The organism is Streptomyces sp. NPDC038213, from assembly GCF_055600495.1.
This window is the reverse complement of the sequence record NZ_JBVJYM010000028.1, coordinates 55,651-98,308: the sequence shown is the minus strand read 5'-3', so window position 1 is coordinate 98,308 and position 42,658 is coordinate 55,651. Positions and strand designations below refer to the sequence as shown.

Here is a 42,658-nt window from a genome sequence, read left to right as displayed (position 1 = left end):
AACCGCTCACCCGCAGGCGACTTGACCTGCCCCACCCTCGCCACACCACAACCAACGAGCACAGAACATCTAAGTCACCAGCATTGGGCCTAGCCGCCGATCGCCGACATCGGGCGGTCGGGCTGCAGGAAGGACGGGTCGTCGAGGCCGGACCCCGCCTTCTTGCCCCACATCGCGACCTTCCACAGCCGGGCGATCTCCGCGTCCGGCGCACCGGAGCGCAGGGCGGCCCGCAGGTCCGACTCCTCGGTGGCGAAGAGGCAGGTGCGCACCTGGCCGTCCGCGGTGAGGCGGGTGCGGTCGCAGGCCCGGCAGAAGGGGCGGGTGACGGAGGCGATGACGCCGACGGTGGCGGGGCCGCCGTCGACGATCCAGCGCTCGGCCGGGGCGGAGCCGCGCTCGACGGCCCCCTCCTCGGTGAGCTCGAAGCGGGTGCGCAGCGAGGCCAGGATGTCCCCGGCGGTGATCATGCCGTCGCGCTTCCAGCCGTGCTGGGCGTCGAGGGGCATCTGCTCGATGAAGCGCAGCTCGTAGCCGTGGTCCACGGCCCAGGCGAGCAGGTCGGGGGCCTCGTCGTCGTTGAGCCCGGGCATCAGGACGGCGTTGACCTTGACGGGGGTCAGCCCGGCCTCCTGGGCCGCGGCCATGCCCTCGATGACGTCCTTGTGGCGGTCCCGGCGCGTGAGGGTCTTGAAGACCTCGGGGCGCAGGGTGTCCAGCGAGACGTTGACCCGGTCGAGCCCGGCGGCCTTGAGGGCCGCGGCGGTGCGCTTGAGGCCGATGCCGTTGGTGGTCAGCGACATCCTGGGGCGGGGGGCGAGGGCGGCGCAGCGCTCCACGATCCCGACCAGGCCGGGGCGCAGGAGGGGCTCCCCGCCGGTGAAGCGGACCTCGGTGACCCCCAGCTCGGTGACGGCGATGCCGATGAGGCGGACGATCTCGTCATCGGTGAGCAGGTCGGACTTCGCGAGCCACTGCAGGCCCTCTTCGGGCATGCAGTAGGTGCAGCGGAGGTTGCACCGGTCCGTGAGCGAGACCCGCAGGTCGGTGGCGACTCGGCCATAGGTGTCGATGAGCACTGAGGGCCCCCTCCCCTGTCCGGATTCATAGAGGTTTCCGCGCTGATTCCAGGTTTCCACGCTGCTTCGAGCCTACGTGACGCATGTGTCGGGAAGGGATGCCCGAATGAACGAGACGTAACGCGGCCGCGTCGTAGGGACCTACGACGCGGCCACCCTGCGTGTCCGGAGGATCTCAGTGGGCTCCCGCTCCGGTCAACGAGCGGACCTCCAGTTCCGCGTACTTCGCTACGTCGGGCTCCTCCTTCGACAGGACGGTGCCGAGCCAGCCCAGCAGGAAGCCGAGCGGGATGGAGACGATCCCGGGGTTCTCCAGGGGGAACCAGTAGAAGTCGGCGTTCTTGAACATCGAGGTGGGCTTGCCGGAGACCACCGGGGAGAAGAGCACGAGGACCACGGAGGAGACGAGGCCGCCGTAGATGGACCAGAGGGCGCCGCGGGTGGTGAACCGCTTCCAGAAGAGGCTGTAGAGGATCGTGGGGAGGTTGGCGGAGGCGGCGACGGCGAAGGCGAGGGCGACCAGGCCGGCGACGTTGAGGTCGCGGGCGAGGGCGCCGAGGCCGATGGCCACCGCCCCGATGCCGACGGTGGCCCAGCGGGCGGCCCGTACCTCCTCCTTCTCGGTCGCGTTGCCCTTGCGAATCACGTTCACGTAGAGGTCGTGGGCGAAGGAGGACGAGGAGGCGAGGGTGAGGCCGGCGACCACGGCGAGGATGGTGGCGAAGGCGACCGCGGAGATCACGGCGAGCAGGACCGCTCCCCCGGTGGACCCGCTGCCGCCGCCGACGGCCTCGGCGAGCATGGGGGCGGCGGTGTTGCCGGCCTTGTTGGAGGCCGTGATCGCGTCCCGGTCGAGGAGGGCGGCGGCGCCGAAGCCGAGGGCGATGGTCATCAGGTAGAAGGCGCCGATGATCCCGATGGCCCAGTTCACGGATTTGCGGGCGGCCTTGGCCGTGGGGACGGTGTAGAAGCGGATCAGGATGTGGGGCAGGCCCGCGGTGCCGAGGACCAGGGCGAGGCCCAGGGAGAGGAAGTCGATCTTCGAGGTGGCACTGGCCCCGTACTTCAGGCCGGGCTCCAGGAAGGCGGCGCCCTGTCCGCTGTTCTCGGCGGCCCGCCCGAGCAGCTCGGAGACGCTGAAGTCGAACTTCAGGAGCACGAGGAAGGTGATGAGCAGGGCGCCCGCGATGAGCAGGACGGCCTTGACCATCTGCACCCAGGTGGTGCCCTTCATCCCGCCGATGGAGACGTAGACGATCATCAGCAGGCCCACCAGCGCGACGATGGCGACCTTGCCCCCGTCACTGGTGATGCCGAGCAGCAGGGAGACGAGGACTCCGGCGCCGGCCATCTGCGCGAGCAAATAGAAGATGGACACGACGATGGTCGAGGTGCCCGCGGCGGTACGGACGGGCCGCTGCCGCATCCGGTACGCGAGGACGTCGCCCATCGTGTAGCGGCCGGAGTTGCGCAGGGGTTCGGCGACCAGCAGGAGGGCCACGAGCCAGGCGACCAGGAAGCCGATGGAGTAGAGGAAGCCGTCGTAGCCGAAGAGGGCGATGGCGCCGGCGATGCCGAGGAACGAGGCGGCGGACATGTAGTCGCCGGAGATGGCCAGGCCGTTCTGGAAGCCGGTGAACTGGCGGCCGCCGGCGTAGAAGTCGGCGGCGCCCTTGGTCTGGCGGCCGGCCCAGATGGTGATGACCAGGGTGCCGGCCACGAAGAGCCCGAAGAGGGTGATGATCAGCGGGCGGTGCTCGGCCGCGGATCCGGCCGCGAGCAGGGGGTTCATTCCGCGGCCTCCATACGGGCCTTGATGGCCTCGGCCCGGGGGTCGAGGCGGGCGGCGGCGTGGCGGGAGTACCACCAGGCGATGAGGAAGGTGGTGGCGAACTGCCCGAGGCCGAGGACGAGGGCGACGTTGACGTTCCCGTAGAGCCGGATCCCCATGAACCCGCCCGCGTAGTTCGACAGCAGGACGTACAGCAGGTACCAGGAGATGAACGCGACGGTCAGCGGGAAGGCGAACGAACGGTAGGAGCGGCGCAGTTCGGCGAACTCGGGGCTCTGCTGGACCCGGGCGAACTCCTCGGCCGAGGGGGCGCCCGGCGCGGTGGCCGGTGCTGCGTCCGGTGCTGCGTCCGGTTCGCCCGGGGGCGGCGGTGCTTCGGCGGTCACGGACTCTCCTTGCGGGGCGGGTGCGGCGGGATAAAGCGACAAAGCGACCTCCGGGGAGACGATGTGAGCGCATCCCCTGCTGACAACGGCACGGATGGCAGCAGAGAACGGTTCAACACCAGTTTTTTCTGTCGGAATTCGTTGCTTCGGCGGGAAGATCGGCGCTAGCTTCACTCGTCATGTACCCGTCCACCGCAACCCGCGGGAGGACGGCTTTTTCACGGATGATGTGGAGAACCCATGGCTCATCTCGGGTCCCGACGCCGCCGCGCACTCGCCGTGCCGGTCGGCCTGGCGCTCACGGCCTCGTTCGGCTTCCTCCCCGCGGTCACGGCCTCGGCCGCCCCGCAGGACACGGTGGCCCGCGCCGCTGACACCACCGGCCCGAAGCTGTCGTACGTGGTGAACCTCGGCCCGTACGGCCAGGTGAAGCAGGTCAAGAAGGCCATCGAGCGGGCCGGCGGCACGGTCGTGATCGCGTACGACAAGATCGGCGTGATCGTCGCCCACTCGCAGAACCCGGAGTTCGCCAAGACCATCCGGACCGCCAAGGGCGTGGCCTCGGCCGGCGCCACCCGCACCGCCCCGCTGCAGCCGGTCCAGACCCACGAAGAGGGCACGACCCAGAAGCTGAGCGCCGCGGACGCGGCCAGGGCGGCCGCCGAGGCGGCCCCGGGCCAGGAGCCGCTCGAGCCCAACCAGTGGGACCTTCGTTCGATCAAGGCCGACCAGGCGCACAAGATCAACGATGGCAGCAAGAAGGTCACGGTCGGCGTCATCGACACGGGTGTCGACGACACCCACCCCGATCTGGCCCCCAACTTCTCCAAGGAGCAGTCGGCCAACTGCGTCGGCGGTGTCGCGGACACCTCCGAGGGCGCCTGGCGCCCGTACGCCGACGGCAGCGACCACGGCACGCACGTGGCGGGCACCATAGCCGCCCCGCGCAACGGCATCGGCATGGCCGGTGTCGCGCCCGGCGTGAAGGTCTCCGCGATCAAGGTGAGCGAGCCGGCCACGAGCCTGTTCTTCACCGAGGCCGTGGTCTGCGGCTTCATGTTCGCCGCCGAGAAGGGGATCGAGGTGACGAACAACAGCTACTACGTGGACCCCTGGTACTTCAACTGCAAGACGGACGACGACCAGAAGGCCCTCGTGGAGGCCCTGGCCCGCGCGACGAAGTACGCCGAGCGCAAGGGCGTGCTGAACGTCGCCGCGGCCGGCAACTCCAACATGGACTTCGCCGCCGACGAGCTGGTCGACAACACCAGCCCGAACGACACCGTCCCGGTGCCGCGCACCATCGACCCGAAGGTCTGCCTGGACCTGCCCACGCAGCTCCCGGGCGTGGTCACCGTCACCTCGACGGGCGACCAGAACCTGCGCTCGTACTTCTCGAACTACGGGCTCGGCGTCGCCGACGTCGCCGCCCCCGGCGGCGACAAGTGGCAGGTCCCTGCCACCCCGGACGCCAACGGCCGCGTGCTGTCGACCGTCCCGGGCGGATACGGCTACAAGCAGGGCACCTCGATGGCCGCCCCGCACGTCGCCGGTGTCGCGGCGCTGCTGAAGAGCAAGCACCCCGGTGCGACCCCCTCGCAGCTCCAGCGGATGCTGAAGAACCAGGCCGACAAGCTGGCCTGCCCGACCAAGATCTACGACGCCACCGGCGCCCTGGTCGACGCCACCACCTGCGCGAGCAAGTGGGGCCAGACCGGCTACTACGGCGCCGGCCTGGTCAACGCCCTGCGCGCCGTCAAGTAGCACGCGCGGGCAGCACCCGCAGTACCCGGTAAGGGGGAGGGGCCGGGCGGAATCCATCCGCCCGGCCCCTCCGCCGTGCCCGCTGCCGGTGCCCGGCTCAGACGGTCACGGGGTGATGAGCACCTTCAGGGCGCTGCGGTCGTCCATGGCCGCGTAGCCCTGCGGGACCTCGTCGAGGGAGACGGAGCGGTCGAAGACCGGGGAGGGGTCGATGGTGCCGGCGAGCACGTCGGCGAGCAGCTCGGGGATGTACGCGCGGACCGGCGCGACCCCGCCCCGCAGGCTGATGTTGCGGTCGAACATGACGCCGAGGTCGAGTCCGGTGCCGCTGCCGTGCGGGACGCCGACGTAGCCGACGGAGCCGCCGTCGCGGGTGATGTTCACGGCCGTGCGCATGGACTCCTCGGTGCCGACCGCCTCGATGACGGCGTGGGCGCCCTGGCCGCCGGTGAGCTCGCGGACGGCGGCCTCGGCGGCCTCCCCGCGCTCGGCGACCACGTCGGTGGCGCCGAAGGTGCGCGCGATGTCGGTACGGGCGGTGTGGCGGCCCAGGGCGATGATGCGCTCGGCGCCCAGCCGGCGGGCGGCGAGGACCCCGCACAGGCCGACGGCCCCGTCGCCGACGACCGCGACGGTGGAGCCCGGGCGCACGCCCGCGCCGAGGGCGGCGTGGTGGCCGGTGCCCATGACGTCGGAGAGCGCGAGCAGGGCGGTCAGGAGGCGCTCGTCGGAGGCGGCGTCGGCGGGCAGCCTGACGAGGGTGCCGTCGGCGTGCGGGACGCGGACGGCCTCGCCCTGGCCGCCGTCGTGACCCACGGAGCCCCAGAAGCCGCCGTGCACGCAGGAGGTGTACAGGCCCTCGGTGCAGTAGGCGCAGACCCCGTCGGACCACATGAAGGGGGCGACGACCAGGTCGCCGGCGCGCAGGCCGGACACCCCGGGGCCGGTCTCCTCGACCACTCCGAGGAACTCGTGTCCGATGCGCTGGCCGGGCTGCCGCTGGGCCTGCCCGCGGTAGGCCCACAGGTCGCTGCCGCAGATGCAGGCGCGCAGGACGCGGACGACGGCGTCGCCGGGCTCGCGGACGGCGGCGTCGGGCACCTCCTCCACGCGGATGTCGTGCGGGGCGTGGATGACGGTGGCGCGCATGGTGCTGTCCTTCTGGGCCGGGCGGGTGCGGATCCGCGGGGTGTGCGGATCATGCGGAGGTGTCGGGTGCGACCTCCCTACGGTACGCCTGCGACCGGAGGGTGCCCTGCGCCAGGAGGTACTGGGCGGCCAGATAGGTGAGCATGATCCAGAAGTCGGGGCGGGGCATCTGGGGCCATTCGGCCACGCCGGTGGCGATGAGGGTGTCCGAGACCAGGAAGAGCGCGCCGCCGATGCCGGCGGTGCGGCCGAGGGCCCCGGCCCGGTAGGCCATGGCGGTCAGCAGCAGGCTGTATCCGGCCACGGGGATCCGCAGGTCGGCGGGGAGGTCGGGCCAGAGCAGGGCCACGGTGGCGACGAGGGCGACGGCGTACCCGGCGCCGGCGGCGGGCGAGGTGCGGCCCCGGCCGAAGAGGACGAGGTAGCAGACGTGCCCGAAGGCGAAGGAGCCCATCCCGATCAGGAAGGCGGTCTCGGCGTCGAAGAGGAGGGCCACGTCCCCGCCCCAGCCGAAGAGCAGGGCGAGGGCCAGCAGCCGCGGGCCGCGCCGGGTCAGGACGTACGCCACGAGCAGCGGCATCAGCAGCGGCTTGAAGAGCACGTGCCCGGTGTGCCAGTCGGCGAGCAGCGAGCCGAGGTCGGCCGCGGCGGCCGCGCCGAAGGCGGCGAGCAGGGCCCGGCCGAGCCGCTCGCGGCCGGGGGCGGGGGCGGCTGCGCCGGGGGCCGGGGCGGCGGGGGTGGTGGTCACGCGGCACGCTCCGGTGCGGTGGCGGCGGGGGCGGGTACGGCGGCGGGCCCGGTGGGCCCGGTGGGCCCGGTCGCGGGTGCGGGCTGCGCGTCCGGGCTCCAGCCCGGACCGCGGAACACCCGCCCGGCCCGCTCGCGCCAGCTGCGGGCGGCGCGGACGTCTCGGGCGATGGCGGCGTACTCGTGGGTGGCCACGCGCAGCGGGTTGTACGTGGTGATGTTCTTGGTGAGTCCGTAGACGGGCTTGTCGGTCTCGCCGGTCCAGGAGCCGAACGCGCGGTCCCAGAGGATCAGGATCCCGCCGAAGTTGCGGTCCAGGTAGCCGCCCTGGGAGGCGTGGTGGACCCGGTGGTGCGAGGGGGTGTTGAACACGTACTCGACGGGCCGGGGCAGCTTGCCGATCCGCTCGGTGTGGATCCAGAACTGGTAGAGCAGGTTGAGCGAGTAGCAGAAGGCCACCGCGGCCGGGTGTACGCCGAGGGCGATCATCGGCAGGTAGAAGGGCCAGGTGGTGGCGCTGGTCCAGGGCTGGCGCAGGGCGGTGGTGAGGTTGAACTTGCGGCTGCTGTGGTGGACCACGTGGCAGGCCCACAGGATGCGGACCACGTGGTGTCCGCGGTGCTGCCAGTAGTAGAGGAAGTCCTGCGCGAGGAGCATCAGCGGGACGGTCCACCAGAGGAACGGCACGCGCAGCGGGGTCAGTTCGTAGACCGCCGTGTAGATCGCGAGCACGGGGATCTTCCACAGGAGGTCGAAGCCGATGCTGCCGATGCCCATGCTCAGGCTGGTGACGGCGTCCTTGGTGTCGTAGCCCGCGGCGTCCTCGTCGGGATGGAGCCGGTAGCTGACGGCTTCGATGACGGTGAGCAGCACGAAGGCCGGTATGGACCAGAGCACGACATCGGGGAGGTTCGGCATGGAAGGACCATAGAGGCGGTTCGGAGGCCCCGCCAGGGGTTGTTACCAATCAGTACTGAAGGAAGTTACCGGCGGTTAGCAGCCGTCTCGCGCCGTTCCCCTGTGCGGCCCCCGCGGCCCGGCCGATACTGGACCACCCAAGGGGAGGGGGGCCTCGTGACGGGGTGGGAGACGGTACTGCTCAAGGCCGCGGGCACGGCCGCGGGGATGCTCGTGAAATCGCTCTTCGGCCGGGAGCCCGGCGCCGGGCTGGCCCGGGACCCGGCCGCCCCCGCCCCGCGCTGGCGGCGCCCCGCAGAGCTGGGCGGGCCGGAGGTGGAGCGGCTCGCCCGCGGGCTGGCCGACCGCCTGCGGGGCCCCTGCGAGCGGCTGCCCGCGCACGAGCGCGAGGCGGTCGCCGAGACCGTCCGGGAGGCCTTCGCGGGCCTCGGCACCCTGGACCCGGCGGCCCTGTACGCGGCCGACCTCGACCCGGAGCGGCTGGCCGCGGCCGTCCGGGCGCACACCCCGCCGGGGGCCGGGCTGAGCGCGGCCGGGGAGGGCGCGTACGCCGAACTGGTCGGCCTGTGCTGCCGGCACGTGGTCGAGTACGCGACCACCCTGCCCGGCTTCGGCGCCCGCACCGGCGTGGAGCTGGTCCGGCGCACCGGCGACCTGGCCCGCGCCCTCGACGGCGTCGGCGAGCGCCTCGGCCCGGCCCCCGGCTCCGCCGCCCACGCCTTCGAGGAGGCGTACGCCGCCTACACCGCCGCGACCCAGTCCCGGCTGGAGCTCTTCGGGCTGACGCTGGGCCGGGGGCGGCAGGAGTGGCCCCTGGACGCCGCGTACATCAGCCTCGCCGTCAGCGGGGAGGCCCGGCCGCCGGGCGCGCCGGGGGTGCCGGGGCCGGGCACCCCCGCCAAGGTCAAGGCCGAGCAGGCGCTCGCCGGAGCGGACCGGCTGCTGTTACGGGGCCCGGCGGGCTCGGGCAAGAGCACGCTGGTCCAGTGGCTCGCCCTGAACTCCGCCCGCCGCAGCTTCGGCGGCGAACTGCGCGACTGGAACCGGTGCGTGCCCTTCGTCCTGCGGCTGCGGTCCTTCAACTCCCCCGGGGTGCTGCCCGCCCCCGGCGACTTCCTGCGGGCCGCGGCGGTCCCGATGGCGGGGGCCGCCCCGGCGGGCTGGGTGGAGGACCTGCTCGCCCGGGGGCGCGCGCTGGTGCTCGTGGACGGGGTGGACGAGGTGCCGCAGCGGATGCGGCGGTACGCCGAGGACTGGCTCCGGCACCTGATCGCCGCGTACCCGCAGGCCCGGTACGTGGTCACCACCCGGCCCTCCGCGGTACCGGACGGGTGGCTGGCCCGGCACGGGTTCACCGCCCACTCGCTGCTTCCGATGGACCGCGCCGACATCCGCACCTTCATCGGGCACTGGCACGCGGCGGCCCGCCAGGAGGACGCGGCCGCCGACCTGCCCTCCCTGGACCGGTACGAGTCCTCGCTGCTGAAAGCGGTCAAATCCCGCCGGGACCTGGGGCGGCTGGCCACCAACCCGCTGATGTGCGCCCTGCTGTGCGCCCTGAACCGCGACCGGCGGATGCAGCTCCCGCGCGCCCGCAAGGAGCTGTACGACGCGGCGCTCGACCTGCTGCTCGTCCGGCGGGACACCGAGCGGGAGATCAACGGGGTGGAGGGGGTCGAGCTCACCCGCGACGAGCAGGTGCTGCTGCTCCAGCGGTTCGCGTACTGGATGATCCGCAACGACCAGCGGGAGGGCTCGCGGCAGGAGGCGGTGGAGATGGTGGACCGCTGGCTGGACGCCATGCCGCAGGTCCGCGCCCAGGGCAGTGCCGAGCAGGTCTTCTCGCACCTGCTGATCCGCAGCGGGGTGCTGCGCGAGCCGACCCCGGGAGCCGTGGACTTCGTCCACCGCACCTTCCTCGACTACCTCGGGGCGAAGGAGGCCGTCGAGACCCGGGACTTCGGGGTGCTGGCCCGCAACGCCTACGACGACCGCTGGGACGACGTGGTGCGGATGGCGGTGGGCCACGCCCGTGCCGACGAGCGGGCGTACCTGCTGCGGGAGCTGCTGCGCCGGGCGGACCGCTCCAAGCGCTACCGCAGCCGCCTGGTGCTGCTCGCCGCGGCCTGCCTGGAGCACGCGCCCGAGCTGGACCCCGGCGTGCGGGCCGAGATCGGCGCCCGGACGGCGACCCTGATGCCGCCGCGGACGGAGAAGCAGGCCGAGGAGGTGGCCAAGGCCGGGGAGCTGGTGCTGGAGATGCTGCCGGAGCCCGTGGACCTGACCGAGGAGGAGGCGGCGGCGACCGTGCGCACCGCGGCCCTGGTGGGCGGGCCCCGGGCCCTGGAGGTGATCGCGGGCTTCCGCGCGGACCTGCGCTTTCGCGTCTGCTACGAGCGCTCGCGGGGCTGGCGGGGCTTCGAGGCGGAGCCGTACGCCGGGGCCGTGCTCGCCGGGACGGAGCTCGGGGAGGCGTTCCTGCAGGTGCACACGGCGGAGCAGCTGGCGCTGCTGCCGCGGCTGGACCACCTGACCCGGGTGCACCTGGAGGGCGAGCACGGCCTGCCGGCCGAGATCCTGGCCCACCGGGGCCTGGAGCGGCTGTACCTCGGCAGCGACCCGGGGCTGCGGGACCTGTCCCCGCTGCACGGGCTGCCGCGGCTGCGGCTGCTGGGCCTCGACGCCTGCCAGGCCGTGGACCTGGACGGGCTGCGCGGGCTCCCGCTGAACACCCTCTACCTCTACCGGCTCCCCGACGGCCTGGGCCTCGAAGCCCTCGCGGAGCTGGCGGACCTGACCCACGCGGGCATCGACTTCGACCCCGGGTACGCCTCGGCCGGTGAGATCCCGGCGGGGCCGCAGCTGACCGGGCTGGGCCTGTACAAGGGCGCCCGGCGGCTGAGCCTGGCGGGGCTGGAGAAGTGGGAGTCGCTGCACTGGCTGACCGTGTCGGGGGACGAGCAGGCCCGGGAGCTGGAGCGGCTGGCCCCGCTCCCGCCGCTGAGCCAGCTCCAGGTGCTCGACCAGAGCGGCCTGGACACGGCCTCCCTGCTGCGCCACCGCCGCCTGAACACCCTCTACCTGGGCTCGTCGGTCCTGGTCTCGGGCCTGGAGCCGCTGCGGGCCCTGCCGGAGCTGCGGCACCTGCGCCTGCACGACTGCGGGGACTGGATCGACCTGACCCCGCTGGCGGACCTGGAGGGCCTGGTGGTCGACGTGTCGGGCACGGCGCAGGTGCTGGGGACGAGCCTGTTCCCGCCGGGCCGGATCCGCAGCGGATTCTGATCCGGCCCGGCGGGCGGCTCCGGGCTACCAGACCCGCACCGAGCCCCCCGGTGCGAAGGCCGGGCTGGAGGCCTCCGGCGGGATCTCGGTGAGCGGGCGGGCGATCTCCGCGACCGTCGGGCCGTGTTCGGCGGCGATCGGGTCGAGGAGGGCGAGGTCGAAGCCGTAGACGCGGGCGGCGTTGCCGCCGGCCATGGCCGCGACCTCCTCCTTCGGCAGGCCCGCGTACGCGATGCGCAGGCCCTCGCGGGAGTAGGGGGTGGTGCCCTCGTCATGCGGGTAGTCGCTGCCCCACATGATCTTGTCGAGGCCGATCCGGTCCCGCAGCGGCACCTCGTGCGGGCGCATGAAGCTGGCGCCGACGAAGCAGTTCTCCCGCCAGACCTCGCTGGGCCCCCGGCCCATGGCCTCGGCCAGTCCCGCGCCGAACTTCCGCTCGGCGGTCTGCGCCCGGCCCGCCGCGGCGACGAGCCGGCCGTGGTAGTAGTCCAGCATCTCCAGGACCCCGGGGATCCAGCCGGAGCCCTGCTCGGTGAGGACCAGCTTCAGGCCGGGGTGGCGCCGGAAGGCCCCGCCGAAGACCAGGTGCCACAGGGCCCGGTGGGAGAACCAGGTGGTCTCCACCATGAACACCGCCCGCGCCGCGGGCTCCTCGCCCAGCGGCGGGGAGGCCGAGCCGCCGTGGTGGTTGACGGGGACGCCGAGCTCTTCGCAGACCGCCCAGACCGGGTCGTAGGCCTGCGAGTACAGCTCGGGCACCGGGGAGCCGGGCGGCACCCCGGGCAGCAGGATCCCGCCGGTGAGCCCCGCGGCCGCGGTGCGGCGGATCTCGGCGACGGCCGCGTCCACGTCGTTGAGGAGGATCTGCGCCACGCCCGCGCGCCGGCCGGGGGCGAGCGCGCAGAAGTCGGCGAGCCAGCGGTTGTGGGCCTGGAGCCCGGCCCAGCGCAGCTCGTACTCGGCGCGGGTGGGCGGCTGGGCCATCAGCGAGGCGCTGGGGAAGAACGGCGGGATGGTGTTGGGGAAGACCACCTCGGCGACGATGCCGTCGGCCTCCAGCTCGGCGAGGCGCCGGTCGGAGTTCCAGTTGCGGTCGGCGGTGTCGGCGAGGAGGTCCTCGTACGGGTTGGTGTAGGAGGCGGCCCAGGCGTCGAAGGCCTCGTGGTGCCGCTTCTCCAGGTACGGGCGGTAGTCGAGGAGGTCCGCGCCGGCGTGGCAGTCCGCGGAGATGACGGTGTAGCGCTCGTCCCCCGGGTGCGCGGCGGTCACCTGTCCACCCCCAGTACGGGGAAGTCGCCGCCGGTCAGCCAGTGCCGGCCGGTCTCGCGGGAGCGGGCCCAGGAGGCGGCGACGGCGTCCTGGTCGGGGCTCTGGCCGAGTTCGGCGGGGGTGGGTCCGATGCGGCGGGCGAGGGGGGCCAGCTTCGCGGTGTCGAAGCCGAAGACCTCGGCGGCGGCCAGGCCCAGCATCCGGCGGGTCTCGTCCACGGGGATGTCGTGGAAGGTGCTGCGCAGCCACTGGCGGGTGTTCGGCCAGGTGCCCTCCGGGTGCGGGAAGTCGCTGCCCCACAGGATGTTGTCCACGCCGATCTCGTAGCGCTGGGCCAGTTCGCGGCGCTTGGTGTTGGTGGCGCAGACGAAGACCTGCCGGTCGAGGTACTCGCTGGGCGGGCGTTTGAGCTCGGCGAAGGGGGAGAGCTTCTTGCCGCCGTGGGCGCCGAGGTAGAGGCGGTCCATGAACCACAGCTGGTTGGGCAGCCACCAGCAGCCCGACTCTGCCACGCCGAACCTCAGGCCGGGGTGGCGCTCGAAGACCCCGGACCAGAGCAGGAACCACAGGGGGCGGGCGGGCCACCAGGTGACCTCGGAGACGTAGATGCCGAGGTGGTCCCCGTACTCGTGGCGGGGCGCGGCCCCGGAGTGGGTGACGAGCGGCATCCGGGTCTCGGCGGCGGCGGCCCAGACCGGGTCGTAGCGGCGGTCGTGGTACGGCGCCCTGTCGACCCACATGGAGGGGATCATGAGGGCGCCGAGGCCGGACTCCTTGGCCCGGTGGATCTCGGCGACGACCTTTCCGGGCTCGCCCGTGATGGGCAGCAGGGCCACCCCGCAGTGCCGTTCGGGGTGCTCGGAGACGAACTCGGCCAGCCAGCGGTTGTGGGCCTGCGCCCCGGCCATGCCGAGTTCGGGGTCCTGGTCCCCGGAGAGGCCGAGTCCCACTCCGAAGGGGGCGGCGGTCTGGCTGTCCACGGCGTCGGCGTCGGGGAAGACCACCTCGGCGGCCACCCCGTCGCCGTCGAGCTCCTTGATGCGCTGGGCGGTGTCCCAGCCTCCGCGCAGGCCCTCCTCGTGGTCGTGGAACCACTTCTCGGCGAAGGCCTCGTTGCGCACCCCGAGCCGGGTGGCCTCCTCGCGGCGGGCGTCGCGCTGGCCGAGGAACTCGTCGAACTCGCGGTGGAAGCGGGGGTCGAGGTAGGGCCGGTACTGCTCGGTGGGCAGTCCGGCGTGGCAGTCGGAGGAGACGACCAGGTACGGGTCTTCGTACCCGGCGCCCTCCCGGCGGGCGTTCGCGTGCTCGCTCAACGGGGGCCCCTCAGTCGAGTCAGTCGAGGATGAAGCGTTCCAGGTAGGCGGGGTTGGAGCGGTCGAGCATGGACTGCGAGCGGGCGCGGATCTGCCGGTCGCTGTGCTCGCTCGCGGGGAGCATCCAGAAGCGTCCGTCCCGGATGCCGTCGACGACGTGGGCGGCGACCTCTTCGACCGGGGTGAAGTGCACCTCCTGGCCTGCGGCCTTCATCGCGGCCTCGTACTGGTCGAGGGTGCGGTACGGGCTCCTGCGCGGGCGCTGCTTGGCGTAGCGCTCGGGGCGGTTGCGGTGGGACTCCCACAGGCCGGTGCGCAGCATGTGCGGGCCGGGGAAGAGCACGGAGGCGCCGATCCGGGCGTCCTCGGCCCTGAGGTGGGCGTACAGGGACTCGGTCATGGTGACGACGGCGGCCTTGGTGACGGCGTAGACGGAGGCGGTGGGCAGGGGGGCGATGCCGCCGTCGCCGGAGGAGGTGTTGACGACGTGGCCGGGGGCGCCGCCGGCGAGCATCCGGGGGACGAAGGCCTGGATGCCGTGGAAGACGCCCCAGACGTTGACGGAGAAGGCCCATTTCCAGTCGTTGGGCTCGTGCTCCCACATGCGGCCCTCGGCGCCGGAGCCGACCCCGGCGTTGTTGCAGAGGACGTGGACGGCGCCGAAGGTGTCGTAGGCGGCGTCGGCGAGGGCGGTGACGGAGTCGCGGTCGCTGACGTCGACGGTGCGCGCGAGCACCTCGGCCCCGGCGGCGGCCAGCTCCTTCCCGGCCGCGGCGAGGGCGCCCTCCTCCACGTCGGCGAGGACCACCCGGAGCCCCTCGGCGGCGAAGCGGCGGGCCATGGCCAGTCCGATGCCGCTCGCGGCCCCGGTGACGACGGCGGTCTGACCCGGTTCGAGCCGCATCTCAGGCGCTCCCCTCGGGCGGTCCGTCGAGGACCTGCTGGGGGTCGTCGTAGCGCTGGTGGATGTACGGCAGGAGGGCCTGGGCGCTGACCCGCTCGACGGCGCGGCCGCGCTGGTCGGTGGTCTTCTCGCCGATGGTGATGCCGACGAGGCGGCGTACGGCGAGGTCGGCCACGGGGTCGTACATGGACTCGCGCAGGACCACGTCGCCGGTGACGGACTCCAGCCTGCGGACCTTCTCCAGCCGGGTGCAGTGCACGAGCACCGGGTCGGACTCGAAGCCCGAACCGTCCACGGCGGGGAGGAACTTGAAGTAGAAGTCGGTCTTCTCCACCGGCTCGGGCAGCGGCAGTGCGCGGTCCACGGCCCCGCGGACCTCGACGAAGGCGATGCCGTGCCGGGCGAGGGCGGCGCGGACGACCAGGCCGTCGCGCTCCACGGTGACCTCGCCGAGCTTCTTGGGCTCGCCGAAGACCTCGCGGCCGCCGGTCAGGGCCCGCTCGTGGGTCATCGGCATGACCAGCGGGTACCAGCCCTCGACCCCGCCGTGCCGGGCGGCGACCGCGACGGATCCGGCGCCCAGGGGGTAGCCGGTCAGGTCCACCCTGCTGATGTTGGCGCGGACGAGGGGGCGTTCGGCGGGCTTGAGCGGCGGGGGCAGGACGGCCGCCACCACGTCGGGGTCGGTCTCCCAGACGGCCACCACCCCGGTGGACCAGATGTCGGGGAGCTTGGAGCTCTTCTCGCGGGAGGCCGCGATCTCGGCCTCGGTGCGCGCGCCGTACCGTACGCGTGCCATGGGCGTACCACCCTTCGGTCGGTGTTCCTCCGTGGGCGCTGCGGGGTTCTGTAACACAGTTACACCGCTGCCGATGAAGGGTAAAGAGGCCTGCACGAAAGAGAACTGACGGATCGCCAGATGCCTTGGGGAGGCGAGGAGCCCATGACCGCGCGCAACCAGCTCACCCGCGAGGACGTCCTGGCGGCGGCCGCGTCCCTGGTCAGGCAGCACGGACCGGCCGCCCTGACCATGCGCCGGCTCGCCGCCGCCCTCGGCACGGCCGTCACCTCGATCTACTGGCACGTCGGCAACCGCGAGTGCCTCCTCGACGCCCTGGTCGAGCGGACCGTCCGCGAGATGGGCGAGATCCGGCCCGCGGGCCGCACCCCGGCCGAGCGGATCGTCTCCGTGGCCCGCTCGCTGCGCCAGGAGCTGCGCGAGCGCCCGCACCTGATCGCGATGGTCCACGAACGCGGCCTCACCGAGCGGATGTTTCTGCCCGCACAGCAGGCGCTCGTCCGCGAGGTGCACGCGGCCGGGCTGCACGGCACGCGGGCCGCCGACGCCGTCCGCGCGGTGCAGTTCCAGGTGGTCGGCTTCGTCCTGGTCGAGCGCAACCGCGAGCGCTCCCCCGCCCCGGCAGCCGCCGAGGGCGGCCTCTGGGACCCGGCGGCGGCCCCGGGCGACCCGGCCCTGTCCCGCTCCCTGTCCCGCCCGGCCGACCCCGAACGGATCTTCCTGCTGTCCGTACGGTCCCTGGTGGCGGCCCTGCTGACCGGGCCCGCCCGGTAGGGCGCCCGGGTTCCCCTTCGCGGATCCCGGCGGACCGGGCCGGTCGGCGGCCGCCGGGCGGCGCGGGGCGGCCCCCGCCGGGCGGGGGCCGGGTACGAGGTCCGGGCCACGGGTGTCGGTGCGGGCCCGTATCCTCTGTGACCATGCTCGACGACCGTACGACCGCAGAGACGACCTGGCCGGCCGCGTACCCGCAGGGGTACGCGGTCGTCGACGTGGAGACCACCGGGCTCGCGCGCGACGACCGGATAGTCTCCGCGGCCGTCTACCGGCTGGACGCGCGGGGCAACGTGGAGGACCACTGGTACACGCTGGTCAACCCGCAGCGGGACCCCGGCCCGGTCTGGATCCACGGGCTCACCGCCGAGGTGCTCGCGGACGCCCCCCTCTTCGGGGAGATCGCGGGCGAGTTCGCGCAGCGGCTGGCCGACCGCGTGCTCGTCGCGCACAACGCCATGTTCGACTGGCAGATGATCGCCCGGGAGTACGCGCGGGCCTCCGACGCCCCTCCGGTCCGTCAGCGGCTGTGCACCATCGCCCTATCGAAGGAGCTCCGCCTCCCGCTCCCCAACCACAAGCTGGAATCGCTCGCCGCGCACTTCGGCGTGGTCCAGCAGCGCGCCCACCACGCCCTCGACGACGCCCGCGTCCTGGCCGAGGCCTTCCGGCCCTCGCTGCACGCGGCCGCGCGCGACGGGCTGCGGCTGCCGCTGCTCGAATGCCGGCCGCTCACCGAGTGGTCGGACTCCCCCGCCGCCCCGCGGATCGGGCAGCAGGCCTCCTACCGCGGTGGCGGCGGCAGCTGGCGCCCCTCGCGCAAGCGCCCGCCGTGCCCGTACCCGAACCCCGGGCGGTACGAGGACGGCAGGCCGCTGCGCCAGGGCATGCGGGTCGCCTTCTCGGGGGACACCTCCGTGGACCGCGAGCTGCTGGAGGACCGCGCGGTCGAGGCCGGGCTGCACGTGGCGACGAGTGTGTCGCGCCTCACCAGCCTGCTCGTGACCAACGACCCCGACTCGGCCACCTCCAAGACCGCCAAGGCCCGGACCTTCGGCACCCCCGTCGTGGACGAGGCCGCCTTCACCCAGCTCCTGCGGGACGTGGCTGCGGCAGACGGGTGAGCGCGGCGCGACGCGCCCGCGCCCCGCTCGCCCGGCGGCCTCCCCCGGTCCCACCCTGTGGCGCATGGCACGTTGCGAGGTCTGCGGAAACGACTACGGCATGTCCTTCGAGGTGCACGCGCAGGGCGCGGTGCACGTCTTCGACTGCTTCTCCTGCGCCATCCACCGCATGGCGCCCATCTGCGAGCACTGCAAGGTCCCGATCATCGGCCAGGGGGTCGAGGTCCAGGGCGCGTGGTACTGCGGGGCGCACTGCGCCCGGGCGGAGGGGAAGGTGGGCATCGTCGACCGCGTCTGACCGCCGGCGGCCCGGCCGCGGGGCACCCCCCGCGGCCGGGTCCGGTGCGCGGCGGGTACCGTCGTGGGCGTGTACCGCTTCGTGCTGACCCGGCAGTGGGTGCTCTTCACCCTCTTCGCCTTCCTCCTCCTCATCCCCGTGATGGTCAAACTGGGCTTCTGGCAGTTCCACCGCCACGAGCACCGGGTCGCACAGAACCAGCTGATCGCCGGCAACCTCACCGCGGATCCGGTACCGGTGACCGAGCTCACCTCCCCGGGCCACCGGGTCCCCCGCGCCGACCTGTGGCGCGCGGTCACCGCCACCGGCACGTACGACAGCGCGCACGAGGTCGTGGTCCGGATGCGGACCTCCGCCGACGACAAGCTCGGCTTCCACGTCCTGACCCCGCTGGTCCTCGGCGACGGCCGGGCCGTCCTCGTCAACCGCGGCTGGGTGGCCGGCGGCGGCGACGCCCGCGCCCATCCGCCCGTACCGCCCGCGCCTCGCGGCGAGATCACGGTCACCGGGCGGCTGAAGGCCGACGAGACCACCGAGGGCAGCGGGATCAAGGACCGCAAGGGCCTGCCCGACCGCCAGGTGATGCTGATCAACAGCGGGCAGCAGGCGAAGGCCCTGGGCCGCGGGGTACTCGGCGGCTACATCGAGCTGACCGCGCCGGCCCCCGCGGACGGCAGCCCCCAGCCGGTCCCCGAGCCGGACCACGAGTCGATCGGCGCGCACATGGCGTACGCGGTCCAGTGGTGGCTGTTCGCGGCGGCGGTCCCGGTGGGCTGGGTGGTCCTGGTACGCCGCGAAAAGCGCGACCGCGAGACGGCGGCGGCCACCGCATCCGCGGGAACGGGCCCGGAGGGGGACGCGGACGGGGGGCCGGAGGGGGACGCGGACGGGGGGCCGGATTCCGGCGCGGGCGGCGGGTCGGGGGTTTCGGCGGTCACGGCCTGAGCCGTCGGGGCGCGGGCTCGGTAGCGTAGGGCCATGGATCTTGGACTGAAGGACCGCGTCTACGTCGTCACCGGAGCCACCCGCGGACTGGGCTTCGCCGCCGCGCGCGAACTGGCCGCCGACGGCGCCAAGCTCGTCGTCACCGGCCGGGACGCCCAGCGGGCCGCCGAGGCCGCGGCCGCCCTCGGCCCGGACGCCCTCGGGGTGGCCGCCGACAACTCCGACCCCGGCACCGCCCACCGCCTGATCGCCCAGGCGCGCGAGCGCTTCGGCCGCTTCGACGGGATCCTCGTCAGCGTGGGCGGGCCCGCGCCGGGGTTCGCCTCCGACAACACCGATGCGCAGTGGACCGCCGCCTTCGAGAGCGTCTTCCTGGGCGCCGTACGGCTCGCCCGGGAGGCCGCCGCCGAGCTCGGGGAGGGCGGGGTCATCGGCTTCGTGCTGTCCGCGTCCGTGTACGAGCCGATCCCGGGGCTGACCATCTCCAACGGCCTGCGGCCGGGGCTCGCGGGCTTCGCGAAGTCCCTCTCCGACGAGCTCGGGCCGCGGGGGATCCGGGTGGTGGGGCTGCTGCCTTCGCGGATCGACACGGACCGGGTGCGGGAGCTGGATGCGATGTCCGGGGATGCGGAGGCTGCGCGGGCCGGGCATGAGGCGCAGATTCCGCTGCGGCGGTACGGGGCGCCCGAGGAGTTCGGGCGGGCTGCGGCGTTTCTGCTCTCGCCGGCGGCCTCGTATCTGACCGGGGTCATGCTCCCCGTCGACGGCGGCGCCCGCCACGGCTTCTGACCCGGGGTCCGCTGCGCGGGGCCTGTTCCCCTACCCGCCCCTTCCCGAACTGGGGCTCCGCCCCAGACCCCGCGCCTCAAGCGCCGGCGGGGCTTGATTTGCCGCCTGCGGCGGCAATATCAAGCCCGCGCGGCGATTGAGCGCACCGGGCGCGCAGCGCACGGAACGGGGTCCGGGGCGGAGCCCCGGTATCGGGAAGGGGCGGGGTGGGGAACAGCCCCCGCGCAGCGGGACACAGGGTCAGGGGTCGGGGCGTCACGTGACGCGTTGGGCGTGGTGGCGGGTTACCTGGAGGCGGACCTCCGCCGGGAGTTCCGCCAGCCCCGCCGACACCCGCGCATGCTCCAGCACCCGCCCCGCCACCCCCGCCACCGCATCCGCCGGCACCGCATGCGGCTCCAGCACCAGCCGCGCCCGCACGAACGGCGCCCCGCGCCTGCGGTGCAGCGTCAGGTGCGCGGACGCGACCCCGTCCATCGCGGCGGCCTCCGCGTTCATCGCCGCCTCCAGCGCCGCGCCCCGCAGCAGCGCCCCCGCCCCGTCCCCGGTGTCGACCAGTACGGCCGCCAGGCGCGAGCGGCGCAGCTGGGCGAGGAGCCACCACAGCGCGAGCAGCACGCACACGGCGAGCCCCGCGATCACGGCGGGCCACCACCAGCCCTCATCCTCCCAGCGCTGCCGGTCCGCAGCGGAGAGCAGGACGTCGCTGCGGCCCGCGTACGGCCAGGAGCCGGTGAGGACCACCGCGCCGAGGGCGGTGAGGACCAGCCCGGCCAGTGCCAGCAGGGTCCGGTTGACCACGGGGAGCACCGGCTCACCCCTTCCTGGGCGCGCGGGCGACCCGGACGTGCAGCTGCGGCGGGTGGGCGAGGCCGAGTTCCTCGACGGCCACGTCGAGTACGTGTTCCAGGTCGGAGCGGACCTCGTCCAGTTCGCGGAAGTGCGAGGAGACCTTGACCCCGATCCGGGACCGGCCGACCGAGACCCGTACGGACTCCACTCCGGAGACCTCCATGGCCCGGTCCCGCACGATCAGCCCGACCGCCTTGCGGGTCAGCCCGCCCCGGATCCCCTCGGGGGCGTGCACGGGCAGCAGCCGGCGCAGTCCTGGCGTGCACGCCAGGAAGAGGAGCAGCAGTCCGCACAGGACCAGCGCCACTGCGGCGGCGACCACTCCCGGGTCGTCCAGGGTCGCGGTCTCCAGCCGTTCGGCGAGCTCCCGGCGCCAGGCCGCGCCGGGCCGGCCTGCGCGTACGGCCGCCACGTCGTAGAGGAGCAGTCCGGAGGCGCCCAGGAGGACCAGGGCGGTGAGGCCGGCCGGCACCCGCCGTGCCGACCGGAACCGCCGTACCCGGCCGCCCGGACCGGAACCCGCGGGGGAGGCGGGGGAAGCGGCGGGCGGGTCCTTGGACAGCAGGTCCCGGGACGGCTCGCCCCCGGGCGGCCGCGCCCCGGAGGCTCCGGCGGGCCGGGCCGTCACCGGAGCCTGGCCCGGGCGCCCGGGCGGGTGTGGGCGGAGTGCAGGCGCTCCACGTCGACGTCCACCTCGGGTACGGCCATCCCGGCCAGCTCCTCGACGCGTTCGGCCACCCGGCGGCGTACGGCGGCGCACTGGGCGCCGATATCGCCGGGGTAGGCCAGCTCCAGGCTGATGCGCACGCGCGCGATGTCGTGGTGCACGGTCACCGAGGCGTGCGGGTCCGCGCCCTCGGGCGGGGGCGGGCCCAGGGCCTCGCGGGCCGCGCGGGCGGCGATCTTCGCCACCACGCGGTCGGCGATCCGGGTCGCCCCGCGCCGGGCGGGCGCCGCGGCGGCCCGCCGGACGGGCCGCACGGTCCGCGGGTCGGGCGCGCCGAGCGGGTCGGTCCTGCCGAAGCGGTCGGGCATGCCGAGCGGGTCGGCCTCACCGAAAGGTCCGGCCGGGTCGGCCTCACCGAAAGGTACGGGCCCGCCGGGCGGGTCCGTCGGGTCCGGGCGGGACGGGTCGGGGGGCGGGGTGCCGGGGGCGGGGGCGGGCACCCGGGGTCACCGCCGCCGGTCTTCGCGGGAGCGGAAGAAGGTGCCCGGGTCGAGGTCCCCGTCGAGGAACCGCCCCGCGGTGAAGCCGATGGCGCCGAGCGCCGCCACCAGCAGGAAGGCCCCGAAGCCGCCGAAATACCCGGCGAACCCCAGCGCCATGCCGGCCACCATGCCGGCCACGGCCATGCTCATCGCGCGCTCCTCTCGGCCGCCGTCCGCCTACTGGAGCCGGCTGCCCGCCTCGGACTCCTCGTCCGCCTCGTCCGGCAGTTTGACGTCGGTGACCGCGATGTTGACCTCGACCACTTCGAGGCCGGTCATCCGCTCCACCGCCGAGATGACGTTCTCACGGACGGCCCCGGCCACGTCGCGGATCGACACGCCGTAGTCCACGACGATTTCCAGGTCGAGGGCCGTCTGCACCTCGCCGACCTCGGCCTTCACCCCGCGCGAGACCGATTTCCCGCCGCCTCCGGGGACCCGGTCGCGCACCGCGCCGAGGGTGCGCGAGAGGCCGCCGCCCATGGCGTGGACGCCGATGACCTCGCGGGCCGCGAGTCCGGCGATCTTCTCGACCACCCCGTCGGCGATGGTGGTGCGCCCGCGGCTGGCGGCCGCCGGGGTCCTGCCGGTGTCGGATTCGGTCATCGCGCTGTTCCCTCCGGACGTGGCGTACGGACTACCCGACCCACGGTAAGCGCGGACTCCGGCCCGCGCTTGGGGACGCCCCCCAGGGGGTGACGGCCGGGCGTACGGCGCTCCTTCCCGCACACCGCCCCGCCCATGCCGCGGCCCGCCCGTACCGGGGCACGGGCGGGCCGGAGACTGCTGCGGTGGGGGGCTCGCGGGAGCAGGCGGGTCAGTCGGACAGGCCCGCGAGATCGCGCAGGCGCCGGGCCTGGGCGGCGCGCTCGGCGGCCCGCTGCTCCTCGTACGTACGGCCCGACGCGCCGCGCAGCAGGGTCTTCGTCTCGATGACGGCGTCCCGCGGGGCCGCGACCAGGGCGGCGGTCAGGTCCGCGACGGCGGCGGAGAGCTCGGCGGCGGGGACGACCAGGTTGGCGAGGCCCACGCGCTCGGCCTCCTCCGCCTGGACGAAGCGGCCGGTGGCGCAGATCTCCAGGGCGCGGGCGTAGCCCACGAGGGAGACGAGCGGGTGTGTGCCGGTCAGGTCCGGCACCAGCCCGAGGCTGGTCTCGCGCATGGCGAACTGCACGTCCTCGGCCACGACCCGCAGGTCACAGGCGAGGGCGAGCTGGAATCCCGCCCCGATGGCGTGTCCCTGCACCGCGGCGATGGTGATGAGGTCGCTGCGCCGCCACCAGGTGAAAGCCTCCTGGTACTCGGCGATGGTGGCGTCCAGGCGCTCGTCGGAGCCGCGCGCCAGGTCGAGGAAGGACGGCTCCCCCTCGAAGCCCTCGGGGGTGAAGGCCTGGCGGTCGAGGCCGGCCGAGAAGGACTGGCCCTCGCCGGCCAGGACGACCACGCGCACGGTGCCCGGCAGCAGCCGACCGGCCTCCGCCAAGGCCCGCCAGAGCGCGGGGGACTGGGCGTTTCGTTTGGCCGGATTGGTCAGTGTCACCGTGGCGACCGTGTCTTCGACGGTGAGCCGTACGCCGTCCTTGTCGAGCAGAGCCATCATCGTCTCCGGGAGCAGTCGACAGATAAGTGACTGCACAGTAACCACCCAGTCGACCTCTCGGCCGACCGGGGGTCACGAAGGTGGTGACGGCTGGTGATCCTCGGGCCGGGCCTGGATCAGGCCGCGGCCGCCTTCTTGCCGCGCGTCGCGCCACCGCGGCCGCGCAGTGTGACTCCGGATTCGCTCAGCATCCGGTGGACGAATCCGTAGGAGCGGCCGGTTTCCTCGGCCAGCGCCCGGATGCTCGCACCGGAGTCGTACTTTCGCTTCAGGTCTGCCGCGAGCTTGTCGCGCGCGACGCCGGTCACCCGGCTGCCCTTCTTCAGAGTCTCGGCCACCCGTGCCTCCTCAGGGGAAGTGCGCTCTGGTGCTTCTCATGATCACCCCTCGGGGCCTTCCTGGCCACCCATTCGACAAGGTCTGTGCGGCGGCAATTTCGCGCGGGGCCGGCGGCCGCCCCGCCCCGGGGCCGGTCCGGGCGGGGAATCACCAGGTCAGGGGGCGGAACGCGGAAAACACGGCGCCCCGGCCGCGGCCCCGGGGGGACACGGCCGGGGCCGGTGTACAGCACGCAGCGGTACGAGACCGCCTCACTCAGATGAAGGATCACGCATGAGCCGAATGATCCAGAGCTGATCCGGAACGGATCCGGACCGCCTCGGGAGCGGCTCTGGAGCCGCTCCGGGTCCGGTCGCGGAATCCGCACCGGCGGTCCGGCTCAGGCCAGGGCCACCAGGTCCTTGTAGTCCGGGCCCCACAGGTCCTCGACCCCGTCCGGCAGCAGGATGATCCGCTCCGGCTCCAGGGCGTCGACCGCGCCCTCGTCGTGGGTGACGAGGATGACGGCGCCCTTGTACGTGCGCAGCGCGCCGAGGATCTCCTCGCGGCTGGCCGGGTCGAGGTTGTTCGTCGGCTCGTCGAGGAGGAGCACGTTCGCGGAGGAGACGACCAGGGTGGCCAGGGCCAGCCGGGTCTTCTCGCCGCCGGAGAGCACCCCGGCGGGCTTGTCCACGTCGTCGCCCGAGAACAGGAAGGAGCCGAGGGTCTTGCGGACGTCGACCAGGTCGAGGTCGGGGGCGGCCGAGCGCATGTTCTCCAGGACCGTGCGCTCCGGGTCGAGGGTCTCGTGCTCCTGGGCGTAGTACCCGAGCTTGAGGCCGTGCCCCGGGGTGACCTCGCCGGTGTCCGGCTGCTCGGCGCCCGCGAGGAGGCGCAGCAGGGTGGTCTTGCCGGCGCCGTTGAGGCCGAGGATGACCACGCGGGAGCCCTTGTCGATGGCCAGGTCGACGTCCGTGAAGATCTCCAGGGAGCCGTACGACTTGGACAGGCCCTCGGCGGTCAGCGGGGTCTTGCCGCAGGGCGCCGGGTCCGGGAAGCGCAGCTTGGCGACCTTGTCGGAGACGCGGACGGCCTCCAGGCCGGACAGCAGGCGGTCGGCGCGCTTGGCCATGTTCTGCGCGGCGACGGTCTTGGTGGCCTTGGCGCGCATCTTGTCGGCCTGGGCGTTGAGGGCCGCGGCCTTCTTCTCGGCGTTCTGGCGCTCGCGCTTGCGGCGCTTCTCGTCGGCCTCGCGCTGCTGCTGGTAGAGCTTCCAGCCCATGTTGTAGACGTCGATGGTGGAGCGGTTGGCGTCCAGGTAGAAGACCTTGTTGACGACCGTCTCGACCAGGTCGACGTCGTGGGAGATCACGATGAACCCGCCGCGGTAGACCTTGAGGTAGTCGCGCAGCCACACGATCGAGTCGGCGTCGAGGTGGTTGGTGGGCTCGTCGAGGAGCAGGGTGTCGGCGTCCGAGAAGAGGATCCGGGCGAGCTCGACGCGGCGGCGCTGGCCGCCGGAGAGGGTGTGCAGGGGCTGGCCGAGGACCCGGTCGGGCAGGCCGAGGGCGGCCGAGATGGTCGCGGCCTCGGACTCGGCGGCGTACCCGCCCTTGGTGAGGAACTCGGTCTCCTGGCGCTCGTACTGGCGCAGGGCCTTCTCGCGGGTGGCCCCGGAGCCGGTGGAGATGCGCTCCTCGTTGGCCCGCATCTTCTTGAGCAGGACGTCGAGTCCGCGGGCGGAGAGGATCCGGTCGCGGGCGAGCACGTCGAGGTCGCCGGTGCGCGGGTCCTGGGGCAGGTAGCCGACCTCGCCGGAGCGGGCGATGGACCCGGCCGCGGGCTGGCCCTCGCCGGCGAGGCACTTGGTGAGGGTGGTCTTGCCCGCTCCGTTGCGGCCGACGAGGCCGATGCGGTCGCCCTTGGCGACGCGGAAGGAGGCGGACTCGATGAGGACGCGGGCGCCGGCGCGCAGCTCGATGCCGGTTGCGGTGATCACGGAAATACTCCAGGGCGGGGTGGACGGCGGAAGGACAGCGCTGCTCGCGCCTGTGAGGCTGGGCGCGATTCTTCGACGCCGCTAATGCACAAGGAGATGTGACATGCGACCAGTCTAACGGGGGTACGCAACTACTTTTCTGGGCTGTGAGTGGCCTCACCCGGGGGCTCGTTGCCGAGGGGCCGGCGGTGCGGGGAGACCCGGCCCAGCGCGTCCACGGCCACCAGGGACTCCTGCCAGGCCGCGGCCGGGTCGGTGCAGGGCCGGGCCACCAGGAGCACGCGCCCGGTACGGGCCTGCCGGGCCGGGTCGTGGGCGCAGCCGGCGGGTGCGGCGGCGATCCAGCGCAGGTCGCCGTCGGCGGTCCGGTACGCCGTGATGCGGGCGGGGGTGACCACGGCGAGCATCCGGGCGTCGGCGTCGAGGGGCTGGAGCACCCCGCCGGGGTCGGCGGGCAGGCCGGGGACGGCCCGGTGCCAGCGGACCGCTCCGGTGGCCGGAGCGGTGTCGGTGAGCAGGCCGTCGTCCCAGAGGGTGAGGGCGTGGCCGGGGGCGGTGCGCAGGGCGAGGGGGCGGGCCCCGTCGCGGCGGTAGGTCCACAGGGGGCGGGCACCGTCGCGGGCGCGGGCCTGGACGGCGTCGGGGAGCAGGCGGGCCAGGGGTTCCGCGGCGGGGCGGGGGCCGGGGTGCGGGGTGAGGCGGTCGCCGTAGGGGGCGGCTGCGGGGTGTCCGGCGGTCCGGGCCGCGAGGCCGGTCAGGGCGGCGAGGACGGTGAGGACGGTGAGGGCTGCCGCGGCGGCCGGGAGGAGGGCGGCGGCCCGTACCCGGCGGCGGGGGGTGGGCGCGGGGGGCGGGGTCACGGGTTCCGGAGCGTAGCGGCGGGCGGCGGGCGGGGCGCGCGGCGCGGGGCGGGGGTCGCCCGTTCGGCCCTCGCCCAGCGCCGGGGGTCGGTGTCCGTACCAGGATGAGGGGGGCCGGGGTTTCCGGCGCGGGACGCAGAGGCGGTGCGGGATGCAGTTCGACGACAACGCCAACTTGGACACCTCCGAGGTCCAGGACGTGCGCGGCAGCCGCATCCCGGGCGGCAGGGCGACGGTCGGCGGCGGGATCGCGGGCCTGATCGCGCTGGTGCTGGGCCTGCTGTTCGGGGTGGGTCCCGAGCAGCTGGGCCTGTCCTCGGGCGACGACCCGCCGGCGGCCACCGCATCCTCGGCGGCGCAGGTGCAGTCCGCCTGCCGGACGGGGGCGGACGCGAACGCGCGGGAGGACTGCCGGATCGTGGCGGTGGTCAACAGCGCGCAGGACTTCTGGCGGCAGGAGTTCACCCGGCGCGGGGGTACGTACAGCCCGGCGCAGACGGTGTTCTTCACGAACCGGGTGGGCACGGCGTGCGGCTCGGCCACCTCGGCGGTGGGCCCCTTCTACTGCCCCGCGGACCGGAAGGTCTATCTGGACCTGGGCTTCTTCAACGAGCTGCGGACCAAGTTCGGGGCGAGCGGCGGGCCGTTCGCGCAGGCGTACGTGGTGGCCCACGAGTACGGGCACCACATCCAGAACCTGATGGGCACGCTGCAGCGGGCGCAGGACGGGCGGCAGGGCGCGGACAGCAACGCGGTGAAGGTGGAGCTCCAGGCGGACTGCTACGCGGGGGTGTGGGCGCACCATGCGACGCGGACGCCGGACGAGTCGGGGCGGCCGCTGATCACGCGGGTGACGGAGGAGGACGTCAAGGACGGGCTGAGTGCGGCGGCTGCCGTGGGCGACGACCGGATCCAGGAGAAGTTCCAGGGGCGGGTGATGCCGGAGGCGTGGACGCACGGGTCTGCGGAGCAGCGGCAGCAGTGGTTCTACCAGGGCTTCCGCACGGGTGACATGGCCCAGTGCAACACCTTCCGCTGACCGCTGCGCGGGGCCTGTTCCCCTACCCGCCCCTTCCCGATACCGGGGCAAGCCCCGGACCCCGTTCCGTGCGCTGCGCGCCCGGTGCGCTCAATCGCCGCGCGGGCTGGATTGTGCTGCGGTGCGCTGGAATGTCCCGGTCAGCGGCAAAATCCAGCCCCGCCAGGGGGTCCCCCCGGACGAAGTCTGGGGGAGTTTGAGGCGCGGGGTCTGGGGCGGAGCACCAGTTCGGGAAGGGGCGGGGTGGGGAAAAGGCCCCGCGCAGCGGGGAGGGGTTCTGGTTGGTCCGGTTGGCGGAGAGGAGTGGTTCTCATGGCAGGGATGAACGGTGGGGGCGGCGTGTGTCCGGCGCTGCTCTACGACGACGCGCAGGGCGCGCTGCGCCAGCTCACCGAGGCCTTCGGGTTCACCCGGGTGGCGGTGCACGAGTCGGAGGACGGCACGGTGGCCCACGCGGAGCTCGCGTACGGCGACGGCGGCACGGTGATGCTGGGCAGCCGCGGCCGGGGCGGGCCGTTCGACGAGGCGATGACCGCAGGGGCGGCCGGCGGGCGCGCCCCCGCTGGCGTGTACGTGGTCGTGGCCGACGTGGACGCCCACCACGCCCGCGCCGTCCGGCACGGGGTGGAGGTGCTCATGCCGCCCACGGACCAGGAGTACGGCTCCCGCGACTACCTGGCCCGCGACCTGGAGGGCAACGTGTGGAGCTTCGGGACGTACGTCCCGGGGGCGCCGCCCGCGGAGGCGTAGCCGCAGACGGCCCGGCGGTCAGCTGCCGCCCGTGTGGACCTGGAACGCCGCCCGCCGGACGGCCTTGGCGAGGGCCGGGTCGGGGTGGGCGGCGGCCAGGGCGATGAGGACCTGGACGGTCCGGGGGTGGCCGACGGCCCGTACCTCGTCCAGCAGGTGCGGCACGGTGGTCCGCACGGCCGCGTCCAGGTGCCGCACCAGCACCTCGGCCTCGCCGTGGTCGGCGACGGCCGCGGCGGTGTCCACCCAGAGCCAGGTGGACTCCTCACGGGTGAGGGCCTCGTGCGCGTCCTCGGGGTCGGCCCCGTCGTGCTCGGCGAGCCACAGCAGGGCGTAGGGGCGCAGCGCGGCCTCGTCGGCGGTGGCGCGCACCTCCGGTTCGGCGGGGGCGCCGACCACCCGCAGGGCCTCGAAGGCCAGTCCGCGCACGAGGGCGTCCTCGCCACGGGCGGCCTGGAGGAGTTCGGCGACGGCGCTGCCGACGGGCCGGGCGGCGAGCCAGGCGCGGTACTCGGCGCGGGCGGGCCCGGGGGTGAGGCGGGCGCAGCCGCGGAGCATGGCGGCGGCGGACTGCTCGATGTTGCCGGCCGGGCTCTGGGCGGCGACGCAGATCTGTTCGAGCTTGACCCAGACCGCCCAGCTGCCGAGGGGGGTGAGGGTGGCGCGGGCGGGGCCGAGGGTGAGGGCGTCGACGGCGCCGAGGCAGCCGAGGGCCCAGCGCAGCAGCCGGGACAGGGTGGCGGGGTCGGCCGCGGGGGCGGGCTGCGGATCCTCGCCGTAGGGGACCTCGCAGCGCTCGTCGCGCAGTTCGGCCACGCGCTGGGCGAGCAGGTCGAGGAGGGCGGGCACGGTGACGGGGCCCGCGGAGAGCTGGAGGAGGGAGAGCAGCTGGGGCATGGCCTCGACCACCTCGGCCACGGCGGCGGGGTCGATGCCGTCGGGTGCGGGGTGGATGAGGGACCAGGCGTCGAAGACGGCGACCCAGCCGCGCAGGACGGCCTGGTCGTCGCGGTCCCAGGCGTGCAGCCGCCAGCCGGGGCGGGCCCGGCCGCCGTGTACCTCGACGAGCCCGGAGAGCCGGGCGCGGTCCCAGCCGACGCGGACCTGTCCGGACGTCAGGCCCAGGGCGGCGGCGGCCTCTTCGACCTCGGCGCCGGCCAGCAGGGGCCGGGGGCCGGGGGCTTCGGGGCTGCCCGCGGCGGCCGGGGGCGCGGTGAAGTGCCGCTCGGCCCAGCGGGCGAGTCGGGCGGAGTCGGAGAGTGAGGCCCTGGCCCGCTGGGCGAGTTCGGCCGGGCCGGGGGTGCCCTCGGGCGGGCGTGGCGCGGTCCGGGTACGCCGGTTCGACACGGCCGTCCGCGCGGTGGTCAGCGCACGCGGGGAGACGAGTCGGAGTCTGGAGTCGCGAGCCAACTGCTCATCAGGCGTTCGGGACGTCACGTGGAGCAGTCTCGCCGGTCACGGCCGAAAGCCCAAACGGAACCGGCCATTACTGCCTGTGACGGGGCCCGCAGACCGGGACAAGCCGCCCGGCCGGGCCCTCCGGCAGGGGGCGTTCCGGCGGAATCCGGCCAGGGGGTGCGGATCCCGCCGCCGGGCGGCCCGCAGGGCCCCGGCGGGGCTCCGGCCGGGCTCCGGCGGCGGTGGGGCGGACGTCAAGCGGGCGGGGCGTTCACATCAATGGGGTGAGGAAGCGGCGCAGGGCCTCCTCGTACTCCCCGGGGGCGGCGTTCCACATGGCGCCGTGCGGTGCCCGCGGGACGGTGCGGAGCGTGACGAGGTCGGGGCGGGCCTCCGCGGTCGCGCGGGAGAGCTCCCAGGGGGCGAGGGCGTCGTCGGGCCCGTGGAAGATCAGTACGGGGACCTTGAGCCCGGCGGGGTCGGCGGCCGCGGGGAGCCGGGCGGCGCGCAGTCCGGCCCGGCCCTCGGCGGCGCGGACGGCGAGCGGGACCAGCGGGGCGGGGGTGCCGCGGGCGGCGGCGAGTGCGCGCAGGGTGAGGTGCCAGTCGAGGACGGGCGAGTCGAGGACGAGTCCGGCGATCCGCCCGTGGAGGGCGGAGCGGGAGGCGGCGTGGAGGGCCATGGCGGCCCCGGTGGACCAGCCGTGCAGGACCACGCGGTCGGCGCCGAAGCGCACGGCGTAGCGGATCGCGGCGTCGAGATCGCGCCATTCCGACTCCCCGAGGTGCCCGAGGCCGTCCGGAGAGGCGGGGGCGCCGAGGTCGTTGCGGTACCCGAGGGAGAGGACGGGGAGCTGCAGGGCGTGCAGGAAGGGCATCAGGTTCATGGGGTGCTCGCGGGTGGTGCCGAGCCCGTGGACGGCGATCACCCAGGTGCGGCGGGCCCCGGGGACGAACCACGCGGGCAGCGGTCCGAGCTCGCCGGGTACGTCCACGTCCGCGTGGTCGAGGCCGAGGGCGCTGCGCGGGTCGCCGACGTGGAGCTGGGGGGTGAGGGCGACGCGCAGTCCCGGTTCGAGGACGCCGTGGGTGACCCGTACGAGCCGCCGTACGACGGTGTCGGGGCGGTGCGGTACCCCGTCGAGCACGGGGCCGGCGACGGCGTGGACGCCGGGGGCGGTGAGCCCGTAGGTGCCGGGGAGGAGGGAGGACAGGGCCCGGGTGAGCTCGACCCGGCCGGCGGCGGTGCCGTGGACGGCGAGGCGGGGGCCGCCCGGCAGGGGCCGGCCGGGACCGGGCCGCAGAGCCGCGTCCCCGGCGTACCGGCCGGCGGCGACGGCGGCCGCTCCGGCGCCGATCAGGGTGGTGACGGCCGCTGCCGTCGCTGTTGCGGTGCGCACCGCTCCAGTTTCGGGCGGGTGGGGCGAGGCGGCCAGTCCGGAGGGTGATCTGGATCTCTCCGCAGGGTGGCCGAAACCGGTCGGAGCCGTTCCGGTCGGGTTCCGTTTACCGAGCTCTGACCTGTATATATCCAGCCATGGCGGCCAAAATCGGGTCATACGGCCAGGCGTTCCCCCGGGCGGGTACACCACTGCGCCCGTCCCAGTTCATCTTCCGTTCACTCAGGTTGCTTACGGTCGCCGAGCCACTGACCTCAAACAGAAGCCTGGGTAAATGGAGCACATAACGCTTCTCCTCGGGATCGTGATCATCACCGCTCTCGTGTTCGACTTCACGAACGGTTTCCACGACACGGCCAACGCGATGGCCACCACCATCTCGACCGGCGCCCTCAAGCCCAAGACGGCGGTGGCGATGTCCGCCGTACTCAACCTCGTCGGCGCGTTCATGTCCGTGGAGGTCGCCAAGACGATCTCCAAGGGCCTCGTGAACGAAGAGGGAATCCAGCCCGAAGTGATCTTCGCCGCGCTCGTCGGTGCGATCCTCTGGAACCTCCTGACGTGGCTGGTCGGCCTCCCCTCCAGCTCCTCCCACGCCCTCATGGGCGGTCTGATCGGTGCCGCGGTCGCCTCCGCCGGCCTCGGTGCGGTCAACGGCGGCACGCTGGTCACCAAGGTGCTGATCCCCGCGGTCGCCGCGCCCCTGGTCGCCGGTGTCGCCGCGCTGCTCGCCGCCAAGCTGACGTACAAGCTCGGCAGCGGCATGGACGAGAAGACCTCGGCCAAGGGCTACCGCGCCGGCCAGATCGCCTCGGCCGGACTGGTCTCCCTGGCGCACGGCACCAACGACGCCCAGAAGACGATGGGCATCATCACCCTGGCCCTCGTCGCCGGTGGCGCGCTCGCGCCCGGCTCGAACCCGCCGGTCTGGGTCATCGTCTCCGCCGGTGTGGCCATCGCCCTCGGCACCTACCTGGGCGGCTGGCGCATCATCCGCACCATGGGCAAGGGCCTGACCGACCTCCAGCCGCAGCAGGGCTTCGCCGCCCAGACCTCGGCCGCCGCGGTCATCCTGGCCTCGTCCAACCTGGGCTTCTCCCTCTCCACCACGCACTCCTGCTCCGGCGCCGTCATGGGTGCCGGCCTGGGCCGCAAGGGCGGTGTGGTCCGCTGGTCCACCGCCACCCGCATGTTCGTCGCGTGGGGCCTGACCTTGCCGGCCGCCGCACTGGTCGGCGCGGGCGCCGAGTACGTGATGCGCATCGGCGACGTCGGCATCGCCGCCGTGACCGTCTTCCTCGTGGGCTCCTGCCTCGCCATCTGGCTGATCTCCCGCCGCCAGGTCGTCGACCACACCAACGTGAACGAGACCGGGGGCGACGAGCCCGGCGTCGTGACCACCGCCATCGCGGCCGTCACCCCGCCGCCGGCCGGCACCACCGCCGCGGTCACCGACGAGGACCTCAAGGCCACCATCCCGGCACCGCACACCGCGGGCGAGACCCCGGCCGCTCCGGCCGCCGCGGTCTGACCGCGCACCGGACCCACCGAGCACTGCAGAGGAACCTGAAGCTATGAAGATCGACTGGGCAGCCCTGGGCTCCGTCTTCGGCGTCAGCCTCGGAGCCACCATCGGCCTCGTGGCCCTGTTCGTCCTGGGACTCGTCGGCCTCTCGAAGCACGAGGCAGCGGTCCAGCGGGGCGGCGGCGCCGTCCTCGCCCGCTCCGGCGCCTACGCGGCCTTCGCCGTCTGCGCCGCGGCCGTCAGCTACGGGATCTACCTGATCGTCGTCTGACCTGCGGAACCCGAGCCGCGAGAACCCCGGGAAACCCGGGAAACACAGCTCCCCCGCCAGGCCCCACCAGCGGCCTGCGGGGGAGCTTTCGCACACCCCGGCGGGTGCCGGGCGGGCGGTGCGGCGGGTGGGGCGGCGGGCGGTCCGCTCCGGGGCGGCCCCGGCCGCGCCCCGGACCCCGTGTGGGCCTGCGCACACTGTCCTTGCGCAGGTCAACGGCGAGTTGACGGGCCATCGCGGTGCGTGGTGGACTGCCCGAGCCATTACGGCGGCAGGAGAGGAAGTCCGGTGTGAATCCGGCGCGGTCCCGCCACTGTCACCGGGGAGCGCTCCCCCACCGTGCGTCACGGCCCCTGCGGGCTGGAAGGCCGGGGGAGGCGCCGATCCGGGAGCCAGGAGACTCTCACCGCCGGTCACGTCGAACCAGGGCGCGGACCCTGAGTGAGGACACACACCTGCCATGCGTGCCGATCGCGTGTTTGCGTACGGTGCGGCGGCCGGGCTGATCGGGGACCGGATCCTGGGCGATCCGCGCCGCGGCCACCCCGTCGCCGCCTTCGGACGTGCCGCCGCCGCCGTGGAACGGGCCCTCTGGCGGCCCGAACCCTCCCGCCAGCGGGCCCTCGGGGCCCTGCACACCGTGGTGTGCACGGGCGGTGCCGCCGCGCTGGGGGTCCTGGCCGCCCGCGCCGTGCGCGCGCGGCCCGCCGCCGCCCGGATCGCCCTGACCGCCGCCGCCACCTGGACCGTGGTCGGCGGCACCTCGCTGGGCCGCGAGGCCCGCGCCATCGGCGGGGCCCTGGCCGCGGGGGACGCCGACGTGGCCCGCGAGCGCCTGCCGCACCTGTGCGGGCGCGACCCGCACTCCCTGGACGAGCAGCAGATCGCCCGCGCCGTGGTCGAGTCGGTGGCCGAGAACACCTCCGACGCCGTCGTCGGCGCCCTCGTCTGGGGCGCTGCGCTCGGCGTGCCCGGACTGCTGGCCTTCCGCGCCGTGAACACCCTCGACGCGATGGTCGGCCACCGCTCCCCCCGCTACCTGCGCTACGGCTGGGCCTCGGCCCGCCTGGACGACCTGGCCGGCTGGCCGGGCGCCCGGCTGACCGCGGCCGCGGCCGTGCTGGCGGGCCCGGACCGTCGGGGGGCGGTCCGGGCCTGGCGTGCCGACGCGGCGGACCACCCGAGCCCGAACGCCGGGCCGGTCGAGGCCGCCTTCGCGGGGGCCCTGGGCGTGCGCATGGGCGGCACGCTCGCGTACGGCGGCCGCGTCGAGCACCGCGCGGTGCTCAACGGCGCGGCCGGGCGGCCCGTAGCGGCCGCCGACATCGAACGGGCGGTACGCCTCTCCCGGCAGGTCACCTGGATCGCGCTGGGCACCTGCGCGGCGGGCCGGCTGCTGGTCTCGGGACTGCGGACACGGCGACGGAAGGGACGGCGATGAGCGGCGGCGCCACCGGGCAGGGCGGTACGGGGCAGAGCGGGCCCGGAAGAGGCGGTACGGGCACCGGGGGCGGGCGGCGCGGCGGCGGGCTGCTGGTCGCCGGGACCACCTCCGACGCCGGCAAGAGCGTGGTCACGGCGGGCATCTGCCGCTGGCTGGCCCGCCAGGGCGTCAAGGTCGCGCCGTTCAAGGCGCAGAACATGTCCCTGAACTCCTTCGTGACCCGCGAGGGCGCCGAGATCGGCCGGGCCCAGGCCATGCAGGCCCAGGCGGCCCGGGTCGAGCCCACGGCGCTGATGAACCCGGTGCTCCTCAAGCCCGGCAGCGACCGCAGCAGCCAGGTGGTGCTGCTGGGAAAGCCGGTGGGCGAGATGAGCGCCCGCGGCTACCACGGCGGCCGCCAGGAGCAGCTGCTCGGCATCGTCACGGACTGCCTGGAGCAGCTGCGGGGCACGTATGACGCCGTGATCTGCGAGGGGGCCGGCAGCCCGGCCGAGATCAACCTGCGGCGCACCGACATCGTCAACATGGGCATCGCGCGCGCCGCGCGCTTCCCCGTCGTCGTGGTCGGGGACATCGACCGGGGCGGGGTGTTCGCGTCCTTCTTCGGCACCACGGCCCTGCTCGCCCCCGGGGACCAGGAGCTGATCGCGGGCTACCTGGTCAACAAGTTCCGCGGGGACGTCTCCCTGCTGGAGCCCGGGATGGAGATGCTCCGCGGGCTCACGGGCCGCGCCACCTACGGCGTCCTGCCCTTCCAGCACGGGCTGGGCATCGACGAGGAGGACGGCCTGCGGGTATCGCTGCGGGGCGCGGTGCGCGAATCGGTGGTGGCCCCGCCGGTGGGCGAGGACGTCCTGCGGGTCGCCGTCTGCGCGGTGCCGCTGATGTCGAACTTCACGGACGTGGACGCGCTGGCCGCCGAACCGGGGGTCGTGGTGCGGTTCGTGGACCGGCCCGAGGAGCTCGCCGACGCCGATCTGGCCGTCGTACCGGGCACGCGCGGGACCGTGAAGGCGCTCCAGTGGCTGCGCGAGCGGGGGCTCGCGGACGCGCTGGCCCGGCGGGCCGCCGAGGGGCGGCCGGTCCTCGGGATCTGCGGCGGCTTCCAGGCCCTCGGCGAGGTCATCGAGGACGAGGTCGAGTCCCGGGCCGGCACCGTGCCGGGGCTCGGACTGCTGCCGGTACGGGTCCGCTTCGCGGCGGAGAAGACCCTGGCGCGGCCGGTGGGCACGGCGCTGGGCGAGGCGGTGGAGGGGTACGAGATCCACCACGGCGTCGCCGACGTGCGGGGCGGCGAGCCGTTCCTGGACGGGTGCCGGGTCGGGGCCGTGTGGGGGACGCACTGGCACGGGTCGCTGGAGTCGGACGGGTTCCGGCGGGCGTTCCTCCGGGAGGTGGCGCGGGATGCGGGGCGCCGGTTCGTGCCGGCGCCGGACACGTCCTTCGGCTCGCTTCGCGAGGAGCAGTTGGACCTGCTCGGGGACCTGGTCGAGGAGCACGCGGACACGGGTGCGCTGCTGCGGCTGATCGAGGCGGGCGCCCCGGCGGGGCTCCCCTTCCTCCCGCCGGGCGCACCGTGACCGCGTCCGCGGGGACCGGGTCCGCTGCGCGGGGCCTCTTCCCCACCCCGCCCCTTCCCGAAACCGGGGGCAAGCCCCCGGACCCCCGAACCGTGCGCTCCGCGCCCGGTGCGCTCAAACGCCGCGCAGGCTGGAATTGCCGCGGAGCGGCACATATCCAGCCCCGCCGGCGCTTGAGGCGCGGGGTCTGGGGCGGAGCCCCAGTTCGGGAAGGGGCGGGTCGGGGAACAGCCCCGCGCAGCGGACCGCCCGCACCCGCCCCGCCGGGCCCGCCGCCCTCCCCCTCCCCCACCCCTCCGAAGGAGTGAGCATCACGTGAGTACGCCCTATCCGTTCACGGCGGTCGTCGGCCAGGCCGACCTCCGGCTGGCGCTGCTGCTGAACGCCGTCAGCCCCGCGGTCGGCGGCGTGCTGGTGCGCGGTGAGAAGGGGACCGCCAAGTCCACCGCGGTACGGGCCCTGACGGCCCTGCTGCCGGAGGTGGACGTGGTCCCGGGCTGCCGGTTCTCCTGCGCCCCCGCCGCCCCCGACCCCGGCTGCCCCGACGGCTCCCACGAGCCCGGTGCGGCCGCCGCCCGCCCCGCCCGCATGGTGGAGCTGCCGGTCGGCGCCTCCGAAGACCGGCTCGTCGGCGCGCTGGACATCGAGCGGGCCCTCTCCGAGGGCGTGAAGTCCTTCGAGCCGGGCCTGCTGGCCGACGCCCACCGGGGCATCCTCTACGTCGACGAGGTCAACCTCCTCCACGACCACCTGATCGACGTGCTGCTGGACGCGGCCGCGATGGGCGCCTCGTACGTGGAGCGCGAAGGCGTGTCCGTGCGGCACGCGGCCCGGTTCCTGCTGGTCGGCACCATGAACCCGGAGGAGGGCGAGCTGCGCCCGCAGCTCCTCGACCGGTTCGGCCTGACCGTGGAGGTCGCGGCCTCCCGCGAGCCGGAGCAGCGGGTCGAGGTGGTCCGCCGCCGGCTGGCCTACGAGGACGACCCGGCCGCCTTCGCCGCCCGCTGGGCGGGGGACGAGGCGGGGGTGCGGGCCAGGGTGACCGCCGCCAGGGCGCTGCTCCCGCAGGTCCGGCTCGGCGACCGGGCGCTGCTGATGATCGCGGCGGCCTGCGCCGGCTTCGAGGTGGACGGGATGCGTGCGGACATCGTGATGGCCCGGACGGCCACCGCGCTGGCCGCCTGGGCCGGCCGTACCTCCGTGCTCAAGGAGGACGTGCGGCAGGCCGCGCTGCTGGCGCTCCCCCACCGGCGGCGCCGCAACCCCTTCGACGCGCCCGGCCTGGACGAGGCCCGGCTCGACGAGATCCTGGACCGGTTCGAGGACGAGCCGGAGGAGCCCGAGCCGGAGCCCGACCCCGATCCGCGGCCGGAGGGCCCCGGGGACGGGGACCGAGACGGAGACGGCGACGGGGAGGGTGACGGGGACGGGCCCGGCGGCGGCGGGGGGATCCCCCCGCAGGGCGGGGACGGCTCCGGGCCCGGCGATGCCCGGCAGGCACCGGACGCACCGGAGTCGGGCGGGTCACCCGAGGTCCAGGAGGCGCCGGAAGGCGCCGGGGCCCCGGCCGCCGACGCCCCCGAGCAGCCCGCCGTGGCGGCCGGCCAGACCTTCCGCACCCGCGTCCTCAGCGTGCCCGGCCTCGGCCAGGGCGGCGCGGCGGGCCGCCGGTCGCGGGCGCGGACGGCGCACGGCCGGACCACCGGGTCCCAGCGCCCCCGCGGCCAGCTGACGAAACTGCACCTGGCGGCGACCGTCCGGGCCGCGGCCCCGCACCAGCGGGCCCGCGGGCGCTCCGGCACCGGTCTGGTGCTGCGCCGGGACGATCTGCGCCAGGCGGTGCGGGAGGGCCGCGAGGGCAACCTCGTGCTGTTCGTCGTGGACGCGTCCGGCTCGATGGCGGCCCGGCAGCGGATGGGCGCGGTCAAGGGTGCCGTGCTGTCCCTGCTGCTCGACGCCTACCAGCGGCGCGACAAGGTCGGGCTGGTGACCTTCCGGGGGGCCGGCGCCGAACTGGCACTGCCGCCGACCTCCTCCGTGGACGCGGCGGCGGCCCGCCTGGAGCTGCTGCCGACCGGCGGCCGCACCCCGCTGGCCGCGGGGCTGCTCAAGGCCCGCGAGGTGCTGCGCGTGGAGCGGCTGCGGGACCCCTCCCGGCGGGCCCTGCTGGTGGTCGTGACCGACGGCCGGGCCACCGCCGGGAAGGACGCCCTGGAGCTGGCGGCGCGCTCGGCGCGGCTGCTGGCCGCGGAGGGCGCCGCCGCCGTGGTCGTGGACTGCGAGGCCGGGCCGGTACGGCTGGGTCTGGCCGGGCTGCTGGCGCGGGACCTGGGCGCCGAGGCCGTGACCCTGGACGGGCTGCGGGCGGATGCGCTCGCGGGCCTGGTCCGGGACGTACGTACTGCAGATGACACCTACAGCAACAGGAGGGCCGCGTAATGCCCCAGGGACAGCCGTCCGTCGTTCCGGACGACGGGCTCACCACCCGCCAGCGCCGCAACCGCCCGCTGGTCTTCGTCCACACCGGGCCGGGCAAGGGCAAGTCGACGGCCGCCTTCGGCCTGGCCCTGCGGGCCTGGAACCAGGGCTGGCCGATCGGGGTGTTCCAGTTCGTCAAGTCGGCGAAGTGGAAGGTCGGCGAGGAGAACGCGCTCAAGGCCCTCGGCGAGACCGGCAAGGGCGGCTCCGTCGTCTGGCACAAGATGGGCGAGGGCTGGTCCTGGGTGCAGCGCGATGCGCAGCTCGACAACGAGCAGGCGGCGAAGGAGGGCTGGGAGCAGGTCAAGCGCGACCTGGCCGCCGAGACCCACCGGCTGTACGTGCTCGACGAGTTCGCGTACCCGCTGCACTGGGGCTGGGTGGACGTGGACGAGGTGATCGAGGTGCTGCGCGACCGGCCCGGCCAGCAGCACGTGGTGATCACCGGCCGCAACGCCCCGGAGAAGCTGGTGGAGTTCGCGGACCTGGTCACCGAGATGACCAAGGTCAAGCACCCCATGGACGCCGGCCAGAAGGGCCAGAAGGGCATCGAGTGGTGAATCCGACCACTGTCAGCGTCCCGCGGCTGGTCGTGGCCGCGCCCTCCTCGGGCAGCGGCAAGACCACGGTGGCGACCGGCCTGATGGCCGCGTTCACCGCGCGGGGCCTGGCCGTGTCCCCGCACAAGACCGGCCCCGACTACATAGACCCCGGCTACCACGCCCTGGCGACCGGCCGTCCGGGCCGCAACCTCGACGCCTTCATGAGCGGCACGGAGCTGATCGCCCCGCTGTTCGCGCACGGGGCGGCGGGCTGCGACCTCGCGGTGGTCGAGGGGGTGATGGGCCTGTACGACGGGGCGGCCGGCCAGGGCGAGCTGGCCTCGACGGCGCAGGTGGCGAAGCTGCTGCGGGCCCCCGTGGTCCTGGTGGTCGACGCCTCCTCGCAGTCCCGGTCGGTCGCGGCGCTCGTGCACGGGTTCGCCTCCTTCGACCCGCAGGTGCGCTTCGGCGGGGTGATCCTCAACAAGGTGGGCTCCGACCGGCACGAGGCGATGCTCCGGGACGCCTTGGACGAGGCCGGGATGCCGGTGCTGGGCGTACTGCGGCGGGCCCCGCAGGTGGCCGCCCCCTCGCGGCACCTGGGGCTCGTACCCGTCGCGGAGCGGCGTGCGGACGCGCTGGGCTCGGTGGCCGCGCTGGCCGAGCAGGTGCGCCGGGGGTGCGACCTGGACGCGCTGATGGAGCTGGCCCGCTCGGCCCCGCCGCTGGAGACGGAGGTGTGGGGCTCGCAGACGGCGCTGGCCGCCGCCGGGCTGCCCGCTGCGGAGGGCGGGCGGCGGCCGGTGGTGGCCGTGGCGGGCGGGCCGGCGTTCACGTTCTCGTACGCCGAGAACGCCGAACTGCTCACGGCGGCGGGCGCGGAGGTGGTCACCTTCGACCCCCTCCACGACACCTCGCTGCCCGAGGGCACGGACGCGCTGGTCGTCGGCGGGGGATTCCCCGAGGTGTACGCGCCCGAGCTCGCCGCGAACGAGCCGCTGCGCAAGGCGGTGGCCGAACTGGCCGCCGCGGGCGCGCCGGTGGCCGCGGAGTGCGCCGGGCTGCTGTACCTGGGCCGGTCGCTGGACGGGAAGCCGATGTGCGGGGTGCTGGACTCCGACGCCCGGATGACGGAGCGGCTGACCCTGGGCTACCGGGAGGCCGTGGCCGTCTCGGACAGCCCGCTGGCCGCCGCCGGCACCCGGCTGCGCGGGCACGAGTTCCACCGGACCGTGACCGAGCCGGGCGCGGGCCCGGTCCCCGCCTGGGGGTTCACCCGTCCCGAGCGCCGGGTCGAGGGCTTCGTCCAGGGCTCGGTGCACGCCAGCTACCTGCACACGCACTGGGCGGCGGTGCCGTCCGTGGCCGCCCGGTTCGCGGACGCGGCCCGGCGGTTCGCCGCCGGCGCCCGCCCGCCGCACGGCTGCGGCGCCCGGCCGTGAGCCGGCACCGCCGCTCACCCCGCGATGCCCACCACCAGCCAGATCCCGGCCACGCCGGCGACGGTGCACAGGAGGGTGGACAGCGCGGGGTGGCGGTGGTGCGCCTCGGGGAGGATCTCGGCCGCCGCGAGGTAGAGCAGGACCCCGCCGAAGAACCCGAGATACGCCCCGAGGAGTTCCTCCGGAAGGGTGAACAGCAGGGTGGACGCCGCGCCCACCACGGGGGCGAGGGCGTCCGCGAAGAGCATCAGCACCGCCTTGCGCCGGGCGTTGCCGTACACGCGCGTGAGCGTGTACGTGTTGAATCCGTCGGCGAAGTCGTGGGTGATCACGGCCAGGGCCACCGCCGTGCCCATGCCCCCGCCGACCTGGAAGGCCGCGCCCAGGGCCACCCCGTCGGCGAGGCTGTGGCCGACCATCGCCGCGGCCGCCGTCAGCCCGACCTGGGGGGTGCGGCCGCCGTGCAGCGCGTCCCCGTCCCCAGCCCCCTCGTCCCGGGGCGCCCCGTGCGCCGCCTGCCGGACCGCGAGGAGGCGCTCCACCACGTGCGCCACCAGGAAGCCCCCGACGAACAGCAGCAGGGCCTCCGGGACCCCGAAGACCTCCTCCCCCGCCGCGTCCAGGGCCTCCGGCAGCAGGTCCAGCCCCACCACCCCGAGCATGAGGCCGCCCGCCAGGCCCAGCACGAGGTGGCGGCGGTCCGTGACGCGCTGCGCCGTCCACCCGCCGGCCAGCGTCATCAGGAACGCACCCAGAGCCACGATCACCGCCATGCGCCCCTGCTTACCGACTCGCGGCCGATCGTGCACGCTGATCCCCCACGTTTCGAGAGGACCCCGGATTGACCGGTCACATAACCGGCGCGGCCCCCCACGCCCGCGCCGCCCGCGTCGTCGTCGGCATCGGAGCCCGTACGGGCGTCTCCGCCGACGAGGTCTGCGCCCTGGTCGAGGACACCCTGCGGGGGGCGGGGCTGCCGTCCGCCGCCGTGACCGCCCTGGCCACCGTCGAGGCCCGGGCCGCGGAGGCCGGGATCGTCGCCGCGGCCCGGCGCCTGGGCGTCCCGCTGCTGGCGTACGGGGCCCCCGTCCTGGCCGCGGTCGCGGTTCCGCACCCCTCGGCCGCGGTGTACCGCGCCGCCGGGACCCCCTCGGTGGCCGAGGCCGCGGCCCTGGCGGGCGGCGGGGAGCTGCTGGTGCCCAAGACCCGGTCGGTACGGGCCACCTGCGCGGTGGCGACGGCCCCGGCGGAGGCACCGGCAGCCGCGTCCGTACCCGTACGCCCGTCCGTACCCGTGTCCGTACCCGCTCCCGTGGCCGCGGAGGTGCACGACCTGCGGCACCACGGGGACGCCGAGGTGCGGGACGGGGCGGGGGCGGACCTGGTGGACCTGGCGGTGAACGTGCGCGCCGGCACCCCGCCGCAGTGGCTCAAGGAGCACGTCGCCGCCTCGCTGGACTCGCTGGCCGCCTACCCGGACGGGCGGGCCGCGCGGGCGGCCGTGGCCGCGCGGCACGGGCTGCCCGTGGAGCGGGTGCTGCTGACGGCGGGGGCCGCTGAGGCCTTCGTCCTGCTGGCGCGGGCGCTCGCGGTGCGGCGGCCGGTGGTGGTGCACCCGCAGTTCACGGAGCCGGAGGCGGCGCTGCGGGACGCGGGTCACCGGGTGGAGCGGGTGCTGCTGCGGGAGGAGGACGGCTTCCGGCTGGACCCGGCGGCGGTCCCGGAGGAGGCGGACCTCGTGGTGGTCGGCAACCCGACCAACCCGACCTCGGTGCTCCACCCGGCGGACCTGCTGGTGGAACTGGCCAGGCCGGGCCGCTACCTGGTCGTGGACGAGGCCTTCATGGACGCGGTGCCGGGCGAGCGGGAGGCCCTCGCGGAGCGCTGCGACGTGCCGGGGCTGGTGGTGCTGCGGAGCCTGACGAAGACCTGGGGGCTGGCGGGGCTGCGGATCGGCTACGTCCTGGCCGAGCCCGAGACCGTCGCCCTGCTGGAGCGGGCGCAGCCGCTGTGGCCCGTCTCGGGCCCGGCGCTCGCGGCGGCCGGGGCCTGCGTGTCGGAGCGGGCCCTCGCCGAGGCGGCGGCAGCGGCCCGGCAGATCGCGGTGGACCGGGAGCACCTGCTCGCGGGGCTCGCGGAGTTCGAGGAGGTACGGGCGGCCGGACCGGCCGAGGGGCCGTTCGTGCTGATCCGGCTGGAGCGGGCGGCGGAGGTGCGGGAGCGGCTGCGGGGCCTGGGCTTCGCGGTGCGCCGGGGCGACACCTTCCCGGGCCTGGGGCCGGACTGGCTGCGGCTGGCGGTCCGGGACCGGGCCACGACGGGCCGCTTCCTCCAGGCCCTCGACCAGGCCCTGGCCCTGACCTCCCGCTGACCTCCCGCCGGCCGGGGTCCCGCACCCGGACGTCCGAGCGGGGAGGGTGCGCCGTCGCGCACCCTCCCCGCTGCCCCCCGGCCGCCGCTGCGGCCTCCGGATGACCGGCTCCCCCCTCGGGCCGGTCAGGCGCGTCCGCGGCCCCGCGTCAGCACCATCGCGCCCGCGCCCAGGCCCAGCAGGAGCAGGGCCCCGCCGGCGAGGTACGGGGTCTTGGAGCTGCCGCCGGTCTCGGCGAGGTTGGCGTCG

At 74.7% G+C, this 42,658-nt stretch carries 40 protein-coding genes and 1 riboswitch (1 of these 41 cut by a window edge); of the genes, 17 read left to right on the top strand and 23 right to left on the bottom strand.

From position 1 onward, the window contains the following. Nucleotides 1-89: 89 nt before the first annotated feature. From moaA to ACZ7JZ_RS28820, 3 genes are all read right to left on the bottom strand, one after another. Entirely contained in the window at nt 90-1,079 is a 990-nt protein-coding gene (moaA, locus tag ACZ7JZ_RS28830) for a GTP 3',8-cyclase MoaA (RefSeq protein ID WP_470944273.1), read from the bottom strand. A 175-nt stretch (nt 1,080-1,254) separates the two neighbouring features. Next, the gene (locus tag ACZ7JZ_RS28825; RefSeq protein ID WP_470944271.1) at nt 1,255-2,871 is read right to left on the bottom strand and encodes a solute symporter family protein; all 1,617 of its coding nucleotides are present in this window, start codon (nt 2,869-2,871) and stop codon (nt 1,255-1,257) included. Next, nucleotides 2,868-3,257: a DUF485 domain-containing protein gene (locus ACZ7JZ_RS28820; RefSeq protein ID WP_470944269.1), complete on the bottom strand. Its 390-nt coding sequence runs from the start codon at nt 3,255-3,257 to the stop codon at nt 2,868-2,870. The genes ACZ7JZ_RS28825 and ACZ7JZ_RS28820 overlap by 4 nt, the downstream gene beginning before the upstream one ends. Nucleotides 3,258-3,497: 240 nt before the next feature. Here ACZ7JZ_RS28820 and ACZ7JZ_RS28815 point away from each other — a divergent pair, with 240 nt between their 5' ends. Further along, nucleotides 3,498-5,021, top strand: a complete 1,524-nt coding sequence (locus ACZ7JZ_RS28815) for a S8 family peptidase (protein WP_470944267.1) — start codon at nt 3,498-3,500, stop codon at nt 5,019-5,021. A 105-nt stretch (nt 5,022-5,126) separates the two neighbouring features. Here the strand turns inward: ACZ7JZ_RS28815 and ACZ7JZ_RS28810 are convergent, their stop codons facing one another. From ACZ7JZ_RS28810 to ACZ7JZ_RS28800, 3 genes are read right to left on the bottom strand one after another with little or no spacing between them, the layout of a single operon-like run. Further along, complete coding sequence (locus ACZ7JZ_RS28810) at nt 5,127-6,170, bottom strand: zinc-dependent alcohol dehydrogenase family protein (RefSeq protein ID WP_470944264.1); 1,044 nt, start codon at nt 6,168-6,170, stop codon at nt 5,127-5,129. 49 nt (nt 6,171-6,219) lie between these two features. Next, nucleotides 6,220-6,918, bottom strand: coding sequence for a lysoplasmalogenase (locus tag ACZ7JZ_RS28805; protein WP_470944261.1), 699 nt, complete (start codon nt 6,916-6,918; stop codon nt 6,220-6,222). Further along, nucleotides 6,915-7,835: a sterol desaturase family protein gene (locus tag ACZ7JZ_RS28800; protein ID WP_470944259.1), complete on the bottom strand. Its 921-nt coding sequence runs from the start codon at nt 7,833-7,835 to the stop codon at nt 6,915-6,917. The genes ACZ7JZ_RS28805 and ACZ7JZ_RS28800 overlap by 4 nt, the downstream gene beginning before the upstream one ends. Before the next feature lie 156 nt (nt 7,836-7,991). On the opposite strand from ACZ7JZ_RS28800, the gene ACZ7JZ_RS28795 reads away from it, so the two are divergent. Beyond that, complete coding sequence (locus ACZ7JZ_RS28795; RefSeq protein ID WP_470944258.1) at nt 7,992-11,120, top strand: NACHT domain-containing protein; 3,129 nt, start codon at nt 7,992-7,994, stop codon at nt 11,118-11,120. A 24-nt stretch (nt 11,121-11,144) separates the two neighbouring features. Here ACZ7JZ_RS28795 and ACZ7JZ_RS28790 read toward each other — a convergent pair whose 3' ends face one another. Genes ACZ7JZ_RS28790 through ACZ7JZ_RS28775 form a run of 4 tightly spaced genes read right to left on the bottom strand, consistent with a single transcriptional unit; the run spans nt 11,145 to nt 15,405 of the window. After that, complete coding sequence (locus tag ACZ7JZ_RS28790; protein WP_470944256.1) at nt 11,145-12,389, bottom strand: amidohydrolase family protein; 1,245 nt, start codon at nt 12,387-12,389, stop codon at nt 11,145-11,147. After that, entirely contained in the window at nt 12,386-13,702 is a 1,317-nt protein-coding gene (locus ACZ7JZ_RS28785) for an amidohydrolase family protein (RefSeq protein WP_470944255.1), read from the bottom strand. Before ACZ7JZ_RS28785 ends, ACZ7JZ_RS28790 begins: the two co-directional genes overlap by 4 nt. Nucleotides 13,703-13,721: 19 nt before the next feature. Next, nucleotides 13,722-14,606 carry an SDR family NAD(P)-dependent oxidoreductase gene (locus ACZ7JZ_RS28780; protein WP_470944252.1) on the bottom strand — a complete coding sequence of 295 codons (885 nt, stop codon included), beginning with the start codon at nt 14,604-14,606 and terminating at the stop codon, nt 13,722-13,724. A 1-nt stretch (nt 14,607) separates the two neighbouring features. Beyond that, on the bottom strand, nt 14,608-15,405 hold the full coding sequence (locus ACZ7JZ_RS28775; protein WP_470944250.1) for an acetoacetate decarboxylase family protein: 798 nt from the start codon (nt 15,403-15,405) through the stop codon (nt 14,608-14,610). A gap of 144 nt (nt 15,406-15,549) precedes the next feature. Here ACZ7JZ_RS28775 and ACZ7JZ_RS28770 point away from each other — a divergent pair, with 144 nt between their 5' ends. The 5 genes from ACZ7JZ_RS28770 (at nt 15,550) to ACZ7JZ_RS28750 (ending at nt 19,332) form a co-directional block, all read left to right on the top strand. Then, a complete protein-coding gene (locus tag ACZ7JZ_RS28770) occupies nt 15,550-16,179 on the top strand; it encodes a TetR/AcrR family transcriptional regulator (RefSeq protein WP_470944247.1) in 630 nt (209 codons plus the stop codon). A gap of 137 nt (nt 16,180-16,316) precedes the next feature. Beyond that, the gene (locus ACZ7JZ_RS28765) at nt 16,317-17,300 is read left to right on the top strand and encodes a DEDDh family exonuclease (protein WP_470944245.1); all 984 of its coding nucleotides are present in this window, start codon (nt 16,317-16,319) and stop codon (nt 17,298-17,300) included. A 64-nt stretch (nt 17,301-17,364) separates the two neighbouring features. Further along, on the top strand, nt 17,365-17,598 hold the full coding sequence (locus ACZ7JZ_RS28760) for a hypothetical protein (protein ID WP_470944244.1): 234 nt from the start codon (nt 17,365-17,367) through the stop codon (nt 17,596-17,598). A gap of 69 nt (nt 17,599-17,667) precedes the next feature. Beyond that, complete coding sequence (locus ACZ7JZ_RS28755) at nt 17,668-18,543, top strand: SURF1 family cytochrome oxidase biogenesis protein (RefSeq protein WP_470944241.1); 876 nt, start codon at nt 17,668-17,670, stop codon at nt 18,541-18,543. 33 nt (nt 18,544-18,576) lie between these two features. Then, nucleotides 18,577-19,332 carry an SDR family oxidoreductase gene (locus ACZ7JZ_RS28750; RefSeq protein WP_470944238.1) on the top strand — a complete coding sequence of 252 codons (756 nt, stop codon included), beginning with the start codon at nt 18,577-18,579 and terminating at the stop codon, nt 19,330-19,332. Nucleotides 19,333-19,587: 255 nt separating this feature from the next. Here the strand turns inward: ACZ7JZ_RS28750 and amaP are convergent, their stop codons facing one another. The 9 genes from amaP to ACZ7JZ_RS28705 form a co-directional block, all read right to left on the bottom strand. Further along, a complete protein-coding gene (gene amaP / locus ACZ7JZ_RS28745; RefSeq protein ID WP_470944235.1) occupies nt 19,588-20,142 on the bottom strand; it encodes an alkaline shock response membrane anchor protein AmaP in 555 nt (184 codons plus the stop codon). Between the two features lie 4 nt (nt 20,143-20,146). Further along, nucleotides 20,147-20,656 (bottom strand): DUF6286 domain-containing protein, encoded by a 510-nt coding sequence (locus tag ACZ7JZ_RS28740; protein ID WP_470944233.1) that lies wholly within the window; start codon nt 20,654-20,656, stop codon nt 20,147-20,149. Between the two features lie 152 nt (nt 20,657-20,808). After that, the gene (locus tag ACZ7JZ_RS28735; RefSeq protein WP_470944231.1) at nt 20,809-21,219 is read right to left on the bottom strand and encodes an Asp23/Gls24 family envelope stress response protein; all 411 of its coding nucleotides are present in this window, start codon (nt 21,217-21,219) and stop codon (nt 20,809-20,811) included. Nucleotides 21,220-21,357: 138 nt separating this feature from the next. Then, a complete protein-coding gene (locus ACZ7JZ_RS28730; RefSeq protein ID WP_470944229.1) occupies nt 21,358-21,543 on the bottom strand; it encodes a hypothetical protein in 186 nt (61 codons plus the stop codon). A 27-nt stretch (nt 21,544-21,570) separates the two neighbouring features. Then, the gene (locus ACZ7JZ_RS28725) at nt 21,571-21,999 is read right to left on the bottom strand and encodes an Asp23/Gls24 family envelope stress response protein (RefSeq protein WP_470944227.1); all 429 of its coding nucleotides are present in this window, start codon (nt 21,997-21,999) and stop codon (nt 21,571-21,573) included. A 211-nt stretch (nt 22,000-22,210) separates the two neighbouring features. Continuing rightward, nucleotides 22,211-22,990, bottom strand: a complete 780-nt coding sequence (locus ACZ7JZ_RS28720) for an enoyl-CoA hydratase/isomerase family protein (RefSeq protein WP_470944225.1) — start codon at nt 22,988-22,990, stop codon at nt 22,211-22,213. A 119-nt stretch (nt 22,991-23,109) separates the two neighbouring features. Further along, nucleotides 23,110-23,331, bottom strand: a complete 222-nt coding sequence (locus ACZ7JZ_RS28715; protein WP_470944223.1) for a helix-turn-helix domain-containing protein — start codon at nt 23,329-23,331, stop codon at nt 23,110-23,112. Nucleotides 23,332-23,711: 380 nt separating this feature from the next. Further along, nucleotides 23,712-25,310: an ABC-F family ATP-binding cassette domain-containing protein gene (locus ACZ7JZ_RS28710; protein ID WP_470944221.1), complete on the bottom strand. Its 1,599-nt coding sequence runs from the start codon at nt 25,308-25,310 to the stop codon at nt 23,712-23,714. 131 nt (nt 25,311-25,441) lie between these two features. Continuing rightward, nucleotides 25,442-26,170 carry a hypothetical protein gene (locus ACZ7JZ_RS28705; RefSeq protein WP_470944219.1) on the bottom strand — a complete coding sequence of 243 codons (729 nt, stop codon included), beginning with the start codon at nt 26,168-26,170 and terminating at the stop codon, nt 25,442-25,444. A 151-nt stretch (nt 26,171-26,321) separates the two neighbouring features. On the opposite strand from ACZ7JZ_RS28705, the gene ypfJ reads away from it, so the two are divergent. Together ypfJ and ACZ7JZ_RS28695 are read left to right on the top strand one after the other, a co-directional pair. Further along, entirely contained in the window at nt 26,322-27,209 is an 888-nt protein-coding gene (ypfJ, locus tag ACZ7JZ_RS28700) for a KPN_02809 family neutral zinc metallopeptidase (RefSeq protein ID WP_470944216.1), read from the top strand. 312 nt (nt 27,210-27,521) lie between these two features. After that, nucleotides 27,522-27,959 (top strand): VOC family protein, encoded by a 438-nt coding sequence (locus ACZ7JZ_RS28695; protein ID WP_470944213.1) that lies wholly within the window; start codon nt 27,522-27,524, stop codon nt 27,957-27,959. Between the two features lie 18 nt (nt 27,960-27,977). Here the strand turns inward: ACZ7JZ_RS28695 and ACZ7JZ_RS28690 are convergent, their stop codons facing one another. Further along, entirely contained in the window at nt 27,978-29,396 is a 1,419-nt protein-coding gene (locus tag ACZ7JZ_RS28690) for a hypothetical protein (protein WP_470944210.1), read from the bottom strand. A gap of 232 nt (nt 29,397-29,628) precedes the next feature. Continuing rightward, entirely contained in the window at nt 29,629-30,756 is a 1,128-nt protein-coding gene (locus tag ACZ7JZ_RS28685) for an alpha/beta hydrolase (protein WP_470944208.1), read from the bottom strand. 274 nt (nt 30,757-31,030) lie between these two features. Between ACZ7JZ_RS28685 and ACZ7JZ_RS28680 the strand changes: the two genes are divergently transcribed. From ACZ7JZ_RS28680 to ACZ7JZ_RS28650, 7 genes are all read left to right on the top strand, one after another. Beyond that, nucleotides 31,031-32,287 (top strand): inorganic phosphate transporter, encoded by a 1,257-nt coding sequence (locus ACZ7JZ_RS28680; protein WP_470944207.1) that lies wholly within the window; start codon nt 31,031-31,033, stop codon nt 32,285-32,287. Nucleotides 32,288-32,330: 43 nt separating this feature from the next. Continuing rightward, nucleotides 32,331-32,552 (top strand): hypothetical protein, encoded by a 222-nt coding sequence (locus ACZ7JZ_RS28675; RefSeq protein WP_470944204.1) that lies wholly within the window; start codon nt 32,331-32,333, stop codon nt 32,550-32,552. A 278-nt stretch (nt 32,553-32,830) separates the two neighbouring features. After that, a riboswitch (cobalamin riboswitch) is annotated at nt 32,831-32,954 on the top strand. Between the two features lie 58 nt (nt 32,955-33,012). After that, nucleotides 33,013-33,993, top strand: a complete 981-nt coding sequence (locus tag ACZ7JZ_RS28670; protein ID WP_470944201.1) for a cobalamin biosynthesis protein — start codon at nt 33,013-33,015, stop codon at nt 33,991-33,993. After that, the gene (locus ACZ7JZ_RS28665) at nt 33,990-35,576 is read left to right on the top strand and encodes a cobyric acid synthase (protein WP_470944199.1); all 1,587 of its coding nucleotides are present in this window, start codon (nt 33,990-33,992) and stop codon (nt 35,574-35,576) included. The genes ACZ7JZ_RS28670 and ACZ7JZ_RS28665 overlap by 4 nt, the downstream gene beginning before the upstream one ends. A gap of 315 nt (nt 35,577-35,891) precedes the next feature. Further along, nucleotides 35,892-38,015 (top strand): putative cobaltochelatase, encoded by a 2,124-nt coding sequence (locus ACZ7JZ_RS28660; RefSeq protein WP_470944196.1) that lies wholly within the window; start codon nt 35,892-35,894, stop codon nt 38,013-38,015. Continuing rightward, a complete protein-coding gene (cobO, locus tag ACZ7JZ_RS28655; RefSeq protein ID WP_470944194.1) occupies nt 38,015-38,614 on the top strand; it encodes a cob(I)yrinic acid a,c-diamide adenosyltransferase in 600 nt (199 codons plus the stop codon). The genes ACZ7JZ_RS28660 and cobO overlap by 1 nt, the downstream gene beginning before the upstream one ends. Further along, nucleotides 38,611-40,038 carry a cobyrinate a,c-diamide synthase gene (locus ACZ7JZ_RS28650; protein WP_470944191.1) on the top strand — a complete coding sequence of 476 codons (1,428 nt, stop codon included), beginning with the start codon at nt 38,611-38,613 and terminating at the stop codon, nt 40,036-40,038. The genes cobO and ACZ7JZ_RS28650 overlap by 4 nt, the downstream gene beginning before the upstream one ends. 14 nt (nt 40,039-40,052) lie before the next feature. Here ACZ7JZ_RS28650 and ACZ7JZ_RS28645 read toward each other — a convergent pair whose 3' ends face one another. Beyond that, nucleotides 40,053-40,811 (bottom strand): ZIP family metal transporter, encoded by a 759-nt coding sequence (locus tag ACZ7JZ_RS28645; protein WP_470944189.1) that lies wholly within the window; start codon nt 40,809-40,811, stop codon nt 40,053-40,055. Between the two features lie 68 nt (nt 40,812-40,879). Here ACZ7JZ_RS28645 and cobC point away from each other — a divergent pair, with 68 nt between their 5' ends. Next, nucleotides 40,880-42,409: an Rv2231c family pyridoxal phosphate-dependent protein CobC gene (cobC, locus tag ACZ7JZ_RS28640; RefSeq protein WP_470944186.1), complete on the top strand. Its 1,530-nt coding sequence runs from the start codon at nt 40,880-40,882 to the stop codon at nt 42,407-42,409. 125 nt (nt 42,410-42,534) lie between these two features. On the opposite strand, the gene ACZ7JZ_RS28635 is transcribed toward cobC, so the two are convergent. Further along, on the bottom strand, nt 42,535-42,658 hold the 3' end of the coding sequence (locus tag ACZ7JZ_RS28635) for an SCO1860 family LAETG-anchored protein (protein WP_470944279.1). Its footprint extends 782 nt past the window's final position; only the last 124 of its 906 coding nucleotides appear in the window; its start codon lies beyond the right edge, outside the window — the gene reads right to left on this strand; the stop codon is at nt 42,535-42,537.

What these genes read in the sequence shown, in the direction of transcription:
- ACZ7JZ_RS28825 (WP_470944271.1), bottom strand. Translation starts at nt 2,871, where the DNA reads ATGAACCCCCTGCTCGCGGCCGGATCCGCGGCCGAGCACCGCCCGCTG.
- ACZ7JZ_RS28815 (WP_470944267.1), top strand. Translation starts at nt 3,498, where the DNA reads ATGGCTCATCTCGGGTCCCGACGCCGCCGCGCACTCGCCGTGCCGGTC.
- ACZ7JZ_RS28810 (WP_470944264.1), bottom strand. Translation starts at nt 6,170, where the DNA reads ATGCGCGCCACCGTCATCCACGCCCCGCACGACATCCGCGTGGAGGAG.
- ACZ7JZ_RS28800 (WP_470944259.1), bottom strand. Translation starts at nt 7,835, where the DNA reads ATGCCGAACCTCCCCGATGTCGTGCTCTGGTCCATACCGGCCTTCGTG.
- ACZ7JZ_RS28780 (WP_470944252.1), bottom strand. Translation starts at nt 14,606, where the DNA reads ATGCGGCTCGAACCGGGTCAGACCGCCGTCGTCACCGGGGCCGCGAGC.
- ACZ7JZ_RS28775 (WP_470944250.1), bottom strand. Translation starts at nt 15,405, where the DNA reads ATGGCACGCGTACGGTACGGCGCGCGCACCGAGGCCGAGATCGCGGCC.
- ACZ7JZ_RS28770 (WP_470944247.1), top strand. Translation starts at nt 15,550, where the DNA reads ATGACCGCGCGCAACCAGCTCACCCGCGAGGACGTCCTGGCGGCGGCC.
- ACZ7JZ_RS28760 (WP_470944244.1), top strand. Translation starts at nt 17,365, where the DNA reads ATGGCACGTTGCGAGGTCTGCGGAAACGACTACGGCATGTCCTTCGAG.
- ACZ7JZ_RS28750 (WP_470944238.1), top strand. Translation starts at nt 18,577, where the DNA reads ATGGATCTTGGACTGAAGGACCGCGTCTACGTCGTCACCGGAGCCACC.
- ACZ7JZ_RS28735 (WP_470944231.1), bottom strand. Translation starts at nt 21,219, where the DNA reads ATGCCCGACCGCTTCGGCAGGACCGACCCGCTCGGCGCGCCCGACCCG.
- ACZ7JZ_RS28730 (WP_470944229.1), bottom strand. Translation starts at nt 21,543, where the DNA reads ATGAGCATGGCCGTGGCCGGCATGGTGGCCGGCATGGCGCTGGGGTTC.
- ACZ7JZ_RS28725 (WP_470944227.1), bottom strand. Translation starts at nt 21,999, where the DNA reads ATGACCGAATCCGACACCGGCAGGACCCCGGCGGCCGCCAGCCGCGGG.
- ACZ7JZ_RS28720 (WP_470944225.1), bottom strand. Translation starts at nt 22,990, where the DNA reads ATGGCTCTGCTCGACAAGGACGGCGTACGGCTCACCGTCGAAGACACG.
- ypfJ (WP_470944216.1), top strand. Translation starts at nt 26,322, where the DNA reads ATGCAGTTCGACGACAACGCCAACTTGGACACCTCCGAGGTCCAGGAC.
- ACZ7JZ_RS28695 (WP_470944213.1), top strand. Translation starts at nt 27,522, where the DNA reads ATGGCAGGGATGAACGGTGGGGGCGGCGTGTGTCCGGCGCTGCTCTAC.
- ACZ7JZ_RS28680 (WP_470944207.1), top strand. Translation starts at nt 31,031, where the DNA reads ATGGAGCACATAACGCTTCTCCTCGGGATCGTGATCATCACCGCTCTC.
- ACZ7JZ_RS28675 (WP_470944204.1), top strand. Translation starts at nt 32,331, where the DNA reads ATGAAGATCGACTGGGCAGCCCTGGGCTCCGTCTTCGGCGTCAGCCTC.
- ACZ7JZ_RS28670 (WP_470944201.1), top strand. Translation starts at nt 33,013, where the DNA reads ATGCGTGCCGATCGCGTGTTTGCGTACGGTGCGGCGGCCGGGCTGATC.
- ACZ7JZ_RS28665 (WP_470944199.1), top strand. Translation starts at nt 33,990, where the DNA reads ATGAGCGGCGGCGCCACCGGGCAGGGCGGTACGGGGCAGAGCGGGCCC.
- cobO (WP_470944194.1), top strand. Translation starts at nt 38,015, where the DNA reads ATGCCCCAGGGACAGCCGTCCGTCGTTCCGGACGACGGGCTCACCACC.
- ACZ7JZ_RS28645 (WP_470944189.1), bottom strand. Translation starts at nt 40,811, where the DNA reads ATGGCGGTGATCGTGGCTCTGGGTGCGTTCCTGATGACGCTGGCCGGC.